We start from the raw sequence: 56094 nt of genomic DNA on the forward strand, positions 1-56094 counted from the left end.
GCTTGCCCGGGTGGTATTTGCTCTGTTGAAAAACCAGAGCGAATACTCCCCTAAAGCGGTTTAGGGGCTAGGCATGAACCATAGAATCTCCCACACAATTTCTCACCCCTCCATCCGGCCTTCTGCCAGCCCCTGACTACACTGGAATTCGCCCCCAGACAAAAACCCTGACGCGCACACTGGACAGTCCGCGCCGGCAGGTTCACCTTAGGGGCGCTGTCGTCCAATTCCTAGAAAGTCTGGAGTCCTTATGTCGCTTACCCCTGAGCTGGTTGCCGAACTGGAAGTCCTCGCACTCTTCAACCTGGACAGTTCCCAGGAAGGTTTGAAAATTCATCAGACCGCTGCCCCGAAACACATCGCCGCTGCCAAACGCCTCTTCGAAAAAGAACTGACCGACCAGCCTGATGGCGGGTATCTGACCAGCCTGGGTCGCGATGCTGCGCAAAACGTGCAAACCGTGCTGACGATTCTGAGAGAGCAAGAAACCGCCTGACCCTCCCCGACTTTGCCCACGGGAACTCCTGCCACGGGATTTCCGCGGGCCCATCCGTTCGCCAGCCGTCACCTCGCGATATAAATCTGACGTCAAAAAACAAATTCAGCTTAAAAGTCCCTCTGTGCAAAGGCTAAACTGCCCCACATTCCGAGCCCCTTAACGTCCGAGCCCGCGAGCCGGTTTGAGCTGACATGACGCGCACCCACGAAATCCGCCCCGACCTGGACGAGGGAATTGACCGCAAGGTCCTCAGCCAACTGCGTGCGCGTTTTCTCAAACTCAATGAAGGTCGTCTGGGCCGCGCACTGGAAGGTCTGTCGACGCGCCAGCAAAGCGTGCTGACGCTGTTGCCGCTGTTCTTTCATGTCAATCATCCGCTGCTGCCGGGCTACGTTTCAGGCGGCACGCCGGCGGGCCTGTCCAATTACGAGCCAGACGCCAACGCCCTGGCCGAAGCCCAACGCCTGACCCGATCGTTCTCCTACAAGCCGCGCCACGGCAGTAATCCACCGCGCCCGATTCACGGCCTGTTCCTGATGGGCAGCCTCGGCACGCTGGCCCAGGCCGATCAGAGCGACATGGACGTGTGGGTCTGCCACGCGCCGGACCTGAACGAAAGCGAACTCGCCGAGTTGCGCAAAAAATGTCAGTTGCTGGAAACCTGGGCGGCTACCCAGGGCGCCGAGGCGCATTTTTTCCTGATCGATCCGGTCCGCTTCGTCAAAGGTGAGCGCGACACCCAGCTCAGTTCCGAAGACTGCGGCACCACTCAGCACTATCTGCTGCTGGACGAGTTCTACCGCACCGCAATCTGGCTGGCCGGGCGCACGCCAATCTGGTGGCTGGTGCCGGTTTACCAAGAAACGGCCTACGATACTTACACTCACACGCTGATTTCCAAGCGCTTCATCCGCGCCGACGAGACCCTCGACCTCGGACATCTGGCGACGATTCCGCCGGGGGAGTTCATCGGCGCCGGGTTGTGGCAGCTGTTCAAGGGCATCGAGTCACCCTACAAGTCGGTGCTCAAACTGCTGCTGACCGAGGTCTACGCCAGCGAACACCCCAAGGTGCATTGCCTGAGCCTGCGCTTCAAGCAAGCGGTGTTCGCCAACCGGCTGGATCTGGATGAACTGGACCCGTACATGGTCGTGTACCGGCGCATAGAGGAATACCTTACCGCCCGCAACGAGCCAGAGCGCCTGGAACTGGTGCGCCGAGCGCTGTACCTGAAGGTCAACCGCAAACTCACTGGCAATAGCCGCACTCAGAGCTGGCAGCGCGCCTTGCTCGAACGTCTGGCCAGCGAGTGGCATTGGGATCAACGGCAACTGGCGCTGCTCGATAGCCGTAGCCAGTGGAAAGTCCGTCAGGTCAGCGCCGAACGCCGGGCGCTGGTCAACGAGTTGAATTACAGCTATCGCTTCCTGACCCAGTTCGCCCGTACCGAACAGACCGTCAGCCTGATCAACAAACGCGACCTCAACGTTCTCGGTCGTCGTCTATATGCAGCCTTCGAGCGCAAGGCTGACAAGGTCGAGTTCATCAACCCCGGCATCGCCCCCGATCTGGCCGAAGACACCCTGACGCTGGTGCAGTCGCCGAACAAAAAAGAGCCGGGGCAAACCCAGTGGGGGTTGTACAACGGCAGCCTCACGGCACTTGAGTGGGAACACTTCGCGCCGATCAAGCGCAGTCGCCAGCTACTCGAACTGCTGACCTGGTGCCACCGCAACGGCGTGATTGACAGCAGTACCCGACTGGCCCTGCACCCGGGCACGAGTGACCTGAGCGAGTTCGAGCTGTTCAACCTGCTCGGCAGCCTGCAACAGAGCATCGCCCTGCCCTTGCCCACGGTGGCGGAAGAGCCCTTGCTGCGCGCCGCCGTGCCCGGCGAAGTGCTGATTCTGGTCAATGTCGGCGTCGACCCGCTCAAGCATCACCGTGACCTGAACATCGTGATGACCACCGAACGCACCGACTCGCTGAGCTACGCCGGGGTACGCGAAAACCTCGTGCTGACCCTCGATCAGGTCACGCTCAATAGCTGGAACGAAGTGCTGGTCAACCGCTTCGACGGCCCTCATGCGTTGCTTGATTGCCTGCGCGACTATCTCAACAACCTGCCTCGCGGGCCGATGCAACCGTCGCTGAAGGTGCGTTGTTTCTGCCACAACCGCGCGCAGTTCATCGCCCGCCGTGTTGAAGAAATCGTCGACACGGCACAGCATCTGTTGCTCAGCGAGTTGAATCACCGCTACCTGATTCAGGTGCAGCAGCACTATCACGTTCTGGAGTTGGTGCCCGGCCAGGTCAACCATGTCGCCCTTGCCACCCTGCCCGCCTTGCTCGACTACCTCGGCGAAGAACAGCCGAGCTACAGTCCGTTGCATCTGGACCCGATGGCGCTCGAGGAACATGACCTGGCGCTGATCCTGCCGATGGGTCAGCCCGAGTGCATTCAGGTGTTCTACCGGATCACCGAGCAACAGGCCGAGTTGTACGTGCTGGATGAGTTCAACGCATTGTGGCAACAACATTTGCCGTATCACGACGAACAGAGTCTGCTGGTGCCGCTGCAACGATTCCTGCAATCGATCCAGTTCCGGCGTGAAGCGGTGCTGCCGATGGATGCAGGCTCGGCTGCCAGCTTCGAGACGTTGTATTACCAGTTATTGCCGTCTGGCCCGGGACGGGCGCGGCGGGTCGAAGCGCGGCCAGCACCGCAGACACCGGTCAACAAACCGTTCTACGACGTGCAGGCAATTGTCGGCAAAGCCGCACCGGGGCAAGTGCAGGTCACGCTGTATTGCAATCAACGGGAATTCAGCGAGCTGGAACATGGCGACCAACTGTTCAGCGTGGTCGCCCGGGAAATCGTCGAACAGCGCCGCGAGACCGAGCGCTATCGCTGCTACATCACCGACCTGGACCTGTCGGGCCTGCTCGGTGATGGGCAAAGTTCAAGCAATCTGTATCTACGCTACAAGGCGGATCTGGAGCGCGCCCTGAACGAGGCGCTCGAACAGGTCTGAGGCAGGCTTATTCGCGGAAATCGCCGCCGTTGGCCGGCTGCGATTCGACTTCCAGCAAGGTCAGTTTCAGGGTCTTGCCACCGGGTGCCGGCCAGTCGATGTGCTGACCGACCTTCAGGCCCAGCAGCGCACTGCCAACCGGCGCCAGAATCGAGATCTTGCCTTCATCGGCGTTGGCATCCTTGGGATAGACCAACGTCAGGTGATAATCCTTGCCGCTGCTTTCTTCGCGGCAATGCACGCGGGAGTTCATCGTGACGACATCGGCAGGCACTTCTTCGTGGCTGACCAGGGTATCGGCGCGATCCAGTTCGGTTTGCAGCGCGATAACGCCCGGCAGCGTGTCGTCCAGGCTGTCGATCAGGCGCTCCAGACGCTGCACGTCCAGACGAGTAAGGGTGATGGAAGGTGCGGTCATGATCCGAGCAGACTCCTTTCTTCTGCACACAAAAAAAGCAAAACCCCGCCAAAAAAAGACGGGGTTTTCATCAGGCCTCGATGGGTTGAGGCGTGTTCGGACACTATCACAGCTCAAAAAATATACAAGTCACGCCCTTGTGGCGCGACGTTGCTGTGCCTGCGCGCAAATCACCCGCCGCCGCTCATCGTCTGCCGAACGCCACTCACGAATATCTTCGACATGCCGGAAACAGCCGAGGCAGACCTTTTGTTCGTCCAGCCGGCACACCCCGCTACACGGCGAAGGCACCGCCGGACTGATGTTGCTGTAGAGCGGCTTGGGCGGACGAACGGGAGCGGTGTCAGTCACGGAATCACAGACCTTCGAAGTCGAATTCGGCACCGGCCTGCTGCTTGACGATGCGCTCGAGCATTTCGCCCAACTGCTCTTCGCTCTTGTCGCACATCCAGCGCTCGCTCTCTTCGTCGTAGTCGAAGTGGAAACCACCGGACACGGCCGCCAGCCATAGCTGACGCAATGGCTCCTGACGACTGAAGATCAGCTGCGAGCCGTTTTCGAACTTGACGCTCAGCACGCCGGCCGAACTTTCCAGATCGATATCCAGGTCACTTTCATCAAAGATGTCTTCCAGTTTTTCCTGGGTTTCATCGACCAGATCGTGGAAACGGGCTTCGGACAAACTCATTGCGGCAACCTCAAAAAATGTCTGATCAGGCTCAAGCGCCGAAAGATACGGACGCCGCCGGCCGATTGCAAAGGATAACGACCAAGGACCAAACGCACTACCGGCGGGAGCGGGCTTGCTCGCGAAGAGGCCGGCAAGTTCAACCTGTTCTCGGCCTGACACACCGCTTTTGCGAGCGAACCCACTCCCACAGGGCATGATGCGTATCCGTGCCCCCGCCGGACGGGAACCCCGTCGCATAGGCAAGCTGCCGGGTGGCCGGTATACTCCGGCGCAATTAACGCATTTTCAAGGATTTCGCCATGAAGCGCCTGATCTCTTCCCTTGCTGCGCTCGTCGCGGTTGCCTGCCTCGTTTCGGCCTGTGGTCAAAAAGGCCCGCTGTACCTGCCGGATGACGATCAGGACCCGGCCGAGCAAGCCCAGTCTTCGCAAAAGCAGCCGTCCAAAGCACACAAGCACGACGTTTACCAATAAGGGATCGCCATGGACGCTTTTAACTACCGTGGCGGGGAGCTGTTCGCGGAAGGTGTGGCGCTGTCCGCCATCGCCGACCGTTTCGGTACGCCCACCTACGTTTATTCGCGCGCACACATCGAAGCCCAGTATCTGGCCTTCGCCGATGCGCTGGCCGGCATGCCGCACCTGGTCTGCTTTGCCGTCAAAGCCAACTCCAACCTCGGCGTTCTGAATGTCCTGGCCCGCCTCGGCGCCGGTTTCGACATCGTTTCGCGTGGGGAACTGGAGCGCGTACTCGCCGCTGGCGGCAGCCCCGACAAGATCGTGTTCTCCGGCGTTGGCAAAACCCGTGACGACATGCGTCGTGCCCTGGAAGTCGGCGTGCACTGCTTCAACGTCGAATCCACTGACGAACTCGAACGCCTGCAAGTCGTCGCCGCCGAGCTGGGCGTTCGCGCCCCGGTTTCGTTGCGTGTGAACCCGGACGTCGACGCCGGCACCCACCCGTACATTTCCACCGGTCTCAAAGAGAACAAGTTCGGCATCGCCATTGCCGACGCCGAAGACGTGTACGTGCGCGCCGCGCATCTGCCGAACCTGGAAGTGATCGGTGTCGATTGCCACATCGGCTCGCAACTGACGACGCTGCCGCCCTTCATCGACGCGCTCGATCGCCTGCTGGCTCTGGTCGACCGTCTCGGCGATTGCGGCATTCACCTGCGCCACATCGATCTCGGTGGTGGTTTGGGTGTGCGTTATCGCGATGAAGAGCCGCCATTGGCCGCTGACTACATCAAAGCCGTGCGCGAGCGCCTGGACGGTCGCGATCTGGCGCTGGTGTTCGAGCCGGGCCGTTTCATCGTCGCCAACGCTGGCGTGCTGCTGACGCAGGTCGAATACCTCAAGCATACCGAACACAAAGACTTCGCCATCGTCGACGCGGCCATGAACGACCTGATCCGCCCGGCGCTGTATCAGGCCTGGATGGACGTCACCGCCGTCAAACCACGCGACACGGCCGCGCGCAAGTACGACATCGTCGGCCCGATTTGCGAAACCGGCGACTTCCTCGCCAAGGACCGTGAGCTCGCGCTGGAAGAAGGCGACTTGCTGACCGTGCATTCGGCCGGTGCCTACGGCTTCGTGATGAGCTCCAACTACAACACCCGTGGCCGTGCCGCCGAAGTGTTGGTAGACGGTGACAAAGTATTTGAAGTGCGCCGCCGAGAAACCGTGGCCGAGCTGTTTGCCGGCGAAAGCCTGCTGCCGGAGTAACCCATGCTGCTGCGTTTTACCAAAATGCACGGCCTGGGCAATGACTTCATGGTTCTCGACCTGGTCAGCCAGCACGCGCACATTCAGCCCAAACACGCCAAGCAGTGGGGCGACAGGCACACCGGCATCGGTTTCGACCAGTTGCTGATCGTCGAAGCACCGAGCAATCCGGACGTGGATTTCCGCTACCGGATCTTCAATTCCGATGGCTCCGAAGTTGAGCAGTGCGGCAACGGTGCGCGCTGCTTCGCCCGCTTCGTGCTCGACAAGCGCCTGACCGCCAAACGCCAGATCCGCGTCGAGACCAAGGGCGGCATCATCGAACTGGACGTGCGTAACGACGGCCAGATCGGTGTGAACATGGGCGCTCCACGCCTGGTGCCGGCGGACATTCCGTTCGAAGCACCGGCGCAGGCTATCAGCTATCAGCTCGAAGTCGACGGCACCACGGTCGAACTGGCCGCCGTGTCGATGGGTAACCCACACGCCGTGCTGCGTGTGCAGGACATCAACAATGCACCGGTGCATGAACTGGGGCCGAAAATCGAACACCACCCGCGCTTCCCGGCGCGGGTCAATGTCGGTTTCCTCCAGGTCATCGACCGCCACCGCGCGCAGTTGCGCGTCTGGGAACGTGGCGCCGGGGAAACCCAGGCCTGCGGCACCGGCGCTTGTGCCGCGGCGGTTGCTGCAATCAGTCAGGGGTGGATGGATTCGCCGCTGTTGATCGACTTGCCCGGCGGGCGTCTGTCCATTGAATGGGCAGGCCCTGGCCAACCGGTGCTGATGACCGGTCCGGCAGTACGTGTATACGAAGGACAAGTGCGTCTTTGAGTGAGCAGAAGCCATGACCGATAAGCCTCAGGTACCCGCCCGACAGTCCGACGAATCAGCGTCCGAGAGCCTGGAGGCGGCAGCGGTTGCCGCATACCTTGAGGCTCATCCGGACTTCTTCGTCGAACACCAGGAACTGCTGCCGGCGATGCGCATTCCCCACCAACGCGGTGACACCGTGTCGCTGGTCGAACGCCAGATGACCATTCTGCGCGACCGCAACATCGAGATGCGTCATCGCCTTTCGCAGTTGATGGACGTCGCCCGCGACAACGACCGGCTGTTTGACAAGACCCGCCGCCTGATCCTCGCCCTGATGGACGCCAGCAGCCTCGAAGACGTGGTCATCTGCGTCGAAGACAGCCTGCGCCAGGACTTTCAGGTGCCTTTTGTCAGCCTCATCCTGCTTGGCGACAACCCGGCCCCGGTCGGCCGCTGGGTCAGCCACGCCGACGCGCAAACCGCCATCGGCGGCTTGCTCACCGAAGGCAAAAGTGTCAGCGGCACCCTGCGTGAACATGAGCTGGACTTCCTGTTTGGCGAAGAACAGCGCAAGCAGATCGGCTCCACCGCCGTGGTCGCCGTCAGCCATCAAGGTATCCACGGGATTCTGGCCATCGCCAGCCGCGACCCGCAGCATTACAAGAGTTCGGTCGGCACGCTGTTCTTAAGCTACATCGCCGAAGTCATGGGCCGCGTGCTGCCACGGGTCAACAGCTCCCTGCGCTCGGTCCGCTGAGCATGGAACGGCAACTGGACGCTTACTGCGAACACCTGCGCAGTGAGCGACAGGTGTCGCCGCACACGCTGTCGGCCTACCGCCGCGACCTCGATAAAGTGCTCGACTGGTGCATCAAGCAGAACATCGCCAGTTGGAGCGCGCTGGACATCCAGCGCCTGCGCAGCCTGGTCGCTCGCCTGCATTCACAGGGCCAGTCTTCGCGCAGTCTCGCCCGCTTGTTGTCGGCAGTGCGCGGGCTCTATCACTATCTCAATCGCGAAGGCCTTTGCGACCACGACCCGGCCACCGGTCTGGCGCCCCCGAAAGGCGAACGCCGCCTGCCGAAAACCCTCGACACCGACCGCGCACTGCAATTGCTTGAAGGCGCCGTTGAGGATGATTTTCTGGCACGGCGTGATCAGGCGATTCTGGAGTTGTTCTATTCCTCCGGCCTGCGCCTTTCCGAGCTGACCGGGCTCAATCTCGATCAGCTCGACCTCGCCGACGGCATGGTCCAAGTGCGCGGCAAGGGCAGCAAAACCCGTTTGCTGCCGGTGGGTAAAAAGGCCCGCGAAGCACTGGAGCACTGGCTGCCGTTGCGGGCGATGACCAACCCCGCTGACGACGCCGTGTTCGTCAGCCAGCAAGGCCGGCGCCTTGGCCCGCGAGCGATTCAGGTGCGGGTCAAACTCGCCGGCGAACGCGAACTGGGGCAGAACCTGCATCCGCACATGCTGCGGCACTCCTTCGCCAGCCACTTGCTGGAATCCTCGCAGGATCTGCGCGCGGTGCAGGAACTGCTCGGCCACTCGGACATCAAGACCACGCAGATCTACACCCATCTGGACTTCCAGCACCTGGCGGCGGTCTACGACAGTGCCCATCCACGGGCCAAACGCATGAAAGGCGATGATTCATGAGCATTCAGTTGATCACCTTCGACCTCGACGACACCCTGTGGGATACCGCTCCGGTGATCGCCAGCGCCGAAGCGGTTTTACGCGAATGGTTGAGCGAACACGCACCGAATCTGGGCGCGCTGCCGGTGGAACACTTGTGGTCGATCCGCGAGCGGGTGCTGGCCAATGAACCGGGCCTCAAACACCGCATCAGCGCGCTGCGTCGGCGAGTGCTGTTCCATGCCCTGGAAGAAGCGGGATACACCCACGGCGAAGCCTCGGTTCTGGCGGACAAGAGTTTTGAAGTGTTTCTGCATGCGCGGCATCAGATCGAAGTGTTTCCCGAGGTCGAGCCGGTGCTGGAGATTCTCGCCAACCATTACGCCCTCGGCGTGGTCACCAACGGCAATGCCGATGTGCGTCGTTTAGGGCTGGCGGATTACTTCAAGTTCGCGCTGTGCGCCGAGGACATCGGCATTGCCAAACCAGATGCGCGGCTGTTTCACGAAGCCTTGCAGCGTGGTGGCGTGAGCGCTGAGGTGGCCGTACACATTGGCGATCATCCAGGCGACGACATCGCCGGGGCGCAGCAAGCGGGATTACGCGCGGTATGGTTCAACCCAACGGGCAAAGTCTGGGAAGCGGAGCATTTGCCGGATGCCGAAATTCGCAGCCTGACTGATTTGCCGGCGGTGCTCGCACGCTGGAATGCTTCCTCAAATTGACACACCGCATTCGCGAGCAAGCCCGCTCCCGCCAGGGATAGCGGCGCACCCAAAAAACTTTATTTCAGACATGAAAAAGCCCGCAGCGACGGCGGGCTTTTTCAGCAAGCAAGCGGCACGCCTCAGATAGGGCGGCTGCCGTACTTGTTGTCCGGCTTCTTGGGCGGATCGGCGACCACATTGGCCTCCACTTCCTGCACTTTTCCGCCTCGCGACAGGAACTCTTCCATAGCCTTGGCCAGGGCGTCGCGCTCCTTGTTCTTGGCTTCAATGCTCGGCAACTCGTCAACCGACACCGCTGCCTTGGCTTTGCCTTTGGCAGCCGGGGCCGGCGTATCGTCACCGCCATCGTCGTCAGCAACGTCTTCCGCTGCTGCTTCCAGGCCTTCCTCGGCCTCGTCTTCGTCGCCTACTTCGAGGTCGTCGTTTTCCAGATCATCGTCGCTCATGTTCTACCTCATGACTTGCGAAAAGCAGATTAGTTATAGACCAGCTTTGGCAACTGTCGAAAGTCGCCGTTAAAAAATCATTCGCCGCTGCTGATCAGCGGCTATGCCCCTTCACCGTGCAAGGTGGCAAGGACTTTACGGGCACCGCCATGATCACGGTGCTCGCCCAGATAAACGCCTTGCCAGGTGCCCAGTGCCAGTCGACCTGCCGAAACCGGCAGACTGATCTGGCAACCCAGCACGCTGGCCTTGAAGTGCGCCGGGAGGTCGTCCAGGCCTTCGTCGTTATGCTCATAGCCGTCTGTTCCTTGTGGGATCAGACGATTGAAAAATCGTTCGAAGTCGCGACGGACCGCCGGATCGGCGTTCTCGTTGATGGTCAACGACGCCGAGGTATGTTGCAGCCACAGATGCAAAAGACCGACCCGGCACGCCTTGAGTTCAGGCAGGCCATTGATCAACTCGTCCGTCACCAGATGAAAGCCCCGGGGTCGCGCCCGCAGGGTTATCAGAGTCTGCTGCCACATACAGTTCTCCGCACGTTCGGGGCGCATTCTAGCGCGCTCTGGGAAAAAACAAAGGCCCTAATATTCCTGCAATGGTGTAAGCCATTGCCCGCAGAAAAACACCCTTCATAAACGCGACAAAAGCCGTACGAAAAATCCTTTCAGCTTGTCCTTAAATGACAAATCCCAGACAAAAAAATGCCCGGCGAACCGGGCAAGTTTTTGAGTGCGCGTACTTACAGGTTGTAGCCGCGTTCGTTGTGTTGTGCCAGATCCAGGCCCACCGACTCTTCTTCGTCGGTCACACGCAGACCCATCACGGCGTCCAGTACCTTGAGGATGATGTAAGTGACGATCGCGGTGTAGATCACCGTGAAGCCGACGCCTTTGCACTGAATCCATACTTGAGCGGCGATGTCGGTGACGGTGCCGAAGCCACCCAGCGACGGTGCAGCGAACACACCGGTGAGGATCGCGCCGAGAATACCGCCGATACCGTGTACGCCGAACGCATCCAGGGAGTCGTCATAACCGAGTTTGCGTTTCAGGGTGGTGGCGCAGAAGAAGCACACCACACCCGCCGCCAGACCAATGACCAGTGCGCCCATCGGGCCCACGGTGCCGGCAGCCGGAGTGATCGCAACCAGACCGGCCACCACACCCGAGGCAATGCCCAGTGCGCTAGGTTTGCCGTGGGTGATCCACTCGGCGAACATCCAGCCCAGCGCCGCCGCAGCGGTAGCGATCTGAGTGACCAGCATCGCCATGCCGGCGGTGCCGTTGGCCGCCGCAGCGGAACCGGCGTTGAAGCCGAACCAGCCGAACCACAGCATCGCCGCGCCCATCAGGGTGTAACCGAGGTTGTGCGGAGCCATTGGAGTGGTCGGGAAGCCTTTGCGTTTGCCCAGCACCAGGCACGCCACGAGACCTGCGATACCGGCGTTGATATGCACAACGGTGCCGCCAGCGAAGTCGAGTACGCCCCAGTCCCACAGCAGGCCGCCGTTACCGGACCAGACCATATGTGCGATCGGCGCATAAACGAGGGTGAACCACACGCCCATGAAGATCAGCATCGCGGAGAACTTCATCCGCTCGGCGAACGCACCGACGATCAGCGCCGGGGTGATGATTGCGAAGGTCATCTGGAAGGTGATGAACACCGCCTCAGGGAACAGCGCGGCCGGGCCGGTCAGGCTGTCAGGCGTAACGCCAGCGAGGAACGCTTTGCCCATGCCGCCGAAGAACGAGTTGAAGTTGACGACGCCCTGCTCCATGCCGGTGGTGTCGAACGCAATGCTGTAGCCATAAATGACCCACAGGATGCTGATCAGACCGGTAATGGCGAAGCACTGCATCATCACGGAAAGAATGTTTTTGGAGCGAACCATGCCGCCGTAGAACAGCGCCAGGCCCGGGATGGTCATGAACAGCACGAGGGCTGTCGAGGTGAGCATCCAGGCCGTGTCGCCGGAATTGAGGACTGGGGCCGCCACTTCGTCTGCCGCCATTGCAAGGCTTGGCATTACGATGGACAACAGGGCTCCTAGCCCTGCGAGTTTACGCAGAGTCATATTGTTTTCTCCTGGGGCGTTGGGGTTTGTGGCGGCTTAAATCGCGTCGGTATCGGTTTCGCCGGTACGGATACGAATCGCCTGTTCCAGATTGACCACGAAGATCTTGCCGTCACCGATCTTGCCGGTGTTGGCCGCCTTGGTTATCGCCTCGATAACGCGATCCAGATCCTTGTCGTCGATGGCCACGTCGATTTTCACCTTGGGCAGAAAATCGACCACATATTCCGCGCCGCGATACAGCTCGGTGTGACCCTTCTGCCGGCCGAAGCCTTTGACTTCAGTAACGGTAATGCCCTGCACGCCGATTTCGGACAGCGACTCGCGCACGTCGTCCAACTTGAACGGCTTGATGATGGCAGTGACTAGCTTCATGAAACTTTCTCCCGAATTGGTGGACTTGCCCCAGGAAAACAAACCCGACTCAAGTCTAAGCGCAGTGCCTGGCTTTGTAACGCATCGTCGGCCTTACCTGCCCGACTGACGCCAGCTAACCGCTGCTGACGAAACTCCCCGCTCCGCCTGCCGCACTGCATTCGTCACAGCGACTGCATCAGTGCATGGGTCACAGGTCACTAAGCAGAAACCTTGCCATCTCGCCAAAACCCACTGATTTCAATTGCTTGGCCGCTGTCGCAAGCACCTTCGTGCAAAAGGCCATGCGGATACGCACAATAACAGTGCGTCGCCATCTATCCCCTTGCGCGAAAAGCGTGCATCCCTGCCTGCGAGATTGACTATAGACACTGCGTGATACACTGCCGGCCATTGTTTCCAGGACATTCACCATGCTCGCGCCCAAAGACTTCCTCGACGCCCTGAGCGGCACCGCCTCCCGCCTGTTCAGCGGCGACACCCCGCTGCCGAAAGCCGAAATCGAAAGCCAGTTCAAGATGCTGTTGCAAAGTGCCTTCAGCAAACTCGATCTGGTCAGCCGTGAAGAGTTTGATAGTCAGATGGTGGTGCTGGCCCGCACTCGCGCTCGCCTCGAGAGCCTCGAAGCGAAGGTGGCCGAGATGGAAGCGAAGCTGACGCCGCCCGAGCAATAACAGGCTGCTGTCTGCCCCGCGTCAAGTTTGGAGGCGGGGACAGAACGCGGTCAGGTCAGTTGATGCAGTAGAGCTTCGAAAGCAAGTAATCGACCATGACCTTTAGCTTCTGCGAACCATGCCGGTTCGGCTGATACAGCAACCAGGCCATGCCTTGCGATGCTCCCGAATAACGCCAGTGGGGCAGAACCGAATACAGACGTTTGTCCCTCAGCGCCTGCTCAGCGATCGCTGACGGCACACAGGCAATACCCAAGTCACTCAGGGTTGCCTCGAGAACGGCCTCACTGTCATTTGAACAGTAACGTCCGCGCACACTGATTTGAACACTGTCGTCACCGTTAACAAACGCCCATTTTTCGCCTTCAAGATTATCGGCCATCACAATACAGCTGTGCTCGGCCAGCTCCGTAGGGTGAAGCGGTATCCCATACTCGGCGATATAGTCGGGCGATGCGCAGAGGGTGTAGCCGACATTGAAAAGCTTGCGCCCGATCAAGCCCAGAGGCGGTGAATCAGTAATCCGGATACTCAGATCAATCTCGTTTGAAATGAGGTTCAGCTCCGAATTATCAAATATGAATTGAACATTAATATCCGGGTACTTTTTCAGAAACTCCGGCATCAGTTGGATGCAGATATTATTCATCATCTTCGGCGCGGAAATCCTGATAAGCCCCTGCGGACGCACCAACTCTTCCTTCAACTCAAAGACTCTCGACGACGAATGCAATAGCGCTCGGCAATGAGAATAAATCTTCACGCCATCTTCGTTGACTTTCAGCTGACGGGTACTACGCTCCAGCAAACGCATTGACAACGCTTCTTCCAACTTTGAAATCTGTCGGCTCACGGCTGAAGCTGACACACCAAGTTTAGTGGAGGCGTCAATAAAACTACCCATTTCAACAACAACTGCGAATGCAGCCATGCAGGGCAGCATGTCGATATGAACCTTATGCATATAGTTATTCTCAATCCTTCGGGAAGATATTTTATTATCTCTAGACTGAAAAACCATGAGCAAGGCACAGGCATTCAGCCATAACTATAGACAGCAAATGACAACAATGAAGTCTTCGTCGACTGACAACTTTCAATAAAAAACTATCATCTTTATTATAGTAAGCTCCGCCCCCCCCACTTGCAGGCTAATGAACAAAAAATGGGGGGAGGGGAGGATAATTCTTTTACAACAGGCCTATCACTGGACCGGAATATATTTAATCACTTGCAAACGTTTGCGTTCCTCCTTGAAAAAATCAATGAAACAGATGAAGAATAATGGCCCCGACCAACACCAGGCATATACCAGTCACCTGAATGGGCATCAGTCGCTCTTTGAAGAAAAGGTATCCCAATACCGCGGCAATGCCCCCTGACAAAGTGCTGATAACTGTCACCACAGACACTGAACCGTGGATAGCGCCAAATGAGAACGCTGAAAAGCCACCCAGGTTTAATAAGCTCGCGCTGGTCAGCGTGCCGAAGCTTTTGGCTGGCGGCAACTTCAAGCCTGAGTCGACTTTCAATACCATAAAGAACAGGATGAACAAACCCACCGCATAGCCCAACCACAACATGCTAATAGGACCTAACAACGGCAGCGTGTATTTACCTTGAATCCAGAAACTTGTGCCATACAAGATGGCTGCGAGCAATCCATAAATGATCGACGCTTTGTTCTTGCGCTTAAGTTCGCCCTCGGCACTGTCATGTGCACTGGTGAGCAGGACACCAATCACGCAAACCGCGATACCCACAAACTGAGTGAGCACAATAATATCGCCGCTCGCCCATGCCAAGGCAGTGGTGAATACGCCGTAAGAGGTCACGAGTGGCGCAACGATTGCAGCCTTGCCCAACGCGAACGCCTTTGACAGCGCCAGTGCCCCTGCTACCGTGAACAGGGCGGCTATACCTCCCAGAAACCAGACTTGTGCAGGCGCGGACATCGACTTGACCAGATAGGCGGGGTAGATGAGCAACAGCGCACTCATCAAAATGAACCCAAGTGCCTGACCAAAAAAAACAGCTCGCTTGACACCGACGGCCCGAGCGTTCAATCCGACCAGGAAGTCCGTTCCGCCCCAAAACAAAGCAGCAACAAAGCCCATCAATATGTCCACAGCAAGTCCTTTTTATTGGATCCAGTTCCCAGCCGCAAAATAGACTGATTCCAATAAAAAAGTCAAACTTTTGCTTCAGCCGCACTTTTAGTTAGTCTATTTTCTGGCCTTGTTGAATACTGAACCCAAAGATTCAACATCGGCGTAGTCATGACAGTCGAGAATAAGGCCAGCACCAATAAAACACTGTAAGTGGTGACCGAAAGAATACCTAACTGAAGGCCTATACTTAGCACCACTAGTTCTACCAGCCCTTTGGTATTCATTAACACGCCGACCTCCAGTGAGGTCGACGGTTTAAGTCCGCTGAGCCTGCCACCCAAGTAAGATCCACCGATCTTCCCAATAAAAGAGCCCAGTATGAAGATCGCCAGCCATCCCCAGATACTACCCTGCGAAAAGGCACCAAAAGAAGCTTGAAGTCCGGAACAGGCAAAGAACAGCGGTGTCAGAAACAGACTGGAAAACTTACCAACCGTTTGGCTCCACTGCTGCTCGAGTCCAGGCATCTTGCAGAAAACATACGCGGCCACGATGGCGCCGATGGCTTGGTGAAACCCCAGCCTCCCCGTAATTTCCGCACTGATCAGACAATAACAAAAGGCCAGTGTGATTCTGAGTTGAAGACTTCCGGCTGCGGAGCCAAACTGAATTCTTAATACCAAGGGTCTTACAAGGTAGAAAGACACTAAGAAGAATCCCAGCAATGCCAAAGTCTTTATCAGAGACTGCAGGACATCGGTCTCGCTCATGGAGTGAAACGCCACCAGAAGCGCAACGCCCAGCCAGGCAAAAATATCCGTATAGATTGCCGATGACAACGCATAGGAAGCTGAGTCGGCCTGTATTTTTCTGGTGTCGGCGATGATTCGGACCAACACGGGAAGCGCAGTCACGGACAAGGCCAATCCACAAAACAGAATGTAGGACCAAAATCCCTTATCCGGTGCCAAGGCCGCTTTCGAAACAATCGCGATCGCACAACCAATAACGAATGAAGCCAGCATTCCGAACAGGGCAATGGTAATGGGAGCCAGCCTGGATACCGGACGATCGGCTGTTTGTCCAACGGGGGCATGCCAGGCGATCTCAAACATCAGCAGTACCAGGCCCAACTCGGCCAGTACCTTCAAATTACTCAGTGAATCCGTATTGAACAGAAACCCGGACACCGCTGGAGACAGTGCACCTAATACGGAAGACCCCAGCAGCAGTCCCGCAGCGATTTCTCCTATCACGCGACTTTGCCCAAACATCTCGGCCAATCGTCCGAGCAGGATTGCGACCACTAATATCAGACAAACCTGAAGCATCCAATGCGACATACACTCTCCTGGAACTACCTGGGTACTTGACCTGTTGAATCACGCGAGCTTGGCGGTCGCCGACAGGCAACCGCGGCGGCCCTATTCAGATGTATTGCAGACGCAGGGTTTCGTGGACGATTCTGGAATGTTCCGCGAGAACCTTTGGATCCTCATGCACGAGATAGACAAACCCCCAGGTGGACAGAAAGTCCTGAGTGTCCTGCACGTGATCGCCTTCTTTTACCAATAAGTTGATGTCGTGAACCGAAGACAGTTTTGACACCACGTCCAAGCCATCAATTACCTGGATCTGACCCGCCTCAGCGTTGATCAGGCAGCAAATACAGAAATGCTTTTGGTAATGCACCTGCGACAGCGCACGATCCGCCTGGCCAAGAAAGATATTCAGATTCAAGTCATAACAATTGAGACCCGTGCACGCCTCAATGAGCGAAGGCACATTGGCGCCTGGCAAGCGGCCGTTCTGCTCAATGATGAAATGGCCTTTTTCGTTGATCTTGAACTCGACATCGTTGATCCCGAAATCGACATCAAGCGCCTCGTTCACTTGCTTGATATAGCTGAAAGCCTGAAGTGCCTGCTCACTCAGGGGCGGAAGGGATCGTATGTTTTTGTAGATGCTTGGGTTGTTTCCGATGCTGATTTTTTCGTACTCGGCGAAGCACAATATCTGCTTTTTCTCGCCTTTTCCAAAGTTCGCCGTGGCAATAAAAAACTCAGGGCCTTCAATAAACTCTTCAATGAGCGCCCCTCGTTCCTCATCAACATGTCCGTCATTGGCCGACTCGATCGCCGCCAGTGCCTTATAGACCTCGCCCCGGTTGTGGCAGACCTTGACGTTTTTCGCCCCCGTACCCTGACTGGGCTTAACAACCGCCGGGAATTGGAGTTCCGGCAATTCGCCCCTGATCATCTGATCGAGCGAAACCTGCACGGACTGAGTTGCGGGCACCTCACGCAACCTCAGTTGCTGTTTCATGGAGAACTTATTGGCGCGCGCCTGACGAGTCGACACCGGGTTGCCGACCAGAGAAAAATGGTGCGCAAGGCGATCGGTGAACTTCAGCGCAGAATCAGACCCAGGAATGATCGCCTGAACATTAAGGCCGCTGAGTTTTTCAACCGCCTCATCAAAGTCATAGGCCTTGATGGAATCGCTAAATCCTTCACAACTGTGCAAACGATCAAGATTCCCGGGGAAGCGATCACGCGTCGTCAGTGCGATGGAGCGGAACCCTTTTTTGGAAATTTCGAGGCCATAACGCCTCCCGGAACTCACCGGATCAATGACAACAATCGAGGGACGGGACGTCATGATCAGATCCCCCGCATCGCGTCATACATGTAACGGTAGTAGCGCACGGCAACGTTGTATCGAATGAGCACACCCATCGCCAGTTCCTGAATGACCTTCGTGCCGCCTTGTGCGTAATGCTCCAGAACGGTATCGAGCCAGGCCTCACTGTGATGGGTATCGATGCCGATATGCGCCTTGTGATAAGCAATCACATCTTTAGGCTGGTTCAGACGCTCCAGTGCTTGCGTGGTGGCGCCAAATCTCGTCGGAGCAGACCCTTCCACCAGGCCCATCGCTCCGATCAGACGCATGTTGTATTCCCGACGCACCGCCCACATCAACAGAATATTGCCATTCATCAGGCATTCTTTAGGTGGAATCTCAGGTGTAATGTTTTTATGTGCGAGCACGTTACGCATGTAGGCGGATGACGTTTTGAACATCGTGGTATGGACATATTCAAAATTGCCATTACCCATTTCATCCCAATAGTTCTCGCCCGCTACCATCTTGCAATGAATAGGCATCCCCAACTGCACGACGGCCATCAGGTCGTCGAATGAACCATCGACCATTTCTTCCATACAGATGTAGTAGGCCACCTGTTCAAGGGTTGCGGTGTTTTTCATAAAGTTGATGAAAAACTCAATATCTTCGTTAATCTTCTTTTCACAGTCCAGATACCACGTCAGAAAATCTTCTTTGGTGGTTGGCAACTCGCGCCTGTCGATTTTTTCTTCTTCAGCCGCCGTCCATTCATCTTCAATTCTTTCGACATCCTTACGCATCGCATGAATGTCCGCCCCTTGGTTAACCAACACTGCAGGGTCGTTCAGAAACAGTCGGTAGTAATCAGCCATGCGTTGCTGGCCACTGCGTTGTTCAAATTCCATTTCGCAAACTCCTATTAATAAATGACGATTGGCAATGAGCTGTTTTTCAGATCAAATGCTTGATAAGAAGGTCCCACTTCATAAAGAATCTGCATCTTTTCATGGGCTTCTTTCAGAGTCGGAATATGTCCCTCCTCCACCCACCACATGACCACTCGCGGCTTACTGATAGGAAGAAACCATTCAGCACCGCGCTTCCTGAATTCGTTATGGGGCGTCTTGTACAAGAAATCCTTAAGCGACTCGGGACTTGTCCAGACCGATAGGGTATAGAGATAGCCCTTGCCCCATAACTCATCCAGTAATGCCTGATCCTCATTGAGTTCCCGCCATATGAAACCCGGGTGTTGTTCTGCAAGATTGTTGACGTAGCGCGTGGACTCATAAAAGCTGTTCATGCGCGGATCAGTTTTCGGGTATCGCGGTTTTACCAGGTCGAACTGCGCCAGGACTGCCATCAATGGTGATCCCACATTTGGATTTCAATAATGTTTCGATCGGGATCCCGCACATATACAAAAGTACAGACCCCCACCCCTTCAACTTCCTGACGCACTAACTTGCCAAGCATCCAACCTCCTTGCCTTATAACTTTCGCGCAGATCTCATCCATGTCCGTTACCTCAAAGGCGATATGCGTAAGCCCCTTCGAGTTGGCGTACGCTGTTTCTCGCTCGAGCGTTTCCTGATACTGGAATATTTCAAGTGTTGGCCCTTCCGGGCCAAACCCCGGGAATCTCAAATGCACACCTTGAAGGCGCGCATTCTCAACCCCTGTCCCCCCGGAAACGCCCGGCCCGGATAGAGATCTGACTGGTCCGACCTGCTCGCAACCAAAGACTTCGGAATAGAATCTGGCGAGTTTTTTCCAGTCCGACGCAATCAGGTTGGTGTGGCTGTATTTGACTGTACTCATGATCAGGCACCGACTCACTTATCAGTCACGGAAAACAAAAGTCTCATGTTCGACATGGCGATCACGGTCGCGTGCACGTTCCCAAGTAGTGTTCAGAATTATCCGTTGAACATCCTGAGTCAAAGGCTTGACGCGGTGCAGCGTTGTATCGGCCTTGAGCAGGTAAACATCGCCAGTCATATGGAAGTACGAGTCGATGGTATTTTCGACGAGTAGATTTTCCACACGGGGATTCTTTTTGTCCCAGTGGGTGTGCGGCACACACTCAAGCAAACCACCAGATTCGATACTCGGCGCTTCGACGATCCAGATAATGGTGTATGGGTAATCACCCCAATGCCAACCGTGAGTGTCTCCGGACTTGTGCTGGCTATTGATAATGTAGTTGTCCCACTTCCATGGCGTCGGGATAACCTCTTCCTTGACAATATTGCCAATCAGACTCATGAGATACTGAGAGTTATAAGCCAGCGGAATGTACCGACCAAACTCTTCAATATTATCCCGCGAAACATTGCTTAAGTAGCGAGGTGTATTACCAGTGGATTCAATGAGAAAATCACGGCGCTTGGCGTGATTGGCCATGAGATACTTTACATCGGCCATGATCGCGTCACGAACCAGGGGATCAATCAGATGATTGATTTTCAAATAGCCATCCCGGGCAAATCGATGTTGCTCCCAGAAGAAGTCACGATTTTCATAAGGGTTGCTGTCCAGAATTTCTAAATGTGCTTGATCGGTACTTACCACGTCCAGATTTACAGTCATGACTCATTCCTTTTCGGCTAATCAGATATTTAACAATTCGTTGCAGCGCTAGAGATCCTATCCAGCTTTGCAACGCTGATATACGCAAGTAAAGGAACTACAGTCATTCGCCAAACGAAGTAATTAGGTTCGTTCGCACGCATTGCCTATTGCCATCAGTCATGCCCGCCCTCAACGAACTGGCCGGGTAATATCTGGAGATATATTCAAACGTTTCAAATGCCGCAGACCGCCCTTGATCGCCTCTACGCTGCTTGAACCGCAGGAAGCGGTTTGTGAGCAATTCAAGGAACACCATGTCCCTCTCCATCGTCCACAGTCGCGCCCAGATTGGCGTTGATGCCCCCGCTGTCACTGTCGAAGTGCATCTCGCTAACGGTTTGCCCTCACTGACCATGGTCGGCCTGCCCGAAGCGGCCGTAAAAGAAAGCAAGGACCGCGTACGCAGCGCGATCATCAATTCCGGGCTGCAGTTTCCGGCGCGGCGGATCACTTTGAATCTGGCGCCGGCGGATCTGCCCAAGGATGGCGGGCGGTTTGATCTGGCGATTGCCTTGGGGATTCTGTCGGCGAGTGTGCAGGTGCCGTGTCTCACGCTGGACGATGTGGAGTGTCTCGGTGAGCTGGCATTGTCCGGCGCCGTGCGGCCAGTGCGAGGAGTGTTGCCGGCAGCGCTGGCGGCGCGCAAGGCCGGGCGGGCGCTGGTGGTGCCACGGGCAAATGCCGAGGAGGCGTGTCTCGCTTCAGGGTTGAAGGTGTTTGCGGTGGATCATCTACTGGAAGCGGTGGCGCATTTCAATGGGCATACGCCGGTGGAGCCTTACGTTTCGGACGGTTTGATCCATGCCGCCAAACCCTATCCCGACCTCAATGAAGTGCAAGGGCAGATGGCCGCGAAACGGGCGCTGCTGATTGCGGCGGCGGGCGCGCACAACCTGTTGTTCAGCGGGCCACCGGGGACGGGCAAGACCTTGCTGGCGAGTCGCTTGCCGGGGCTGCTGCCGCCGCTATCTGAATGTGAAGCGCTGGAAGTGGCGGCGATTCAATCGGTCGCCAGCGGCGTGCCGCTGACCCACTGGCCGCAGCGGCCATTCCGCCAACCGCACCATTCCGCATCCGGCCCGGCACTGGTCGGTGGCAGCTCCAAACCGCAGCCCGGCGAAATCACCCTCGCCCACCATGGCGTGCTGTTCCTCGATGAACTGCCCGAGTTCGACCGCAAGGTACTGGAGGTGCTGCGTGAGCCGCTGGAGTCCGGGCATATCGTGATTGCGCGGGCCAAGGATCGCGTGCGCTTTCCGGCGCGATTCCAGTTGGTGGCGGCGATGAATCCGTGTCCCTGTGGATATCTTGGCGAGCCGAGCGGCAAGTGTTCGTGCACACCGGACATGGTGCAGCGTTATCGCAATAAACTGTCGGGGCCGTTGCTGGATCGGATCGATTTGCACCTGACGGTAGCGCGGGAGGCGACGGCGCTGAATCCGACGGTGAAGCCGGGAGAGGACAGCGCCAGTGCAGCCGCCGTGGTGGCCGAAGCCCGAGAGCGCCAGCAAAAGCGTCAGCGTTGTGCCAATGCGTTTCTCGATCTTCCGGGGTTGAAGCGGCACTGCACGTTATCCACAGCCGATGAAAAATGGCTGGAATCAGCCTGTGAACGGCTAACGCTATCGCTGCGCTCGGCCCATCGGTTACTCAAGGTCGCCAGAACCCTGGCCGACCTTGAGCAAGTCGATGCAATCAGGCGTGAACACCTGGCCGAAGCGCTGCAATACCGGCCGGCGACGCCTTAATGCTCGGTCAGATCAACCAGCGGCGCTTGCCGCACTTCGGTTTCACGCCCGGCCTGGATTTCGGTTACTCGCTTCAAGGCGTTATCCACGGCAGCTTTGTCCGCGAGCAGGCTGTAGCTGATCTGGAACTGTTTGTGTTCCTTCGGCGCAATGGTCGGCACCAGATTCAGCGGACGCTGATAGCGGCGGTTGTAGGAGAAACTGGTGCCCGGCTCCAGCCCCGTGACATAGCCCTGCCCTTGGGTGTCAGTGTTTTTCCACAGGGAAAACACCGGCAATTGCTGGGTATTGAAGCCGACGGAGACACCAAGGCTGCCGGCCTTGTTGTGCAAAACGGCCAGGGTCTCGCCTTTGGCGTCGGCATAGGGCACGACGTTGTAGACGGTTTCGTCGTAGTCCTTGGTTGGTGCGCGATACGTCTGCCAACTCGCCAATTCATCCTTGGCCTTGTCGTTGAACGGCGACACCTGTTTTACCGGCGCAGCAAAACGTGCGCCCTGTTCGAGGAACGGCGTGCTGAAGTTGCTGTGATACAGCGCCTGGTATTCCTTCGGATAATCGCCGTTGTTGGTCAGCGTATCGTTGAGTGCGAAACGCACGCTGCCGGGCTCGGTGACCAGTTCGGTGGCTACAGAGAAATCGACTTTCTTGAACGCCTGCTCTTTCAACTCGCCACGCAGGCTGATGGCGTAAGGCGGTTTTTCGTCGATGTGCAACGTAACGGTACTGGCCGGGATGTTGGCAGCGCGTCCGTGCAGGGTCAGCAACTCACCCTTGTCCATGCCGGGATGACCGACCCATTCGTAGCCGCAGCGGGTCACCAGTTCATTGAAACCTTCCAGCCAGCCCAATCCGCCGCGGCCATTGAGTTCGATGAATGCCGGGTTGACCACCTCCTTGACCGGCGAGTCCCACCCCATGCGCACGTTGCCAACGGAGGCGTGCAGGACATTCATGCCACGGGTCGGCACCACCGAGAGTTTCATCGTGCCATTGTCGATATCAACGATGCTGACACCTTCCTGCCGCCCGCCATGGAGGGTACGCAAGCTGACGGAGAAGGGTTTGTCGGTTTTCACACCGAGCTGTTCACTGGTGATGCTCCAGTTTTGCGCGGGCTTATTGGTATCGAGGAGCACGTAATCCCAAGCCATGGCGTGGGAAGCAGCGGACAGCGCGCCGAGTGCGGCAACGAGTTTGAGCAGGGTCATGGCAGCAGCCTTTATTGGAGTTGTGCCATTTTTATAGCGCTGCGGAAACGATTCAGCAAGTGTAATGACGGAAGTAGAGCTGCGATTGATCCGCGCAAGCAATTGCGGGCAAGTCCGCTCCCGCACGGTTCAACGGCGAGCACAATTTTTGCGCACAACCGATATACCTGTGGGAGCGGGCTTGCCCGCGATGGCTGTTTCAGAGGCGCATCAACGAAAACGATCAACCTCGGAACGCAAGTCCGCTGCCAATTTCTCAAGCTCTTTAGCCGTCACCGCAAGGTTGGAAACAACCTCACGCTGTTCACTGTTGGCCAACGCGATGCTCTGCAAGTTGCTGCTCAGCAAGGTCGCCGTGCTGCTCTGCTCCTGGGTTGCGGTGGTAATCGCGGCAAACTGTTGCCCGGCCGAGCGACTCTGCTCATCGATCCGCGCCAGTGCCGAAGCGACATTGGCGTTGCGCGACAAACCTTCCTGCATCAGCACATTGCCTTGTTCCATCGTGCTGATCGCATTACCGGTTTCCTGCTGAATGCTGTGGATCATGCTGGAAATTTCATCGGTGGCCTGACGCGTGCGCGAGGCCAGGCTACGCACTTCATCAGCCACCACGGCAAAGCCGCGACCTTGTTCACCGGCACGGGCAGCTTCAATCGCCGCGTTGAGCGCCAGCAGGTTGGTCTGTTCGGCAATCGAGGTAATCACGCCGACAATGCCACCGATTTCCTGGGAGCGCTGGCCGAGGGTGTTGATCACCGTGGCGGTGCTGTTCAGGGCGCCCGCGATTTGCTCAAGCGACGACGAAGCCTCTTCCATCGAGCTGCGACCAATCTGCGTTTGCTGGGCATTTTCCTGAGCCAGACGCTGAGTGGCACCCATGTTGTCGGCGATGTCCAGCGAGGTTGCGCTGAACTCTTCAACCGCGCCGGCCATGCTGGTGATTTCGCCGGACTGCTGTTCCATGCCGTCGTATGCGCCACCGGACAGGCCGGAAAGTGCCTGCGCACGGCTGTTGACCTCTTCCGAGGCACGGCGGATGTGCTCGACCATGGTCGACAGTGCCTGGCTCATCTGGTTGAACGCGCGGGACAGCTGACCGATTTCATCATTGCTGGACACATTCAAACGCACGCTCAGATCACCGGCGCCCAGGGCTTCGGCCTGACGTACCAGGTCGCTCAATGGCGCGAGTTTGCTGCGCAGCAACCAGACCACGGAACCGACCGCCAACAACATCGCCAGCAGGCTGCCGATTGCCAGTTGGGTGCCGACGCTCCAGGTCACCGCGCGAATCTCGGCTTTCGGCATGCTTGCCACCACCGACCACGGCCCACCGTCGAACGGCACCGATACGCTGTAGAAGTCTTCAGCCTCGTCGCTCCAGAACTGGCCCTTGCCCGGCGTCTTGGCCAAACCGCTGATCACTGCAATCGCTTGATCCTGGGCCTGCACGCCGGCTGGCGGAACCAGCCATTTGTTATGCTCATCCAGCAATGCCAGCGAGCCCGTCTGGCCGATGCGGAAGCGCTTGAGGTTTTCAAATTGGGCATTTTGCGCGTCGGTGTAGTCGAAACCGACGAACAGCACCGCAATCACCTTGCCGCTGCCGTCGCGCACCGGGGTGTATTGGGTCATATAGGAGCGATCGAACAGCACGGCACGACCCACGTAGCCCTGCCCTGCCATCAACTTCGCATAGGCCGGGTGAGTGTGATCAAGCAAAGTACCAATGGCGCGCGTGCCGTCCTGTTTGGTCAACGAGGTGCTGACCCGCACGAAATCTTCGCCGCTGCGCACAAACAGCGTGGCGACGCCGGCGGTCATCTGCTGGAATTCGTCAACTTCCTTGAAGTTGTTGTTCATCACTTCGCTGCCCAGGTGCAGGCCCGGCGTCTGGGTGCCGGCAACGGTCACCGGCTCACTCGGGTGAATGCTCAAACCTGTGCTGAATCGCTTTTCGAACAACCCGCTCAGGCGCTGCGTGCTTTCACGCAAGGTGCCGTGGAAAGTGCTCAGTTGGTCAGCCAGCAGGCGGGCCTCACTGGCCAGATGCTCTTCACGAGTGGCGAGGTTGGCGGTATCCAGCGAACGCAGGGCGAAAACCGTACTGCCGCTGATGACAATCGCCAATATCACAGCGAGCGCGAGGCCCAGTTGTGAGGCGATCCGGGCGCGAGGTTGAGACATGGATAGCTCCTGGCCGAGCCACCGGATCCTCCTTGATCGCAGCACTTGCTCGGAAAATTCTAAGAATGGGGTGAATCGCGGACACCGGCACGACGGTTCCACAAGCACGTATTCGGCGGAAAAACCCAATACTTGAGCAATTAGCAAGGTTATGGCACAAGGCCGGCATTGTGAGGGCTCGAACGTTTCAGCTCAAGCGAACGACGGTCGGCAATTCCATGGCGCGGACTTCACCTTGCAGAAAATCACTCAGACGGCGCAAACGTTCACCTCCCGGACGGGTTTTGGGCCAGACCAGGTAATAGTTGAGTCCACTGGCAACCGCGGTCGGCCACGGCAAACTCAAGCGACCTTGCGCGACATCTTCGGCGACCATCAGCAGATCCCCCATCGACACGCCATAACCCCGAGCCGCTGCGATCATGCCAAGCTCCAGCGTATCGAACACCTGCCCGCCCTTGAGCGACACCTGATCGGACAGCCCCATGCACTCCAGCCAACTGCGCCAATCGCGTCGATCCGGGGTCGGGTGCAATAACTCGGTGGACGCCAGTCGCGCGACGTCCCACGGCTGGTCGTTGAGAAGATTGGGGGCGCCCACCGGGATCAGCTCTTCGGGAAACAGCAGGCTGGCTTCCCAGTCCGGCGGGAAATGGCCGTCGCTCAGCAGCACGGCACAGTCAAAGGGCTCATCGTTGAAATCCACCGAATCCACATCCATCCAGGCACTGGTCAGTTGCACCTCGTTGCCCGGTTGCAAATGGCGGAAGCGACTGAGCCGTGCCAGCAGCCAGCGCATGGTCAGTGTTGACGGGGCTTTCATGCGCAGGATGTCGTCCTCGGCGCGCAAGGTGTTGCAGGCCCGCTCAAGGGCGGTAAAACCTTCACGGATGCCCGGCAACAACATGCGCGCCGACTCGGTGAGTTGCAGGTGGCGCCCGCTGCGGTGAAACAAGCGGCAGGCAAAATGATCCTCAAGCGTGCGAATGTGCCGACTCACTGCACTTTGGGTGATCGACAGCTCTTCAGCGGCGCGCGTAAACGAGCTATGCCGCGCCGCCGCTTCAAATGCGCGCAGGGCATACAAAGGAGGAAGACGACGAGGCATTCAGAAAGCTCCTATAGCGGGACGAGAGCAACTTAGCAGAATCCGCTCAGGATGAGTTTTAATCATGCCACCCATCCTTTTTATCCCTTTGTGCAATCGCGTGCATGCGCCGAGAATCGACGGTCTCCAGTTCCCTCTGTCAATCGAGTGGTGATGACCATGCAGCATCCTGTGCGTACCGAACTCTGGGCCATCCTGCGGCTGGCAGGGCCGCTGATTGCTTCACAGTTGGCACACATGCTGATGGTGCTGACCGACACCTTGATGATGGCGCGCTTGAGTCCCGAGGCTCTGGCTGGCGGCGGTCTCGGCGCGGCGACTTACTCGTTCGTGTCGATTTTCTGCATCGGCGTTATCGCTGCGGTCGGTACGCTGGTGGCGATCCGCAAGGGCGCGGGCGACATCATCGGTGCCGCACGCCTGACCCAGGCCGGGTTATGGCTGGCGTGGCTGATGGCACTGGGCGCCGGGCTGCTGCTCTGGAACCTCAAACCGGTGCTGCTGCTGTTCGGCCAGACCGAAACCAACGTCAACGCTGCGGGCCAGTTCCTGATTGCGCTGCCATTCGCCCTGCCCGGCTATTTGAGTTTCATGGCCCTGCGCGGCTTCACCAGCGCGATTGGCCGGGCGACCCCGGTCATGGTCATCAGTCTGGCCGGCACTGTGGCCAACTTCCTGCTCAATTACGCACTGATCACTGGCATGTTCGGCCTGCCGAAACTCGGGCTGATGGGCATCGGTCTGGTCACGGCGATTGTTGCCAACTGCATGGCGCTGGCACTGGCCTGGCACATTCGTCGGCACCCGGCCTATAACGCTTATCCGTTGCGCGCCGGCCTGTCGCGGCCCAACCGCCAATACCTCAAAGAGCTGTGGCGCCTCGGCCTGCCGATTGGCGGCACCTATGCGGTGGAAGTCGGGTTGTTCGCCTTCGCAGCGCTGTGCATGGGCACCATGGGCAGTACGCAATTGGGCGCGCATCAGATCGCCCTGCAGATCGTTTCGGTGGCGTTCATGGTGCCGGCGGGATTGTCATACGCGATCACCATGCGCATCGGCCAGCATTACGGCGCCGGGCAACTGAACGATGCGCGGATGTCCGGGCGGGTCGGGATCGTGTTCGGCGCGGTGGCCATGCTCGGGTTTGCGATGGTCTTCTGGCTGCTGCCAAATCAGTTGGTGGGCCTGTTCCTGGATCACAATGATCCGGCGTTCGCCGAGGTGATCAGACTGGCGGTGAGCCTGCTGGCAGTGGCGGCGTGGTTCGAGCTGTTCGACGGCACCCAGACGATTGCCATGGGCTGCATTCGCGGCTTGAAGGACGCGAAGACTACATTTCTGGTCGGGCTCGGTTGCTATTGGTTGATCGGTGCTCCGGCCGCGTGGTGGATGGCGTTTCACCTGAATTGGGGACCGACGGGCGTCTGGTGGGGCCTGGCGCTGGGCTTGGCGTGCGCGGCAGTGAGCCTGACACTGGCGTTTGAGTGGAAGATGAAGCGGATGATTCGGCGCGAGCCTCGATCGCAAGGCTTCAATATCGCTCAGGCTGAATAAAATTCCCCTGTGGGAGCGGGCTTGCTCGCTCCCACATTGGGTTTTGTGTTCAGCTCACGATTTCCATTACTGGCTGTTGGCTGGAACCGAACGTCAGGTACTCAACCAACTCCGCCAACGGCAGCGGCCGGCTGATCAGATAACCCTGCACCTGATCGCAAGCAAAGCCGCGCAGCAACTCCAGCTGTTCCGGGGTTTCCACCCCTTCGGCCACCACTTCCAGATGCAGGTTGTGCGCGAGGTTGATCATTGCGTGCACCAGTTTGCGGTTCTCTTCGCGCTGCTCCATGCCGCCGACAAAACTCTTGTCGATCTTCAGCAAGGTGATCGGCAGGCTGTTGAGGTGCACAAACGACGAAAAACCGGTGCCGAAATCATCCAGCGAAAAGCGCACGCCGAGGCGACCGAGGGCGTCCATGGTCTGTTTGACCAGATCGCTGCGGCGCATGACGGCCGTTTCGGTGAGTTCGAATTCCAGCCACTGCGCCTCGACACCACGTTCGGCGATCAAACGGCTGAGGGTCGGCAGCAACTGACTGTCCTGAAACTGCCGGAACGACAGATTGATCGCCATGTGCAGCGCTGGCAGTCCGCGCTCGCGCAACGCCTGCATGTCCCGCAGCGCCCGGGAAATCACCCAGTAACCGAGCGGCACGATCAGACCGCTCTGCTCAGCCAGCGGCACGAATTCGCTGGGCGGCAACAGACCACGCTCGCCATGACGCCAGCGCACCAGGGCTTCGAGGCCGACGATCTGCCCGTCTGCAAGATTCAAACGTGGCTGGTAATGCAGCTCCAGTTCATCGCGGCGCAAAGCCCGGCGCAACTCGCTTTCCAGGTCAGCCATGCTTCGCGCGTTGCGGTTGATGCGCTCGTTGAAGATATGAAAGGTGCAGCCCTGGGTACTCTTGGCTTGCTGCATGGCGATGTGCGCGTGCCACATCAGCGGATCGGCGCCGCCCTGGGCGCGGGCATGTGCAATACCGAGGCTGGAGCCGATCAGCAGGCTTTCGCCATCGACCCAATACGGTTCGGCCAAGGCTTCGGTGATGCGTTCGGCCATCCACTCGGCGCGTTGCGGGGCCCGGCGGGTGTCGATCAATAAGGCAAATTCGTCGCTGCCCAACCGCGCCAACTGATCGCCGGCCTCCAGCTGATTTTTCAGCCGCGACACCACTTGCAGGATCAAGCGGTCGCCGGCCTGATGGCCGAGGGCGTCGTTGGCGTGGCGGAAGTTGTCGAGATCGAGATGCCCGAGCGCCAGACCACGGCCGTCGTTTTCCGCGAGGCGCGCCGCGAGCAAGGTCTGAAAACCCTGACGATTGGCGATACCGGTCAGCGGATCCTGTTCGGCGAGGCGTTGCAGGGTGTTTTCCAGCAGGCCGCGTTCGCGCACATGGCGCAGGCAACGACGCAGCATGCCGGCGTCAAGGGCATCGAACACCAGCCAGTCGCTGACGCCAACGGGCGCGGTGGCTGGCTCTTGGTCCAGCAACAATACCGTCGGCAGGCAGCAACGACCGGGGAGCGGTTGCAACGCGGGAACGGTCAACAGCACCGCGTGGCGGTTGTCTTCGAACAAACGGCTGACCGACTCCCAGCTCGGCGCGCTGATCAGCACCGCCGCGCTCCCCATCGGAGCCAGACACTCACGCAATAACGCTGTCCACGCTGGCTCTTCGGCCAGTAGCAGCAAACGCAAGGGTTCGACAGGCGTAGACAAGCTAGCTCCCTAGACTCTGCAATGATGTGGGCGGGGCATTATGCCGTTGCGCCGTTCAATGACCAAATGACAACGGTTATCAGAACGTTATTTTTTGTCACGAATGAGAACATTAGCCGCAAAATCTCCGCGCATCCTGCGTGAAAGTAACAAAACCGGCAAATTCGAATCGCGTGGTGCGTCACAAGTCGGACAGAGCAGCACAAATCGCTGAGCCTGTTAAAATGCCGGCCCATTTCGTCAACGACTCCTGAATTTTCGTATGTCCCGACTCAATCCCCGGCAGCAAGAAGCCGTGAACTACGTCGGCGGCCCTCTATTGGTGCTCGCCGGTGCTGGCTCCGGCAAGACCAGCGTGATCACGCGCAAAATTGCGCACCTGATCCAGAACTGCGGCATCCGCGCCCAGTACATCGTCGCCATGACCTTTACCAACAAGGCCGCGCGCGAGATGAAGGAACGGGTCGGCACCCTGCTGCGTGCCGGTGAAGGTCGCGGCCTGACGGTCTGCACCTTCCACAACCTGGGCCTGAATATCATCCGCAAGGAACATGCGCGGCTGGGCTACAAACCCGGTTTCTCGATTTTCGACGAGACCGACGTCAAAGCCCTGATGACCGACATCATGCAGAAGGAATACGCAGGCGACGACGGCGTCGACGAGATCAAGAACATGATCGGCGCCTGGAAAAACGACCTGATCCTGCCGCCCCAGGCGCTGGAGAACGCACGTAATCCCAAGGAGCAGACCGCCGCCATCGTCTACACCCACTATCAGCGCACGCTCAAGGCGTTCAACGCGGTGGACTTCGACGACCTGATTCTGCTGCCGGTGAAGCTCTTCGAAGAGCACGCCGACATTCTCGAAAAGTGGCAGAACAAGGTGCGTTACCTGCTGGTCGACGAATACCAGGACACCAACGCCAGCCAGTACCTGCTGGTGAAAATGCTCATCGGCAAGCGTAACCAGTTCACCGTGGTGGGCGACGACGACCAGTCGATCTACGCCTGGCGCGGTGCGCGCCCGGAAAACCTGATGCTGCTCAAGGACGACTATCCGTCCCTGAAAGTGGTGATGCTGGAGCAGAACTACCGCTCCACCAGCCGCATTCTGCGTTGCGCCAACGTGCTGATCTCGAACAACCCGCACGAATTCGAAAAACAACTGTGGAGTGAGATGGGCCACGGCGACGAGATCCGCGTAATCCGCTGCCGCAACGAGGACGCCGAGGCCGAGCGCGTGGCCATGGAAATCCTCAGCCTGCACTTGCGCACCGACCGGCCCTACAGCGATTTCGCGATCCTCTATCGCGGTAACTATCAGGCCAAACTGATCGAACTGAAGTTGCAGCACCACCAGGTGCCTTACCGTTTGAGCGGCGGCAACAGCTTCTTCGGCCGCCAGGAAGTGAAAGACCTGATGGCCTACTTCCGGCTGATCGTGAACCCGGATGACGACAACGCCTTCCTGCGGGTGATCAACGTGCCGCGCCGCGAAATCGGCTCGACCACCCTGGAAAAACTCGGCAACTACGCCACCGAACGCAAGATCTCGATGTACGCGGCCACCGACGAAATCGGTCTGGGCGAACATCTCGACAGCCGCTTCACCGATCGCCTGTCGCGTTTCAAGCGTTTCATGGACAAGGTGCGCGAGCAGTGCGCCGGCGAAGACCCGATCTCAGCCCTGCGCAGCATGGTCATGGACATCGACTACGAGAACTGGCTGCGCACTAACAGCTCCAGCGACAAGGCGGCCGACTACCGGATGGGCAACGTCTGGTTCCTGATCGAGGCGTTGAAAAACACCCTCGAGAAGGACGAAGAAGGCGAAATGACCGTCGAGGACGCCATCGGCAAACTGGTCCTGCGCGACATGCTCGAACGTCAGCAGGAAGAGGAGGATGGCGCCGAAGGCGTGCAGATGATGACGCTGCATGCGTCCAAGGGTCTGGAATTCCCTTACGTGTTCATCATGGGCATGGAAGAGGAAATCCTCCCGCACCGCTCCAGCATCGAAGCCGACACCATCGAAGAAGAACGCCGTCTGGCCTACGTGGGTATCACTCGTGCTCGTCAGACCCTGGCCTTCACCTTCGCCGCCAAGCGCAAGCAGTACGGCGAAATCATCGATTGTGCGCCCAGCCGCTTCCTCGATGAGCTGCCACCGGACGATCTGGCGTGGGAAGGCAACGACGACACACCGACCGAAGTCAAAGCCGTGCGGGGCAACAACGCATTGGCCGATATACGCGCGATGCTAAAGCGCTAGAATTGACCACTTTTTTTACTAGACCTTCGGCGCACAAAACGCCAAATGAGGACAGCTTCATGGAAGCATTGCACCAGAAAATCCGCGAACAAGGCATCGTGCTTTCCGACCAGGTCCTGAAGGTCGACGCCTTCCTGAACCACCAGATCGACCCGGCCCTGATGAAGCTGATTGGCGACGAGTTCGCCACGCTGTTCAAGGATTCGGGCATCACCAAAATCGTCACCATCGAAGCCTCGGGCATTGCCCCGGCGATCATGACCGGTCTGAACCTCGGCGTGCCGGTGATCTTCGCCCGCAAGCAACAGTCCCTGACCCTGACCGAAAACCTACTGTCGGCGACCGTTTATTCGTTCACCAAAAAGACCGAAAGCACCGTGGCCATCTCCCCTCGTCACCTGACCAGCAGCGACCGCGTGCTGATCATCGACGACTTTTTGGCCAACGGTAAGGCGTCGCAAGCGCTGATCTCGATCATCAAGCAGGCAGGCGCCACCGTCGCCGGCCTGGGCATCGTCATCGAGAAGTCGTTCCAGGGCGGCCGTGCCGAGCTGGATTCGCAGGGCTATCGCGTTGAGTCGCTGGCTCGCGTTAAATCGCTGAAGGACGGCGTTGTAACCTTCATCGAATAAAGCCACACCGCCCCCCCTGTGGGAGCGGGCTTGCTCGCGAATGAGTAGTGTCAGTCGAGATCCTGGTTGACTGATTTACCGCTTTCGCGAGCAAGCCCGCTCCCACAGTTGGTTTTGCAGCAGGCCGTTAGTTCGCAGTGGCTTTGAGGCCCGTGAGCAGCAGGCGCTGGAACAGGTCATCCTTTAACCCTTCCGGATTCTTGAGCTGCATCCGCTCCAGGTGTTCAGGGAATGTTGAAGCGTCTGGCGCATCCAGCGCGGCCTTGCCCAGTTCCAGAATCTCAGTCAGCTTGAACTTGCTCTTCAACCAGTTCAGCGCCCGCAACAGATCCCGCTCGATCATCGTGAAATCACAGCCCAACGGATACTCCGGAAACAGGTTCGGGTGTCGCGCGGCAATCGCCTGCAAGCGTTGCGGCGTGTTATCGGCAAATCGTGGATCAATGCGGAAATCCTTCGGCAGTTTGCCGACTGTCTGCGCCTGTTCGATCAGCCCCGCCTGGAAGCGCGAATCGCTGATATTGAGCAACGCCTCGATCACCGCTGCGTCGGTCTTGCCGCGCAGATCGGCAATGCCGTACTCGGTGACGACGATATCGCGCAGATGCCGTGGAATCGTGCAGTGGCCGTATTCCCAGACGATGTTGGAGCTGACGTCGCCCCCCGATTCGCGCCAGCTGCGCAGGATCAGAATCGAGCGTGCATCGTGCAACGCGTGGGCCTGGGCGACAAAATTGTATTGCCCGCCGACCCCGCTGAGCACCCGTCCGTCTTCGAGCTGATCCGACACGCCGGCGCCAAGCAGGGTCATGGTGAAGACGGTGTTGATAAACCGTGCATCAAGACGCTGCAAACGCTTGAGTTCTTCCTGCCCATACAACTCGTTGATGTAGCTGATGCGGGTCATGTTGAATTCGAGGCGCTTGCTCTGCGGCAACTCGCGCAGACGCTGGTAAAAACTGCGCGGGCCAAGGAAGAAGCCGCCGTGCACCGAGATGCCGTCAGGCTGCGCGGCCTCATCGAGGGTGCCGGCGTTGGCCTGCTCTTGCGTGTGGACATCGGGGTAGACCTTGCGCCGGATAATCCCCGCATCCGCTAGCACCAGCAAGCCGTTGACGAACATTTCGCTGCAACCGTAAAGGCCTTTGGCGAACGGTGCGGTGCCGCCCTCACGTTCGATCAATTGCGCCCACTGGCTGACATTCACGTCGGCCAGCAATGCCCGATATCCGGCGTTATCCGCCTGGCGTGCCAGCAACGCAGCCGTCAGTGCATCGCCCATAGAACCAATGCCGACCTGCAACGTTCCGCCGTCACGCACCAGCGTACTGGCATGCAGGCCGATGAAATGATCCTGAAAGCCAACCGGCATGTTCGGCGTGGAAAACAACGTGGTGCTGTCCTTCTCGTCAATCAAAAAGTCGAAGGTGTCGATATCGACCTCGGCATCGCCGGGCATGTACGGCAAATCGGTATGCACTTGGCCGACCAGCAAAATCGTCTCCCCCGCCGCGCGACGCTTGGCGATCATCGGCAACAGGTCGAGGGTGATGTCCGGGTTGCAACTCAGGCTCAAGCGGTCGGGATGCTCACTGCTGCTGGCGAGCAACTGCGCGACCAGGTTCAGGCCGGCGGCGTTGATGTCGCGGGCGGCGTGGCTGTAATTACTGCTGACGTAGTCCTGCTGGGCCGGGGGACTATTGAGCAGGCTGCCGGGCTGCATGAAAAACTGTTCGATGCGGATGTTGGCGGGCAGGCTGTCGCGGTGCAGGTCAGCGAGGAAATCGAATTCCGGGTAATCGCCGAAGACGCGGTCTACGAAGGGCTCGATGAAGCGTTTCTGCAAGCCATCGCCAAGGCTCGGCCGCCCCAGGCACAGGGCGGTGTAGATCGTCAGTTGCCGCTCCGGAAGTTCCTTGAGCCGCCGGTACAGCGCGTTGACGAAGTGATTGGGCTTGCCCAGTCCCAGCGGCAAACCCATGTGAATATGCGCCGGCAACCGCGTGAGCACGTCGTCCACTGCCTGTTCGATTGAACACAACTGCACCATCTGAAGCCTCCCGCCCTTTGCGTGAATAGAGGTAGACCGAGCTTGCCGCTACTTTGCTGCAATGAACAGCCCAGGGTCAGAATCGCAGGCACAAAAAAACCGTCCGAAGACGGTTTTTTTCATCAAAAGAGCGCCTTACTTCAGGCCGGACATCTTCTGGATAGCGCCCTTGAGCTCGTCATCCGTGCAATCAGCGCAGGTGCCTTTCGGCGGCATCGAGTTAATGCCCGTGATGGCTTTGGCCAGGATGCCGTCAAGGCCGCCCTGGTGATCGGCGCGTTCTTTCCAGGCGGCGGTGTCACCGATTTTCGGTGCGCCCAGCAGGCCTGTGCCGTGGCAAGCGTTGCAATGTTTGGCAATCACTTCGTCCGGGGTTTTCGCCCCGCCGCCACCGCCGGCGGTCGCTGCCACTTCCATCCCTTTGCATTCCTGACCTTGTACACACACCTGGCCTACGGGCTCCAGGCGCTTGGCAATGTCGTCATTCGTCGCAGCTTGAGCGCTGACAGCCCAGAGGGCCAGTACGGTTGCTGGTGCAGCCAGCATTTTCATAATTAGGTTCACGCGTTCACCCTCAATGGTGGCTATTCACGCCTGCGGCCACGGTTCGCAGGCGGGCGCAAGTATAGCGGGTAGCCCGCCACACTGAAACAACCCCAAAGTTAAAGGGGTCTTGTTGCACATCGCTAAAACGGTTCGGGTGCCTTCGCCATAGTGGCCTGGCGCCTCTTTGTTTAAAAATTCGCCGGCGTGGCTGCGCTGATTAGTCGCGCGGGCAAGTCGAACGGATTGCGGAAACGATGGGGCTTGGTACTTTCAAAATAGTAGCTGTCGCCGGCTTCGAGAATAAAAGTTTCGAGGCCCACCACCAGTTCCAGACGACCTTCCACCAGAATCCCGGTTTCCTCACCCTCGTGGGTGAGCATTTCTTCGCCGGTGTCGGCGCCCGGTGGGTAGATTTCGTTGAGGAATGCGATGGCCCGGCTCGGGTGTGCACGGCCGACCAGTTTCATGGTCACGGCGCCGTCGGAAATGTCGATCAGCTCGTTGGCTTTGTAGACGATCTGAGTCGGTTGTTCCTGCAGGATTTCTTCGGAGAAGAATTCGACCATCGACATGGGAATGCCGCCCAGAACCTTCCTCAGCGAACTGATCGAAGGGCTGACGCTGTTCTTTTCGATCATCGAAATCGTGCTGTTGGTGACGCCCGCGCGCTTGGCGAGTTCACGCTGGGAAAGCCCTTTGAGCTTGCGGATCGATTGCAGTCGTTCACCGACGTCCAAGGCTGGAGCCTCCTGATGTTGTAAGAATATTGAGCGTTATCATGGCGACAGCGTTCAGTATTTACAACACTTGGGCCCCGCAGCTGCCTCAACCCTCGGAATAGAGCCTTGGCACCCGACGCAGGTTGCAGAAGATCTGGTAAGGAATGGTGTCGGCCCACTTCGCGACGTCGCTGGCGAGGATGTTTTTGCCCCACAACTCGACAGTCGAACCCAGCCCGGCTTCCGGCACATCCGTCAGGTCGATGCACAGCATGTCCATCGATACCCGACCGAGTAGGCGACTGTGTTTGCCGGCCACCAGCACAGGTGTGCCGGTCGGTGCCTGACGCGGGTAGCCATCGGCGTAACCCATGGCGACCACGCCGATGCGCATCGGTTTATCCGTGATGAATTTGGCGCCGTAGCCAATGGGTTCGCCGACCGGCAATTCGCGTACGCAGATAACTTTTGATTCGAGAGTCATCACCGGTTGCAGGCGCTCGGCCACAGCGTTGGCTTCTTCGAACGGCGTGGCGCCGTAAAGCATGATGCCCGGGCGTACCCAGTCGCTGTGGATCTGCGGCCAACCGAGTACAGCGGGCGAATTGCGCAGGCTGACTTCGGCGGCAAGGCCCTGGCGCGCGGCCTCGAAGACCGCCACCTGATCAGCACTGGTCTGCGCGTGCAGTTCATCGGCACGGGCGAAGTGGCTCATCAGCACGATCTTCGCGACTTTGCCGCTGTCCAGCAGTCGCTGGTAGGCCGCCGGGTAATCCTTGGGATGCAGACCGACACGGTGCATGCCCGAGTCGAGCTTCAGCCACACGGTGATCGGTTTGCTCAACGCGGCCTGCTCGATCGCTTCGAGCTGCCACAGCGAATGCACCACGCACCAGAAATCATGCTCAACGATCAGCGCCAGCTCATCGGCCTCGAAAATCCCTTCAAGCAACAACACCGGGGCACGAATGCCGGCGGCGCGCAGTTCCAAAGCCTCTTCGATGCACGCGACGGCAAAACCGTCAGCCTCAGCTTCCAGCGCCTGGGCGCAACGAACCGCGCCGTGGCCGTAAGCATCTGCCTTGATCACCGCGAGCGCCTTGGCGCCGGTGACTTCGCGGGCAATTCGGTAGTTGTGACGCAGGGCTTGAAGGTCGATCAGGGCACGGGCAGGACGCATGGCGGCAGACTTCTAGGCGGTCATGGGAATAAAAACCGGCGCTGGCTGACGGCGTGAACCGCCAACAACACCGGCAGAGGGATCTTTGAAACGATTACGGCAACGCAGCGACGATGGATATCTCGACCAGGATGCTCGGCTTGGCCATCTTCGCCTCGACAGTGGCACGGGCCGGGGCGGCGCCTTTGGGCAACCACTGATCCCACACGGAGTTCATTGCGGCAAAGTGTGCTTCGATGTCGTTCAGGTAGATCGTCGCCGACAGCAGATGCCGTTTGTCGGTCCCGGCCAGATCCAGCAAGCGCTCGATGTTGGCGAGGACATCGCGGGTCTGTTGTTCAATCCCGGCATCGAAATCGTCGCCGACCTGCCCGGCCAAAAACACGGTGCCGTTGTGGCTGACGATCTGACTCATGCGCTCATTGGTGAGCTGGCGATGGATTGACATGCTGGGTCGACTCCTGGGATTTGTTGCCATAACGGGAAATATCGAGGCCTTCGGCACTGATCTGCGGCTTTTTCTTCGCCATCAGGTCGGCCAACAGACGACCGGAACCGCACGCCATGGTCCAGCCGAGCGTGCCGTGACCGGTGTTGAGGAACAGGTTCTTGAACGGCGTGGCGCCCACAATCGGCGTGCCGTCCGGCGTGGTCGGACGCAGGCCGGTCCAGAAACTCGCCTCGGCCAGATTGCCGCCCTGAGGATAAAGGTCGTTGACGATCATCTCCAGGGTTTCGCGTCGACGCGGGTTCAGCGACAGGTCAAAACCGGCAATCTCGGCCATGCCGCCGACGCGGATGCGGTTGTCGAAACGGGTGATTGCGACCTTGTAGGTCTCGTCGAGAATGGTCGAGGTCGGGGCCATCGCCGGGTTGGTGATCGGCACGGTCAGCGAGTACCCCTTGAGCGGGTAAACAGGCGCCTTGATGCCCAACGGCTTGAGCAACTGCGGCGAGTAGCTGCCGAGCGCCAGAACGTAGCGGTCGGCGGTTTCCAGCTTGCCGTCGATCCACACGCCGTTGATGCGATCACCGGCGTAGTCGAGCTTCTGGATGTCTTGGCCGAAACGGAATTCAACACCCAGCTTCACAGCCATTTCGGCGAGACGGGTGGTGAACATCTGGCAGTCGCCGGTCTGGTCGTTCGGCAGGCGCAGCGCGCCGGCGAGGATGTCGGTAACGCCAGCCAGCGCTGGCTCGACCCGGGCGATGCCGGCGCGATCCAGGACTTCGAACGGCACACCGGACTCTTTCAGCACGGCGATGTCTTTGGCGGCGCCGTCGAGTTGTGCCTGGGTGCGGAACAATTGGGTGGTGCCGAGGCTTCGGCCTTCGTAAGCGATGCCGGTTTCAGCGCGTAATTCGTCGAGGCAATCGCGGCTGTACTCGGACAGACGCACCATGCGCTCTTTGTTCACCGCGTATCGGCTGGCGGTGCAGTTGCGCAGCATTTGCGCCATCCACAGGTATTGGTCGATGTCGGCGGTGGCCTTGATCGCCAGCGGTGCGTGGCGTTGCAGCAGCCATTTGATGGCCTTGAGCGGCACACCCGGCGCGGCCCACGGCGAGGCATAACCCGGCGACACCTGGCCGGCGTTGGCGAAACTGGTCTCCATGGCCGCGGCGGGCTGCCGGTCGACCACCACCACTTCAAACCCGGCACGGGCCAGATAATAAGCACTGGCGGTACCGATGACGCCGCTACCCAAGACCATGACGCGCATTTTTGTATCCCTCATCGCGGCTGACCGCCGACGTGTTGTTAGAGCAATGATGAGCGCAGTGTAAAAAATAAATGCCAGTGCTTTTCACTATATAAGCGCCTATATTTGGCGACAATTCTCGGCAAAAACCCTTTTCACGGAGGCGCATCCCCTATGCGTACCAACACTCAGACCAAACGTGAGCTGGACAAGATCGACCGCAACATCTTGCGGATCCTGCAGGCGGATGGGCGGATTTCCTTTACCGAACTCGGGGAAAAAGTCGGCCTCTCCACCACGCCGTGCACCGAACGGGTACGACGTCTGGAGCGCGAAGGGATCATCATGAGCTACAACGCCCGGCTCAATCCTCAGCACTTGAAGGGTAGTCTTTTGGTCTTCGTCGAGATCAGCCTCGACTACAAATCCGGCGATACTTTCGAAGAGTTCCGACGTGCGGTGCTGAAATTGCCCCATGTGCTGGAATGTCATTTGGTATCAGGGGATTTCGATTATCTGGTGAAAGCGCGAATTTCCGAGATGGCCTCGTATCGCAAGTTGCTCGGCGACATCCTGCTCAAGCTGCCGCATGTGCGGGAGTCGAAGAGCTATATCGTGATGGAAGAGGTGAAGGAGAGTTTGAGCCTGCCGGTTCCGGACTGAATTTGACGGTGCCTGTACCGGCCTCTTCGCGAGCAAGCCCGCGCTGGAATGCACTCCAAATGTGCGGGCGGGCTTGCTCGACCAGGTCAACAGTGAACCCGTTAAACCAGGACCTGCCGATTCGCCGCCATGTACTCGAAGATTTGCTTTTCAGCGCGCGGATGAATCAACTCGACCGGCCCCCGTCCATTCGGGCATGGCAAGGTCTTCGTCGTCCCAAACAACCGACAAATCAGCGGCCGCTCGCCATACACCGTGCAGCCATTCGGCCCCAAGTGCACACAGTTCAGTTCTTCCATCGCCGCATCCTGCTCGGCGCGGGTCTTGCGCGGCAGGCGGGCCATCTCTTCGGGTGACGTGGTCACTGGCCCGCAGCAGTCATGGCAGCCCGGCACGCACTCGAACGTGGGGATCTGCTGACGCAGGGTGCGGATTTTCTGGCTGTTGCAACTCATCGAAACAGTGACCTACGGAGAATAGGCGGCAATTGTGCCGCAAAAGCCGTGATCCAGACAGCAACGGGCGACCCGTGTTGCCCGTCTTCGGGCGGGCGGCTTATGCTCCGTCAAATTTTCTCGACACTTAGCCGTTGGATGATGCCCATGAATGCCCGCGCCCGAAACCTCGCGAGCCAACCCCACGTTGCCTCCTACTATGCCGCCAGCAGCCTGCCGCAGCCCGATCACCCAAGACTGCAAGGCGAAGTGATTGCCGACGTGTGCGTGGTGGGCGGCGGGTTTTCCGGGCTGAACACGGCGCTGGAACTGGCCGAACGCGGTCTGCGCGTGGTGTTGCTGGAGGCGCACAGGATTGGCTGGGGCGCCAGTGGTCGTAACGGCGGGCAGTTGATTCGCGGGGTCGGCCACGGTCTCGATCAATTTGCCAATGTCATCGGCGCCGACGGCGTGCGGCAGATGAAGCTCATGGGCCTGGAAGCGGTGGAAATCGTCCGCCAGCGCGTCGAGCGTTTCCAGATCCAGTGCGACCTGACCTGGGGCTACTGCGACCTCGCCAACAAACCCGCCGACCTCGAAGGCTTTGCCCAAGACGCCGAAGAACTGCGCGGTCTGGGCTATCGCTACGAAACCCGTTTGCTGCAAGCCAATGAAATGCACACCGTGGTCGGTTCCAAACGCTACGTTGGCGGGCTGATCGACATGGGTTCCGGGCATCTTCACCCATTGAATCTGGCGTTGGGTGAAGCGGCAGCGGCGCAGCAACTGGGGGTGCAACTGTTCGAGCATTCGGCGGTGACCCGCATCGACTACGGCTCTGAAGTGAAGGTGCACACAGCGCAGGGTTCGGTACGCGCGAAAACGCTGGTGCTCGGTTGCAACGCCTACCTCAACAACCTCAACCCACAACTGAGCGGCAAAGTTTTGCCCGCCGGCAGCTACATCATCGCGACCGAGCCTTTGACTGAGGAGCAGGCGCACAACTTGCTGCCGCAGAACATGGCGGTCTGTGATCAGCGGGTAGCGCTGGATTACTACCGCCTCTCGGCCGATCGCCGTCTACTGTTCGGCGGCGCCTGCCATTACTCGGGGCGCGATCCGAAGGACATCACCGCCTACATGCAGCCGAAGATGCTCGACGTCTTTCCGCAACTGGCCGGGGTGAAGATCGATTATCAGTGGGGCGGGATGATCGGCATCGGTGCCAACCGTCTGCCGCAGATTGGCCGGCTCAATGACCAGCCGAATGTGTATTACGCCCAGGCCTATTCCGGCCACGGGGTGAATGCCACGCACCTGGCGGGCAAACTGCTGGCAGAGGCGATCAGCGGGCAGCACAGCGATGGCTTCGATCTGTTTGCCAAGGTGCCGCACATCACTTTCCCGGGCGGCAAGCATCTGCGTTCGCCGCTGCTGGCGCTGGGGATGTTGTGGCATCGGCTTAAAGAGCTGGTCTGATCTTTTTATAAGCCTTCGCGAGCAAGCCCGCTCCCACACCAGGACTGCAATTCCCTGTGGGAACGGGCTTGCTCGCGAAGAGACCCGCAAAAACAATACAGATTTCAGATTCGCCAGAACGGCTTCAACCCTTCCTCCTGCGCCTGCTCGCGGGTCAGCCCCACATCCTTGAGTTGCTCCGGCGTCAGGCCGAGCAACACCTTGCGCGTGTGCAGACGATGCCAGAACAGACCCCAGCGACTCAGGCCTGACGGCGCGTTGCGCATGGCCGCATTCCACGTACTGTCCTCCTGCCCAGCCACCAGTTCCTGACTGTGTAACGTCAGCCGCACATCGCTCAAGCCGTTCATTTTTGTCGCTCCTGTTTACTTGGGTCGCCAGAGATTCCATGATGCGCGGGCCGGCAAAAGCATTACAGATCCAAACAACCTGCATTAAATCCATACAGATTTGCTGTTTCTGCCACTGAATTGTCGATTTACGCCGCATCTGTACTGGTTTATCGAATCATCTGCATCGAGGCAGTGTCATGACGCTATATGTGAATCTCGCCGAACTGCTCGGCACGCGCATCGAACAAGGCTTCTACCGTCCGGGTGATCGCCTGCCGTCGGTACGCGCCTTGAGCGTAGAACATGGCGTGAGTCTCAGCACGGTGCAGCAGGCTTATCGCGTGCTCGAGGACAGTGGCCTGGCCACACCAAAACCCAAGTCCGGGTATTTCGTGCCGGTCGGTCGCGAGTTGCCGGAGCTGCCCGCCGTCGGGCGTCCGGCGCAGCGCCCGGTGGAGATCTCGCAGTGGGATCAGGTGCTGGAATTGATTCGCGCGGTGCCGCGCAAGGATGTGGTGCAACTCGGACGCGGGATGCCCGACGTCACAACGCCGACCATGAAACCGCTACTGCGCGGACTGGCGCAGATCAGTCGCCGCCAGGACATGCCCGGTCTGTATTACGACAACATCCACGGCACCCTCGAACTGCGTGAACAGATCGCTCGGCTGATGCTCGACTCGGGTTGCCAGTTGAACGCCAGCGACCTCGTCATCACGACCGGTTGTCACGAGGCGCTGTCCACCAGCATCCGCGCGATCTGTGAACCCGCAGACATCGTCGCGGTGGATTCGCCGAGCTTTCACGGCGCCATGCAGACCCTCAAAGGCCTGGGCATGAAAGCCCTGGAAATCCCCACCGACCCGCTCACCGGCATCAGCCTCCAAGCCCTGGAACTGGCGCTGGAGCAATGGCCGATCAAAGCCATCCAGATCACCCCAAACTGCAACAACCCGCTGGGCTACATCATGCCGGAGTCGCGCAAACGTGCGTTGTTGACGCTGGCGCAACGCTTTGACGTGGCGATCATCGAGGACGATGTATATGGCGAACTGGCCTATACCTACCCGCGTCCGCGCACCATCAAATCCTTCGACGAAGACGGCCGCGTGCTGTTGTGCAGTTCATTTTCCAAGACACTGGCACCCGGGCTGCGTATTGGCTGGGTGGCGCCCGGTCGTTATCTGGAACGGGTGCTGCACATGAAATACATCAGCACTGGCTCCACCGCGACGCAACCACAGATTGCCATTGCCGAGTTTCTCAAAGCAGGCCACTTCGAACCGCATTTGCGCAGGATGCGTGCACAATACCAGCGCAGTCGCGACGTAATGATTGACTGGGTCACGCGCTACTTTCCGGCAGGTACTCGCGCCAGTCGCCCGCAAGGCAGCTTCATTCTTTGGGTCGAATTGCCGGAAGGTTTTGACACGCTGAAACTCAATCGTGCCTTGCATGATCAGAACGTGCAGATTGCAGTCGGCAGCATTTTTTCCGCCTCGGGCAAGTACCGCAATTGCCTGCGAATGAATTACGCTGCCAAACCGACACCGCAGATCGAAGAGGCGGTGCGCAAGGTCGGCGCAGCGGCCACCAGGCTGCTCGCCGAGGACGGCAACTGACACACAGGCTGTGGCGAGGGACCTTGCGCCCACTGGGTCCTTTGGTTCTCCGTAAAAGCGCGAGCACGCCCCCTCACCACACCTGACGTTTCACTTCCCCCCATTTTTCAACCTGACAGCATGGCCTTACTGACGAAAACTCAGCCGGGTTTCAAATCGGGTCAGGTCGCTGACCCGGGTGGCTGCCGAGGTGACGTGCGCTTCCAGTTCCAGTTCGACTTCCAGGCTTCTGCCTTCAATACCCATTCCCGCGACCGCCGGTATCAGGCTGACGCCAGGTTGCAGAGTGCGCGCATCCGCCGCGGGAGCCTGCCCGTCACTGATCCAGTCGACCGTTTTACCGTCCACCCGCACGGTCAGCACCCGCACGCTGAGCGTGCCCGCACCAAAGCGGTATTGCCCGGCATAAGCCGCTGGCGCGACCAGCGTCAGGCGCAACGGGCCTGGTTGTTCGCATTGGACGTTGGCCTGAGCACGACGCAATCCGAAACTCAATGGATCACCCGGCGGTGACTGCGCCAGCAGTTGCCCGCGTGTCGTGCGGCCAAAATCGACGACGGCCGGGCCCAGTCTGACGCTGCAGTCGGGCCGGGCCTGCGCCCATCCCATGTGCGTCAACAGGCACAGCCATACAACGCCTGCCACTCGATTTTTGATGCCGTGCATGGTGCTTTCCTTTTTCAGACAGTCCGGCAGAGGGCCTGCGCGGTTTCGTACAGCGCATAAGGGTCACGCGCCTCGCTCATGGCGAACTCCAGTCGACAGCGCTGACCGCCCGCAAGCCGCAGATACAGTTCGAGGTCAGGCTGTACGTCGGACAGGAAAATCTGTCCGGCACCCAGCACGCTGGTGATGTATTGCTCCTGTGCGTCGAACACGCCGAGCCCCTTGTCGACCAACACGTTATCCACCGTGCGCACCTCTAACAGCACCCGCCGAGCCGTGACCATGTCGAACGCCAGGCGCGGCACCGCGCCGCGTCCAGCCTCGACCTCCTGATAGGCGTTATGCACATCGACGTTGTGTCCCAGGCTGGCGGTGTCGATCTCCACCCGGCCCTTGCTGTAGGCCGGCAGGCTGGCTGCCACCGCATGGCCGGAACGGTCGGTCCAGACCGGGCCTCGCGGGGTGATCAGGCGCACCCCGGCGCTGTCGCCCGCCTTGAGCAATGCGAAGGTCTCGCGCAGCGGATAAGGCGACAGCGTCACGCCGGCGTCATGCACCAGCGCACCGCCGCGCAGGCCGACGTCATAGCTCTCGTCGCCGCTACCGCTGCGCGAGTAACCCGCATCCAGTTGACTGTATCGGGGCAACAGATTGACCCGCCCGTTGAAACCCGATTGGCCACTATCCGGCCGCTCCGCACCGAGGCTGTAGGCCAGGGTATCGCTGACTTGTTCGTTGAATCGCAGGCCGCTGCGCGTGCCGCCGACCGAGTCATTGCGCACGTAACCGCGCAACGTCCGCTGCGATCCCAGCGGCACACTCACGCTCAGATAAGCCGCCGTACCTCGGGCATCGTCCGCTACCCCGGCGATATCCCGCTCCAGGGTGAAAGAAACATTGGCCCGACGAATCATCTGCGACCAGGCAACGGCGACCCGTGAGGTCACCGTCCCGTCGAACATTGAGAACCGCGAGTAACTCCCAGAGAAACCACCCAGAGTCAGACTGCCCGCACTGAGGCTCGCACTCAGTTGATTGCGCACGCGCTGGAACGGCTGGTCATCGCGCGGATTCCACGCGGTGTCCGACAGCGTGCGGAAATCCCGGGTCTGCTGAGTCAGCGCCAGACTGGCCGATAGCCTTTCGCCTAACAAACCATTCGCCGCCCACTGTACCTGGGTGCCGGACAGTGCTTGATCCTGGGCCCGCGACATCACCTGCCGACCGCTCAGTACGAGGCGCTCACCGACGGCGCCCTGCATCGCCCAGCCCAACGATTGATAGCCGTTGCCGAACATCGCACCGGCCGTGGCTTGCCAGCGCGGGCTCAGGCGCCAGTCCTTGCTGGCGGCAGCAAACGACGGTGCATCACGCTCGTCGCCGGCGTAACGCCGCACCTTTCCCGCGGCCAGTCCATAGCCCGCCACCCTGCCCGGCAGCGTACTAAGCAGTTGCGTCGCCGGGACAATAAAGCGCCGCTGCTGACCGTCCTCTTCGTGCACCGTGACCTCAAGATCCACGCTCTGACTGAGCAGCGGCAAACCCACCAGGGTGAAGGGGCCGCTGGGCACTAGGGTGGTATAGATCAGCGCACCGTTCTGGTTGACCTCGATTCTCGCGGCGGAGTAGGCAATGCCCTCGACTCTGGCACCGGCGCTGTCCTCGTCCAGTTCCATCAGTGCCATCTCGGGCTGCAACTGAAAACCGTTGAATGCCTCACCGGAAAACAGCGGCGAGACCATGTTCAATTGCCCCAATTGAAGGTTGGCCTGATAGCGTTCCGAGGTGTGTGAAGCGTAGGCATACAGGTGTTCGAGGCTGCCCTGCCCGGCGAATTCGCTGTAAGCCTGGCGGCTGCGAAAGGACCAGTCAGCCGTGTTCAAACCCAGTTCACTGTTGAGGCTGCGGTACTGGCTGGATTGCCCGGCGAACCGACTGCCGAGCAGCAAGGCATCGTAGTTGAACAGCCCCGCCGTACCGCCGTTGAAGAAACGCCGTTGCGCCGGATGATCGGGCAGCAGCGTATCGGTCGGCATCAGCAGATCGATGTGTTGCCGAGAAGGATCGGCTTGTACCACGGATTGCGGAAACCGTCGGGCAAACAGTTCGCATCCCGAACCGGGCTCCGACTCGACGTGATCCGCCCTGATGCCGCCACGCTCCAGCAAAGGCGGCGCGAAACACAGATCACCTGCAGCATCGAACGTCACCCGCAACCGCCCCTTGGGCACACCATTGACCGCCAGCGTTACGGTTTGCGCACCCTCGCGAAAACGCGGTACCTGGCTGAAATACTCGGCCAGATGCGGATCCAGCCCGCGAGACCTGAGCACATCCTGATTGAACTGCACCGCGGCCGGCACTGCCCGGGTGTCACTTGAAACGGCATGACTGTGCATCGGCGGACAAACCCAAGTGATGACCAGCAAAACGCCAGCCCAGCGCCTCCCGTGCATCAGTCCGGCACCAACGGCGCGTCAACGTGCCCGATGGCAAATCCGTAAGTGGTCACCGGGAACAATCGCACTTGTGTCGGCCGACGGCCCGGGTCGACGGCACCGCTCAACGTCAGTTGCTCACCGGGCAACACGTACGTGCGCCCCAGATCGATCTCCTGCTCTCCCGGCAGCAAATTCACCGCGTGGCCAAGACGCACGACATACGGACTGGGGTTACGCACCTGGACCACGCTGCCCTGGCGCGTCCAGACCAGATGTTTCCAGGGTTCGCGGTCGATCGGTAATTTGGCCGGACGCAGGATGACGGGAATGTTCTGCCGCACGCTCAGGCTTACCTGGGCTTTGCCGGACGAGTCTTGCGGCGCGATGCCCTCGAACACCACACGCTTGAGGCGCTCGGTTTGCAGCGGTTCGGCGCTGCGCAGGATGAACCGCACACGCTGCGTGGTCCCGGGTTCGACGCGCGCCACCGGCGGCGTCAGTAATAACAGTGACTCAGTGTCTTGCGGCACGTCTTCGATGGAAGTGTGCAGCAGCGCCGGATGTGACTCGCTGTTGAGCACATTGATCCCTGCTTCACCGACGCCTTCATCGAGCACGACGACGGGCGTTTCGGGAACCATCCCCGCCGCCCGAACAGGATCGGGCCCCCACAAAGAAACCAGCAGCATGCTGGCGATGGTGTTGCGCACAAAGGCGTTCATGTAAGGCTCCACAGGCAAGCGCGCAGACGCCATCAGCGCCGGACAACGAGCCAGCCGATTGTGTTGATTGGAAATGACAAGCCTGGACGCCACCCAAACCCGTCGAGGGGTTCTGCGGCTCATGCGGCACTGCCCGACCACGGTTCGCGGCAGTGCCTTGCCCTCAGAGGTAGAGCAGTTCGAACGTCGCCGAACCGTTGAGTGAAATGTCAGAGGTAATCGGCAGACTCGACGTCGGGCCTATGACGGGCACCAGCGTTATGGGGAAGGTATGCACCATTCCGGGCAGAGGGCCTGCGGCCGTACTGCGCCCCCAGGAATAACGCAGGTTGCCCTCATAGTTTTTACCCAGGAGCGTGGCAGTATCCGGCTCGCTCCAATTGGCGCTGGTACCTTGCTTGTACATCACACTCGACAACTCGCCATCGACGGAGGGTTTGCCGAATCGCAAGCCATAGCCGCCGATCTTGTTGCCGCCCACCTCACCGATTCCGAAGATGTACATTTTCCAATCGGTGCCATCGACAACGATGCCCGGCCGTTGAGTATGGGCCTGGTTGTCATGCACCTTGATGGCCATCGGCGCGGACGCCGAGCAACTGACGCTCAAGGTGATATTGCGGTTGGTCAGTTCGGTCTGATAATCGCGGTTCAGCGATGCGGCAGAGATGTTGCCCAGGTCTACCAAGTTGCCGCCGGAAAAAGCGGGGGTGCAGGAGGTCGGGATGATCGTCCCGGTAATGGTCAGATCTGTTGAGTCAGCCATGACCAGCGCTGGACAGAGCGCGCTTGCAACAGCCATTGCACGAAAGGTATTACGCATGAAAATTCTCACTCCATAAGAATCGAAAGATGACATTCATCTGCGCTTTTTCTGAGTAAAAACAGGAAAGATCCTGCATCAGAATCAGCGCCGTCATTATTCCGATTGCTGTATAGGAGTGATGTAAGGCGAAGTAACAATCGACACCGGAAAATTCGCTACAAGACGTAGCTGATGTGAGCCGGAAAATTCCTCAATCTGTTGAAGAACTTCCCTCCTGCCGACAGTCATAGGCTACAAGCCGCTCTAGTCGGCGCGTCGGCTCCGCCGAATAACCCGTCACGCCCGCCGTGCCATACTCCAGGCCCGCCCACATTCGGAAACATCTGACTTGAGTTCCAGACACGCCCTTACGCTTGCACTGCTGGTCGTCCTGCCGCTGAGCGGGTGCACCACGCTCGATGTTCCCCGGACGCCAAGCCAGGCCCTGCCGGCGAAGGAGTCTGCGTTCGGTCGTTCAATTCAGGCGCAGGCAGCGCCCCATCAGGGACAGTCCGGTTTCCGCCTGTTGTCCAACAGCACCGAAGCGTTCACCGCACGCGCCGAACTGATCCGCCACGCGCAAACCAGTCTCGACTTGCAGTACTACATCGTCCACGACGGCATCAGCACGCGGATGCTGGTTGAGGAACTGCTCAAGGCTGCCGACCGTGGCGTGCGCGTACGAATCCTGCTTGACGACACCACCAGCGACGGCCTGGACCAGATCATCGCCACGCTGGCGGCGCATCCGCAGATCCAGATTCGCTTGTTCAACCCGCTGAATCTGGGGCGCAGCACGGGCGTGACCCGGGCGGCCGGGCGCCTGTTCAATCTGTCGCTGCAACACCGGCGAATGCACAACAAACTGTGGCTGGCGGACAACAGCGCGGCCATCGTGGGTGGGCGCAATCTGGGCGACGAGTATTTCGATGCCGAGCCAAACCTGAATTTCACCGACATCGACATGCTCAGCATGGGGCCCGTGGCCGAGCAACTCGGGCACAGCTTCGATCAGTACTGGAACAGCGCGCTGAGCAAACCGATCGAAGCATTTCTAACCAGCAAACCCTCAGCCAAGGATCTGCAGAACACCCGCACACGCCTGGAAGAATCGCTGGAGGACACCCGCAAGCAGAATCACGCGCTGTATCAGCAGTTGATGAAGTTCAAGACCGAACCACGCATGGACATCTGGCGCACAGAGCTGATCTGGGCCTGGAACCAGGCGCTGTGGGATGCGCCGAGCAAGGTGCTGGCCAAAGCTGAGCCTGATCCGCAATTGTTGCTGACCACGCAACTGGCGCCGGAGCTGAAGGGCGTCAGCAAAGAACTGATCATGGTTTCGGCGTACTTCGTACCCGGCCAGCCGGGGCTGGTGTACCTGACCGGACGCGCCGACGCGGGCGTTTCAGTGACCCTGCTGACCAATTCGCTGGAAGCCACCGATGTGCCGGCCGTGCACGGCGGCTATGCCCCCTATCGCAAAGCGCTGCTGGAGCATGGCGTGAAACTGTTCGAGCTGCGTCGCCAGCCCGGTGATGGCGGCGGCAGCGGCCCGCATATTTTTTACAGCAAATCGTTTCGCGGCTCGGACTCCAGCCTGCACAGCAAAGCGATGATCTTCGACCGACAGAAGTCGTTCATCGGCTCATTCAACTTCGACCCGCGCTCAGTGCTTTGGAACACCGAAGTCGGGGTGTTGGTGGACAGCCCCGAACTCGCCGGGCATGTGCGCGAACTGGCCCTGCAAGGCATGGCACCGGCACTGAGTTACGAGGCAACGCTTGAGAACGGGCAGATTGTCTGGGTGACCGAGGACAACGGCCAGATGCACACCCTGACCAAAGAACCGGGGAGTTGGTGGCGACGGTTCAATGCGTGGTTCAGCACCACCGTCGGTCTTGAGCGAATGCTGTAGCCCGGCCAGAGGTATTCCCCCGCACGCATTCAGGCAGGCTCGGCCACCGCGCCAAACGCGCCTTGGCGCGACACCAGAATCACCAGGCCAAACGCCCCTGCCGCCATCAACAACGGCAGCGCATGACCACTGATCCACTGACTGCCCGCCCCCGCCGCCAATGGCCCGACCAGGCAGCCAACGCCCCACAGTTGCGCGATGTGCGCATTGGCACGCACCAGCGCATCGTCGCGATAACGTTCACCGATGAGGATCAGCGACAGCGTGAACAGTCCGCCAGCACTGGCGCCGAACAGCACCCACAACGGCCAGATCAGCAGCGTATCGATCAGCAACGGAATTGCCAGGCTCGACAGCAGCAACACCACGGCGCACCCGGTAAACAGCGTCCTGCGGGATAAACGGTCGGCCAACGCACCAATCGGCAATTGCAGTAACGCATCGCCAACCACCACAGTACTGACCATCGCCAAGGCGATTTCTGCGGTGAAGCCTTGGCGCAGACAGTAAACAGGCAGCAGTGTCAGGATCATCGCCTCAAACGCCGCAAACAACGACACCGCCCAGGCAATCGCCGGCAGTTCACGGGCGAAGCGCCACAGGTCACTGAACGTCACGCTGCTTGCTTCACTGCTCGGCGCACCACTGCGGCCCAGCAACAGCAAGGGCGAAATCGTCAGTAACGCCACACCGACCCAGAAACCGTAATCGTGATCGGTGCCGAGCGCTCCCAGCAGCAAAGGGCCAGACAATTGGCTCAGCGCATAGCTGCTGCCATACAGCGCCACCAGCCGTCCGCGCCATTGCTCGACCACCAGTTGGTTGATCCAGCTCTCGCCGAGGATGAAAACAATGGTCAGGATCACGCCGATCATCAGCCGCAACACCAGCCAGATCGGATAGCTGGGCAACAACGCCAGCAAACCGATCGACAGCGCCCCGGCCCACAGACACAGGCGCATGAGATTGGCCGTACCGAAGCGCGCAGCCAGATGACTGGAGATCTTCGCCCCCAACAGCACGCCAATCGCCGGCATCGCCGCCATCACGCCGATGGCGAAGGCGCCATAACCCCACCCCTCCAGACGCAACGACACCAGCGGCATGCTGACCCCCAAGGCCAGACCGACACTCAAGACAGACGCCAACACGGCGAAATACGTCGCCCAACGCATGTTCCACGCTCCTGTGGATATTCTTGTTTTCACCACAAAACCAATGTGGGAGCGGGCTTGCTCGCGAAGACGGTTTCACATTCAGCAGATGTGCTGAGTGATACACCGCTTTCGCGAGCAAGCCCGCTCCCACAGGGATCCGCGCTTCGTCAGAGAGCCCGGGACAACCGGGCTCCCTCAAGGGTTTACAGCTTGATCCAGGTCGATTTCAGCTCGGTGTACTTGTCGAACGCGTGCAGCGATTTGTCGCGGCCGTTGCCCGACTGCTTGAAGCCACCGAACGGTGCGGTCATGTCGCCGCCGTCGTACTGATTGACCCACACGCTACCGGCACGCAACGCCTTGGCGGTCAGGTGCGCCTTGGAGATGTCCTGTGTCCACACCGCAGCAGCCAGGCCGTACGGCGTGTCGTTGGCAATCTGGATCGCCTCTTCAGCGGTATCGAAAGCGATGACCGACAGCACTGGGCCGAAGATCTCTTCCTGAGCGATCTTCATTGCATTGCTCACACCGTCGAAAATCGTTGGCTCAACGTAGGTGCCACCGGTTTCCTGGAGGATGCGCTTGCCGCCCGCGACCAGTTTGGCGCCATCGGTATGGCCGGACTCGATGTACGACAGCACAGTATTCATCTGCTGGGTATCCACCAGCGCGCCGACGTTCGTCGAAGGATCCAGCGGGTTGCCCGGCTTCCAGGCTTTGAGCGCCTCAATCACCATCGGCAGGAATTTGTCCTTGATCGAACGCTCGACCAACAGACGCGAACCGGCGGTGCAGACTTCGCCCTGGTTGAAGGCAATCGCGCTGGCGGCGGATTCGGCGGCGGCTTGCAGATCCGGGGCATCGGCGAAGACAATGTTCGGGCTCTTGCCACCGGCCTCCAGCCAAACACGCTTCATGTTCGATTCGCCGGAATAGATCATCAGTTGCTTGGCGATCTTGGTCGACCCGGTGAACACCAGCGTATCGACGTCGTTGTGCAGAGCCAGCGCCTTGCCAACGGTGTGGCCGTAGCCCGGTAGTACGTTGAGCACGCCTTTCGGGATACCGGCTTCAACAGCCAATGCCGCGATACGGATGGCGGTCAGCGGGGATTTTTCCGACGGCTTGAGGATCACCGAGTTACCCGTCGACAGCGCCGGGCCGAGCTTCCAGCAAGCCATCATCAGCGGGAAGTTCCACGGCACGATGGCGCCGACAACGCCCACCGGCTCGCGGGTTACCAGACCCAGTTGATCGTGCGGGGTAGCCGCGACTTCGTCGTAAATCTTGTCGATCGCTTCACCGCTCCAGCTCAGCGCTTGCGCCGCGCCCGGAACGTCGATGTACAGCGAATCACTGATCGGCTTGCCCATATCGAGGGTTTCGAGCAGGGCCAGTTCTTCGGCGTGCTGTTTCAGCAGGCCGGCGAAGCGGATCATGGTGGCTTTACGCTTGGTCGGCGCCAGGCGCGACCAAACGCCGGAATTGAAAGTGGCGCGGGCGTTTTCCACCGCGCGCTGGGCATCGGCGGCGTCACAGCTGGCAATCTTGCCCAGCAGACGGCCATCGACCGGGCTGATGCACTCGAAGGTCTCGCCGGAGACGGCATCAGTGTATTCGCCATTAAGGTAAGCGCGGCCTTCGATCTTCAGGTCGCGAGCACGTTGTTCCCAGTCGGCACGAGTCAGGGTGGTCATTTAAGTGTCCTCCTCTTGTTCAATACGAACGCCGCACGATCATCGCCAGCGCCCTCAGGAATTCTGCCCGGCCAGCCTGCATTTCGGCCCAAGGCACCCGCCACCCTAAACCAGCGGCCGGGGTTGTTTCAATATATTTGACATAAGCGCGCTATACGGCCTTGCGGTGTTCAATTTAATAAACATAGACTTTGGCCCTTTCCAGCCATCGCGCCGTCCTCACGGGAGAAAACAACAATGAACATCCAGAACGTCGTCGACATCAGCCTGACAACCAGCGAAGCCGAACGCTACCGGCCGGACCCGGCCAAAGTGCTCAAGGGCGATCCCGAGCAAGCGGTGTTCAACCAATACGACAGCCCTTGTGGGCAAATGAACGTCGGCGTGTGGGAAGGTGCGGAGGGCCAATGGACGGTAAATTACACCGAGCATGAATACTGCGAGATTTTGCAGGGCGTTTCCGTACTGCGTGACAGCGATGGCAATGCCAAGACCTTGCGCGTGGGTGATCGCTTTGTGATTCCGGCGGGGTTCCGTGGCACTTGGGAAGTGCTGGAGGCTTGCCGCAAGATCTATGTGATCTTTGAACAGAAAAAATAACTATATACCGCACAGCCTTACTGAATTGGTCGGACGATGCAGAGGCCCAAAACGGGCACCTCATCCATGCATAAGGAAATGCAATATGACCAATGATGAAGTCTTGCAACAGATTCGCCACTTGATCGGCAGCCGCTATGTGCCGAGCGTCGAGACCTACATCAGCGAGCTGACCGGCCGTGGAAATATCCGCAGCGGACTGGTGGGCACGACTGATCTGCACCCCGAACGCCTGAACATCCAGCAGGATTCCGCAGGCAACATCGAGTCGTTCAGCTTCTACTGAGTACGGCTCAGACGGGCGGCATGGGGAGTAAATCCCGGGTCGTTTCGGGGCAACAAAAAAGGCCCGTATCGTGAGATACGGGCCTTTTTTGTAAGTCGGGAAAAATCAATTACTTGATTTTGCCTTCCTTGTACATCACGTGCTTGCGAACAACCGGATCATATTTCTTGATCTCGATTTTGTCCGGGGTAGTACGCTTGTTCTTGTCGGTAGTGTAGAAGTGACCAGTACCGGCGCTCGAGATCAAACGAATCAATTCACGCATGATTAGCTCCCTTAAATCTTGCCATCGCGGCGAAGTTCGGCGAGCACGACAGTGATGCCACGCTTGTCGATGATACGCATGCCTTTGGCAGATACGCGCAGACGCACAAAACGTTTCTCTTCTTCAACCCAGAAGCGGTGATGCTGCAGGTTCGGCAGGAAACGACGACGGGTTTTGTTGTTTGCGTGGGAAATGTTATTCCCAGTCACCGGACCCTTACCGGTAACTTGACATACTCTCGACATGCCTCAGCCCTCTAACCACATGCCCAACCCGGCATGGGTTGGCCGCTTAATCTCTCAGTCATTTGGCGCCAGGCGCCGCGTTTCTTTAGAGGTCTTACCGGCTACACCTACAGTGAAGGAACCGGGCCCCTAGAAAAGAGCGCTGCTTTATACCAGAAAGACCGGGAAGCAACAACAATCGGTGTGCAATCAATCGGTAAAAAGGCGATTTTTCAGGCTGCGAACGCCTTGGATAAAGGCCGGCATTGATTTTTACCGCTCGTCGCAGAAAAACGCCTGCGCGGGCGTTTCGGACTTTTTACGAAGCCACGCAGTCTGAAAAACGGATAGCACTGTGCCCTGAAAATGCAAAATGGGGATAGTCATTTGTAATCCAGACCTCTAGGGTAGGCCTTTTCCAGACTGCACTTGCAGATGGGCCTTCGATCTGTAAAAGGAAACCGACCATGCGCCTCGCTGCCCTACCCCTGCTGCTCGCACCGCTCCTGCTGAGCCCCCTGGCCCAGGCCGCCGCGCTGAGCGTTTGCACCGAGGCCAGCCCTGAAGGGTTCGACGTGGTGCAGTACAACTCGCTGACCACCACCAACGCCTCGGCCGACGTGCTGATGAACCGCCTGGTGGACTTCGACACAGCCAGCGGCAAAGTCGTCCCGAGCCTGGCCGACAACTGGGAAGTCAGCACCGATGGCCTGACTTATGTGTTCAAGCTACACCCGCAGGTGAAGTTTCATACAACCGATTACTTCAAGCCGACCCGCGAACTGACAGCAGAGGACGTCAAATTCAGCTTTGACCGCATGCTCGACCCTGCCAATCCGTGGCACAAAGTCGCCCAGAGCGGCTTCCCGCATGCGCAGTCGATGCAGTTGCCAGCGCTGATCAAGAAAATCGACGCACTGGATCCGCTGACCGTGCGCTTCACCCTCGATCACCCGGACTCGACCTTTCTGGCGACCCTGAGCATGGGTTTCGCCTCGATCTATTCCGCCGAATACGCTGACAAGTTGCTAAAGGCCAACGCGACGGAAAAGCTCAACAGCCAACCGATCGGCACCGGCCCGTTCGTGTTCACGCGTTTCCAGAAAGACGCCTCGATCCGCTACAAGGCCAACCCGGATTATTTCGCTGGCAAGCCATCGGTTGATCCACTGATCTTCGCCATCACCCCGGACGCCAACGTGCGCCTGCAAAAACTGCGGCGCAACGAGTGCCAGATCGCGTTGTCGCCGAAGCCATTGGACGTACAGGCAGCGCTGAAAGAGCCGACGCTGAAAGTCGAAAAGACTGACGCGTTCATGACTGCTTTCGTTGGTATCAACAGCCAGCATCCGCCGCTGGACAAGCCGCAAGTGCGTCAGGCAATCAATCTTGCCTTCGATAAGGCCCACTACATCAAAGCCGTGTTCGAAGACACCGCCGAAGCGGCTAACGGCCCTTACCCGCCGAACACCTGGAGCTATGCGAAAAACCTGCCGGGGTATCCGCACGACGTGGCGAAAGCCAAGGATCTGATGGCCAAGGCCGGCTTGAAGGACGGCTTCCAGACCACCATCTGGACGCGTCCGTCCGGCAGCCTGCTCAACCCCAACCCAAGCCTCGGCGCGCAGATGTTGCAATCGGACC

General features: G+C 59.0%; 55 protein-coding genes (1 of these 55 only partly in view). 20 read left to right on the top strand and 35 right to left on the bottom strand.

Annotated features, from left to right (window positions below):
* The first annotated feature begins 250 nt into the window (after positions 1-250).
* Positions 251-496 carry a TIGR02647 family protein gene (locus ACIOWA_RS15075; protein ID WP_003229392.1) on the top strand — a complete coding sequence of 82 codons (246 nt, stop codon included), beginning with the start codon at positions 251-253 and terminating at the stop codon, positions 494-496.
* 194 nt (positions 497-690) lie between these two features.
* Positions 691-3534 (top strand): class I adenylate cyclase, encoded by a 2844-nt coding sequence (locus ACIOWA_RS15080; protein WP_401160495.1) that lies wholly within the window; start codon positions 691-693, stop codon positions 3532-3534.
* A gap of 7 nt (positions 3535-3541) precedes the next feature.
* Here the strand turns inward: ACIOWA_RS15080 and rnk are convergent, their stop codons facing one another.
* From rnk to cyaY, 3 genes are all read right to left on the bottom strand, one after another.
* The gene (rnk, locus tag ACIOWA_RS15085; RefSeq protein WP_221730835.1) at positions 3542-3952 is read right to left on the bottom strand and encodes a nucleoside diphosphate kinase regulator; all 411 of its coding nucleotides are present in this window, start codon (positions 3950-3952) and stop codon (positions 3542-3544) included.
* A 129-nt stretch (positions 3953-4081) separates the two neighbouring features.
* Positions 4082-4303, bottom strand: coding sequence for a DUF1289 domain-containing protein (locus ACIOWA_RS15090; RefSeq protein ID WP_339430477.1), 222 nt, complete (start codon positions 4301-4303; stop codon positions 4082-4084).
* A 4-nt stretch (positions 4304-4307) separates the two neighbouring features.
* Complete coding sequence (gene cyaY, locus ACIOWA_RS15095; RefSeq protein ID WP_339430478.1) at positions 4308-4640, bottom strand: iron donor protein CyaY; 333 nt, start codon at positions 4638-4640, stop codon at positions 4308-4310.
* A gap of 302 nt (positions 4641-4942) precedes the next feature.
* Here cyaY and ACIOWA_RS15100 point away from each other — a divergent pair, with 302 nt between their 5' ends.
* From ACIOWA_RS15100 to ACIOWA_RS15125, 6 genes are read left to right on the top strand one after another with little or no spacing between them, the layout of a single operon-like run.
* Positions 4943-5116 carry a lipoprotein gene (locus ACIOWA_RS15100; RefSeq protein WP_007911098.1) on the top strand — a complete coding sequence of 58 codons (174 nt, stop codon included), beginning with the start codon at positions 4943-4945 and terminating at the stop codon, positions 5114-5116.
* Positions 5117-5125: 9 nt separating this feature from the next.
* Entirely contained in the window at positions 5126-6373 is a 1248-nt protein-coding gene (gene lysA, locus ACIOWA_RS15105) for a diaminopimelate decarboxylase (RefSeq protein WP_339430479.1), read from the top strand.
* A 3-nt stretch (positions 6374-6376) separates the two neighbouring features.
* Entirely contained in the window at positions 6377-7207 is an 831-nt protein-coding gene (gene dapF / locus ACIOWA_RS15110) for a diaminopimelate epimerase (protein ID WP_339430480.1), read from the top strand.
* A 13-nt stretch (positions 7208-7220) separates the two neighbouring features.
* Positions 7221-7946 carry a DUF484 family protein gene (locus ACIOWA_RS15115; protein WP_221730839.1) on the top strand — a complete coding sequence of 242 codons (726 nt, stop codon included), beginning with the start codon at positions 7221-7223 and terminating at the stop codon, positions 7944-7946.
* Between the two features lie 2 nt (positions 7947-7948).
* Entirely contained in the window at positions 7949-8848 is a 900-nt protein-coding gene (xerC, locus tag ACIOWA_RS15120) for a tyrosine recombinase XerC (RefSeq protein ID WP_339464641.1), read from the top strand.
* On the top strand, positions 8845-9552 hold the full coding sequence (locus tag ACIOWA_RS15125; protein WP_401160499.1) for an HAD family hydrolase: 708 nt from the start codon (positions 8845-8847) through the stop codon (positions 9550-9552). Before xerC ends, ACIOWA_RS15125 begins: the two co-directional genes overlap by 4 nt.
* Before the next feature lie 122 nt (positions 9553-9674).
* On the opposite strand, the gene sutA is transcribed toward ACIOWA_RS15125, so the two are convergent.
* From sutA to glnK, 4 genes are all read right to left on the bottom strand, one after another.
* A complete protein-coding gene (gene sutA / locus ACIOWA_RS15130; protein WP_007920420.1) occupies positions 9675-10001 on the bottom strand; it encodes a transcriptional regulator SutA in 327 nt (108 codons plus the stop codon).
* A gap of 101 nt (positions 10002-10102) precedes the next feature.
* Complete coding sequence (locus ACIOWA_RS15135; RefSeq protein ID WP_221730842.1) at positions 10103-10528, bottom strand: secondary thiamine-phosphate synthase enzyme YjbQ; 426 nt, start codon at positions 10526-10528, stop codon at positions 10103-10105.
* A 215-nt stretch (positions 10529-10743) separates the two neighbouring features.
* Complete coding sequence (locus ACIOWA_RS15140) at positions 10744-12081, bottom strand: ammonium transporter (RefSeq protein WP_401160501.1); 1338 nt, start codon at positions 12079-12081, stop codon at positions 10744-10746.
* A gap of 36 nt (positions 12082-12117) precedes the next feature.
* On the bottom strand, positions 12118-12456 hold the full coding sequence (gene glnK / locus ACIOWA_RS15145; protein WP_002555808.1) for a P-II family nitrogen regulator: 339 nt from the start codon (positions 12454-12456) through the stop codon (positions 12118-12120).
* A gap of 413 nt (positions 12457-12869) precedes the next feature.
* On the opposite strand from glnK, the gene ACIOWA_RS15150 reads away from it, so the two are divergent.
* Positions 12870-13130, top strand: a complete 261-nt coding sequence (locus ACIOWA_RS15150) for an accessory factor UbiK family protein (RefSeq protein ID WP_401160503.1) — start codon at positions 12870-12872, stop codon at positions 13128-13130.
* Positions 13131-13185: 55 nt separating this feature from the next.
* Here the strand turns inward: ACIOWA_RS15150 and ACIOWA_RS15155 are convergent, their stop codons facing one another.
* The 8 genes from ACIOWA_RS15155 to ACIOWA_RS15190 form a co-directional block, all read right to left on the bottom strand.
* The gene (locus ACIOWA_RS15155) at positions 13186-14094 is read right to left on the bottom strand and encodes a LysR family transcriptional regulator (RefSeq protein ID WP_401160505.1); all 909 of its coding nucleotides are present in this window, start codon (positions 14092-14094) and stop codon (positions 13186-13188) included.
* 298 nt (positions 14095-14392) lie between these two features.
* Complete coding sequence (locus ACIOWA_RS15160) at positions 14393-15247, bottom strand: EamA family transporter (protein ID WP_401160546.1); 855 nt, start codon at positions 15245-15247, stop codon at positions 14393-14395.
* Between the two features lie 74 nt (positions 15248-15321).
* Complete coding sequence (locus tag ACIOWA_RS15165; RefSeq protein ID WP_401160507.1) at positions 15322-16584, bottom strand: cation:proton antiporter; 1263 nt, start codon at positions 16582-16584, stop codon at positions 15322-15324.
* An 85-nt stretch (positions 16585-16669) separates the two neighbouring features.
* Positions 16670-17902, bottom strand: a complete 1233-nt coding sequence (locus tag ACIOWA_RS15170) for an ATP-grasp domain-containing protein (protein ID WP_401160509.1) — start codon at positions 17900-17902, stop codon at positions 16670-16672.
* Between the two features lie 2 nt (positions 17903-17904).
* Positions 17905-18777: an iron-containing redox enzyme family protein gene (locus tag ACIOWA_RS15175; RefSeq protein ID WP_401160511.1), complete on the bottom strand. Its 873-nt coding sequence runs from the start codon at positions 18775-18777 to the stop codon at positions 17905-17907.
* Between the two features lie 14 nt (positions 18778-18791).
* Positions 18792-19235, bottom strand: coding sequence for a DUF3291 domain-containing protein (locus ACIOWA_RS15180; protein WP_401160513.1), 444 nt, complete (start codon positions 19233-19235; stop codon positions 18792-18794).
* A complete protein-coding gene (locus ACIOWA_RS15185; protein WP_401160515.1) occupies positions 19235-19693 on the bottom strand; it encodes a VOC family protein in 459 nt (152 codons plus the stop codon). The genes ACIOWA_RS15180 and ACIOWA_RS15185 overlap by 1 nt, the downstream gene beginning before the upstream one ends.
* A gap of 21 nt (positions 19694-19714) precedes the next feature.
* Positions 19715-20464: an ArpA protein gene (locus ACIOWA_RS15190; protein WP_401160517.1), complete on the bottom strand. Its 750-nt coding sequence runs from the start codon at positions 20462-20464 to the stop codon at positions 19715-19717.
* Between the two features lie 296 nt (positions 20465-20760).
* Between ACIOWA_RS15190 and ACIOWA_RS15195 the strand changes: the two genes are divergently transcribed.
* The gene (locus ACIOWA_RS15195) at positions 20761-22254 is read left to right on the top strand and encodes a YifB family Mg chelatase-like AAA ATPase (protein WP_221730851.1); all 1494 of its coding nucleotides are present in this window, start codon (positions 20761-20763) and stop codon (positions 22252-22254) included.
* Here ACIOWA_RS15195 and ACIOWA_RS15200 read toward each other — a convergent pair.
* The 3 genes from ACIOWA_RS15200 to ACIOWA_RS15210 form a co-directional block, all read right to left on the bottom strand.
* On the bottom strand, positions 22251-23465 hold the full coding sequence (locus tag ACIOWA_RS15200; RefSeq protein ID WP_401160519.1) for an aldose 1-epimerase family protein: 1215 nt from the start codon (positions 23463-23465) through the stop codon (positions 22251-22253). The two genes, ACIOWA_RS15195 and ACIOWA_RS15200, sit on opposite strands and share 4 nt — an antisense overlap.
* Before the next feature lie 210 nt (positions 23466-23675).
* On the bottom strand, positions 23676-25652 hold the full coding sequence (locus tag ACIOWA_RS15205; RefSeq protein ID WP_401160521.1) for a methyl-accepting chemotaxis protein: 1977 nt from the start codon (positions 25650-25652) through the stop codon (positions 23676-23678).
* A 187-nt stretch (positions 25653-25839) separates the two neighbouring features.
* On the bottom strand, positions 25840-26760 hold the full coding sequence (locus ACIOWA_RS15210) for a LysR substrate-binding domain-containing protein (protein WP_401160523.1): 921 nt from the start codon (positions 26758-26760) through the stop codon (positions 25840-25842).
* A 159-nt stretch (positions 26761-26919) separates the two neighbouring features.
* Here ACIOWA_RS15210 and ACIOWA_RS15215 point away from each other — a divergent pair, with 159 nt between their 5' ends.
* Positions 26920-28314: a NorM family multidrug efflux MATE transporter gene (locus tag ACIOWA_RS15215; protein WP_401160525.1), complete on the top strand. Its 1395-nt coding sequence runs from the start codon at positions 26920-26922 to the stop codon at positions 28312-28314.
* Positions 28315-28363: 49 nt separating this feature from the next.
* Here the strand turns inward: ACIOWA_RS15215 and ACIOWA_RS15220 are convergent, their stop codons facing one another.
* Positions 28364-30037, bottom strand: coding sequence for a putative bifunctional diguanylate cyclase/phosphodiesterase (locus ACIOWA_RS15220; RefSeq protein ID WP_401160527.1), 1674 nt, complete (start codon positions 30035-30037; stop codon positions 28364-28366).
* Positions 30038-30299: 262 nt separating this feature from the next.
* Between ACIOWA_RS15220 and rep the strand changes: the two genes are divergently transcribed.
* On the top strand, positions 30300-32309 hold the full coding sequence (gene rep / locus ACIOWA_RS15225) for a DNA helicase Rep (protein ID WP_339433769.1): 2010 nt from the start codon (positions 30300-30302) through the stop codon (positions 32307-32309).
* A gap of 59 nt (positions 32310-32368) precedes the next feature.
* The gene (locus ACIOWA_RS15230; RefSeq protein WP_003229440.1) at positions 32369-32941 is read left to right on the top strand and encodes a xanthine phosphoribosyltransferase; all 573 of its coding nucleotides are present in this window, start codon (positions 32369-32371) and stop codon (positions 32939-32941) included.
* Positions 32942-33068: 127 nt separating this feature from the next.
* Here the strand turns inward: ACIOWA_RS15230 and ACIOWA_RS15235 are convergent, their stop codons facing one another.
* The 6 genes from ACIOWA_RS15235 to dadA form a co-directional block, all read right to left on the bottom strand.
* On the bottom strand, positions 33069-34991 hold the full coding sequence (locus ACIOWA_RS15235; RefSeq protein WP_401160529.1) for an acetyl-CoA hydrolase/transferase C-terminal domain-containing protein: 1923 nt from the start codon (positions 34989-34991) through the stop codon (positions 33069-33071).
* A gap of 135 nt (positions 34992-35126) precedes the next feature.
* Positions 35127-35543, bottom strand: a complete 417-nt coding sequence (locus tag ACIOWA_RS15240; protein ID WP_221730929.1) for a cytochrome c5 family protein — start codon at positions 35541-35543, stop codon at positions 35127-35129.
* 182 nt (positions 35544-35725) lie between these two features.
* Entirely contained in the window at positions 35726-36274 is a 549-nt protein-coding gene (locus ACIOWA_RS15245; RefSeq protein ID WP_221730870.1) for a cupin domain-containing protein, read from the bottom strand.
* A gap of 88 nt (positions 36275-36362) precedes the next feature.
* A complete protein-coding gene (alr, locus tag ACIOWA_RS15250; RefSeq protein WP_401160531.1) occupies positions 36363-37436 on the bottom strand; it encodes an alanine racemase in 1074 nt (357 codons plus the stop codon).
* A 94-nt stretch (positions 37437-37530) separates the two neighbouring features.
* Positions 37531-37884 (bottom strand): RidA family protein, encoded by a 354-nt coding sequence (locus ACIOWA_RS15255; RefSeq protein WP_339433772.1) that lies wholly within the window; start codon positions 37882-37884, stop codon positions 37531-37533.
* On the bottom strand, positions 37856-39160 hold the full coding sequence (gene dadA, locus ACIOWA_RS15260) for a D-amino acid dehydrogenase (protein WP_339433773.1): 1305 nt from the start codon (positions 39158-39160) through the stop codon (positions 37856-37858). The genes ACIOWA_RS15255 and dadA overlap by 29 nt, the downstream gene beginning before the upstream one ends.
* A gap of 153 nt (positions 39161-39313) precedes the next feature.
* On the opposite strand from dadA, the gene ACIOWA_RS15265 reads away from it, so the two are divergent.
* Positions 39314-39802: an Lrp/AsnC ligand binding domain-containing protein gene (locus ACIOWA_RS15265; protein WP_221730874.1), complete on the top strand. Its 489-nt coding sequence runs from the start codon at positions 39314-39316 to the stop codon at positions 39800-39802.
* Between the two features lie 101 nt (positions 39803-39903).
* On the opposite strand, the gene ACIOWA_RS15270 is transcribed toward ACIOWA_RS15265, so the two are convergent.
* On the bottom strand, positions 39904-40257 hold the full coding sequence (locus tag ACIOWA_RS15270; protein WP_221730875.1) for a YkgJ family cysteine cluster protein: 354 nt from the start codon (positions 40255-40257) through the stop codon (positions 39904-39906).
* Positions 40258-40404: 147 nt separating this feature from the next.
* Between ACIOWA_RS15270 and ACIOWA_RS15275 the strand changes: the two genes are divergently transcribed.
* Positions 40405-41715: an FAD-binding oxidoreductase gene (locus ACIOWA_RS15275; protein WP_339433774.1), complete on the top strand. Its 1311-nt coding sequence runs from the start codon at positions 40405-40407 to the stop codon at positions 41713-41715.
* Positions 41716-41819: 104 nt separating this feature from the next.
* Here the strand turns inward: ACIOWA_RS15275 and ACIOWA_RS15280 are convergent, their stop codons facing one another.
* Complete coding sequence (locus ACIOWA_RS15280) at positions 41820-42065, bottom strand: DUF1127 domain-containing protein (protein WP_339433775.1); 246 nt, start codon at positions 42063-42065, stop codon at positions 41820-41822.
* A 179-nt stretch (positions 42066-42244) separates the two neighbouring features.
* Here ACIOWA_RS15280 and ACIOWA_RS15285 point away from each other — a divergent pair, with 179 nt between their 5' ends.
* Positions 42245-43669, top strand: a complete 1425-nt coding sequence (locus ACIOWA_RS15285) for a PLP-dependent aminotransferase family protein (RefSeq protein WP_339433776.1) — start codon at positions 42245-42247, stop codon at positions 43667-43669.
* A gap of 126 nt (positions 43670-43795) precedes the next feature.
* Here ACIOWA_RS15285 and ACIOWA_RS15290 read toward each other — a convergent pair whose 3' ends face one another.
* The 4 genes from ACIOWA_RS15290 to ACIOWA_RS15305 form a co-directional block, all read right to left on the bottom strand.
* Entirely contained in the window at positions 43796-44335 is a 540-nt protein-coding gene (locus ACIOWA_RS15290) for a hypothetical protein (RefSeq protein ID WP_339466467.1), read from the bottom strand.
* 14 nt (positions 44336-44349) lie between these two features.
* Positions 44350-46791, bottom strand: a complete 2442-nt coding sequence (locus ACIOWA_RS15295; RefSeq protein ID WP_401160535.1) for a fimbria/pilus outer membrane usher protein — start codon at positions 46789-46791, stop codon at positions 44350-44352.
* On the bottom strand, positions 46791-47498 hold the full coding sequence (locus ACIOWA_RS15300) for a fimbria/pilus chaperone family protein (RefSeq protein WP_401160537.1): 708 nt from the start codon (positions 47496-47498) through the stop codon (positions 46791-46793). The genes ACIOWA_RS15295 and ACIOWA_RS15300 overlap by 1 nt, the downstream gene beginning before the upstream one ends.
* 163 nt (positions 47499-47661) lie before the next feature.
* Positions 47662-48264 carry a DUF1120 domain-containing protein gene (locus ACIOWA_RS15305; RefSeq protein ID WP_339466465.1) on the bottom strand — a complete coding sequence of 201 codons (603 nt, stop codon included), beginning with the start codon at positions 48262-48264 and terminating at the stop codon, positions 47662-47664.
* A 388-nt stretch (positions 48265-48652) separates the two neighbouring features.
* Here ACIOWA_RS15305 and ACIOWA_RS15310 point away from each other — a divergent pair, with 388 nt between their 5' ends.
* Positions 48653-50221 carry a phospholipase D family protein gene (locus ACIOWA_RS15310; protein WP_339433781.1) on the top strand — a complete coding sequence of 523 codons (1569 nt, stop codon included), beginning with the start codon at positions 48653-48655 and terminating at the stop codon, positions 50219-50221.
* A 29-nt stretch (positions 50222-50250) separates the two neighbouring features.
* On the opposite strand, the gene ACIOWA_RS15315 is transcribed toward ACIOWA_RS15310, so the two are convergent.
* Positions 50251-51396, bottom strand: a complete 1146-nt coding sequence (locus tag ACIOWA_RS15315; protein WP_339433782.1) for an MFS transporter — start codon at positions 51394-51396, stop codon at positions 50251-50253.
* Positions 51397-51581: 185 nt separating this feature from the next.
* Positions 51582-53075 (bottom strand): aldehyde dehydrogenase, encoded by a 1494-nt coding sequence (locus ACIOWA_RS15320; RefSeq protein WP_339433783.1) that lies wholly within the window; start codon positions 53073-53075, stop codon positions 51582-51584.
* Positions 53076-53312: 237 nt separating this feature from the next.
* Here ACIOWA_RS15320 and ACIOWA_RS15325 point away from each other — a divergent pair, with 237 nt between their 5' ends.
* Together ACIOWA_RS15325 and ACIOWA_RS15330 are read left to right on the top strand one after the other, a co-directional pair.
* Positions 53313-53675: a cupin domain-containing protein gene (locus ACIOWA_RS15325; protein ID WP_401160540.1), complete on the top strand. Its 363-nt coding sequence runs from the start codon at positions 53313-53315 to the stop codon at positions 53673-53675.
* Between the two features lie 85 nt (positions 53676-53760).
* Positions 53761-53961, top strand: a complete 201-nt coding sequence (locus tag ACIOWA_RS15330) for a hypothetical protein (RefSeq protein WP_401160541.1) — start codon at positions 53761-53763, stop codon at positions 53959-53961.
* Positions 53962-54070: 109 nt separating this feature from the next.
* Here the strand turns inward: ACIOWA_RS15330 and rpmG are convergent, their stop codons facing one another.
* Positions 54071-54226: a 50S ribosomal protein L33 gene (rpmG, locus tag ACIOWA_RS15335; protein ID WP_016772554.1), complete on the bottom strand. Its 156-nt coding sequence runs from the start codon at positions 54224-54226 to the stop codon at positions 54071-54073.
* A gap of 11 nt (positions 54227-54237) precedes the next feature.
* Entirely contained in the window at positions 54238-54471 is a 234-nt protein-coding gene (gene rpmB / locus ACIOWA_RS15340) for a 50S ribosomal protein L28 (protein ID WP_007920377.1), read from the bottom strand.
* A gap of 446 nt (positions 54472-54917) precedes the next feature.
* Here rpmB and ACIOWA_RS15345 point away from each other — a divergent pair, with 446 nt between their 5' ends.
* A protein-coding gene (locus ACIOWA_RS15345) for an ABC transporter substrate-binding protein (RefSeq protein WP_401160544.1) crosses the window boundary here: on the top strand, positions 54918-56094 show its 5' portion. Its footprint extends 410 nt past the window's final position; the window shows 1177 of its 1587 coding nt (coding positions 1-1177); the start codon lies at positions 54918-54920; the stop codon falls past the right edge of the window.

Origin of the sequence: Pseudomonas sp. NPDC087614, assembly GCF_044743485.1 — a bacterium.
Taxonomy (GTDB): domain Bacteria; phylum Pseudomonadota; class Gammaproteobacteria; order Pseudomonadales; family Pseudomonadaceae; genus Aquipseudomonas; species Aquipseudomonas baetica_A.

What these genes read in the sequence shown, in the direction of transcription:
- ACIOWA_RS15075 (WP_003229392.1), top strand. Translation starts at nt 251, where the DNA reads ATGTCGCTTACCCCTGAGCTGGTTGCCGAACTGGAAGTCCTCGCACTC.
- ACIOWA_RS15080 (WP_401160495.1), top strand. Translation starts at nt 691, where the DNA reads ATGACGCGCACCCACGAAATCCGCCCCGACCTGGACGAGGGAATTGAC.
- rnk (WP_221730835.1), bottom strand. Translation starts at nt 3,952, where the DNA reads ATGACCGCACCTTCCATCACCCTTACTCGTCTGGACGTGCAGCGTCTG.
- cyaY (WP_339430478.1), bottom strand. Translation starts at nt 4,640, where the DNA reads ATGAGTTTGTCCGAAGCCCGTTTCCACGATCTGGTCGATGAAACCCAG.
- ACIOWA_RS15100 (WP_007911098.1), top strand. Translation starts at nt 4,943, where the DNA reads ATGAAGCGCCTGATCTCTTCCCTTGCTGCGCTCGTCGCGGTTGCCTGC.
- lysA (WP_339430479.1), top strand. Translation starts at nt 5,126, where the DNA reads ATGGACGCTTTTAACTACCGTGGCGGGGAGCTGTTCGCGGAAGGTGTG.
- dapF (WP_339430480.1), top strand. Translation starts at nt 6,377, where the DNA reads ATGCTGCTGCGTTTTACCAAAATGCACGGCCTGGGCAATGACTTCATG.
- ACIOWA_RS15115 (WP_221730839.1), top strand. Translation starts at nt 7,221, where the DNA reads ATGACCGATAAGCCTCAGGTACCCGCCCGACAGTCCGACGAATCAGCG.
- xerC (WP_339464641.1), top strand. Translation starts at nt 7,949, where the DNA reads ATGGAACGGCAACTGGACGCTTACTGCGAACACCTGCGCAGTGAGCGA.
- ACIOWA_RS15125 (WP_401160499.1), top strand. Translation starts at nt 8,845, where the DNA reads ATGAGCATTCAGTTGATCACCTTCGACCTCGACGACACCCTGTGGGAT.
- sutA (WP_007920420.1), bottom strand. Translation starts at nt 10,001, where the DNA reads ATGAGCGACGATGATCTGGAAAACGACGACCTCGAAGTAGGCGACGAA.
- ACIOWA_RS15135 (WP_221730842.1), bottom strand. Translation starts at nt 10,528, where the DNA reads ATGTGGCAGCAGACTCTGATAACCCTGCGGGCGCGACCCCGGGGCTTT.
- ACIOWA_RS15140 (WP_401160501.1), bottom strand. Translation starts at nt 12,081, where the DNA reads ATGACTCTGCGTAAACTCGCAGGGCTAGGAGCCCTGTTGTCCATCGTA.
- glnK (WP_002555808.1), bottom strand. Translation starts at nt 12,456, where the DNA reads ATGAAGCTAGTCACTGCCATCATCAAGCCGTTCAAGTTGGACGACGTG.
- ACIOWA_RS15150 (WP_401160503.1), top strand. Translation starts at nt 12,870, where the DNA reads ATGCTCGCGCCCAAAGACTTCCTCGACGCCCTGAGCGGCACCGCCTCC.
- ACIOWA_RS15155 (WP_401160505.1), bottom strand. Translation starts at nt 14,094, where the DNA reads ATGCATAAGGTTCATATCGACATGCTGCCCTGCATGGCTGCATTCGCA.
- ACIOWA_RS15160 (WP_401160546.1), bottom strand. Translation starts at nt 15,247, where the DNA reads ATGGGCTTTGTTGCTGCTTTGTTTTGGGGCGGAACGGACTTCCTGGTC.
- ACIOWA_RS15165 (WP_401160507.1), bottom strand. Translation starts at nt 16,584, where the DNA reads ATGTCGCATTGGATGCTTCAGGTTTGTCTGATATTAGTGGTCGCAATC.
- ACIOWA_RS15170 (WP_401160509.1), bottom strand. Translation starts at nt 17,902, where the DNA reads ATGACGTCCCGTCCCTCGATTGTTGTCATTGATCCGGTGAGTTCCGGG.
- ACIOWA_RS15175 (WP_401160511.1), bottom strand. Translation starts at nt 18,777, where the DNA reads ATGGAATTTGAACAACGCAGTGGCCAGCAACGCATGGCTGATTACTAC.
- ACIOWA_RS15180 (WP_401160513.1), bottom strand. Translation starts at nt 19,235, where the DNA reads ATGGCAGTCCTGGCGCAGTTCGACCTGGTAAAACCGCGATACCCGAAA.
- ACIOWA_RS15185 (WP_401160515.1), bottom strand. Translation starts at nt 19,693, where the DNA reads ATGAGTACAGTCAAATACAGCCACACCAACCTGATTGCGTCGGACTGG.
- ACIOWA_RS15190 (WP_401160517.1), bottom strand. Translation starts at nt 20,464, where the DNA reads ATGACTGTAAATCTGGACGTGGTAAGTACCGATCAAGCACATTTAGAA.
- ACIOWA_RS15195 (WP_221730851.1), top strand. Translation starts at nt 20,761, where the DNA reads ATGTCCCTCTCCATCGTCCACAGTCGCGCCCAGATTGGCGTTGATGCC.
- ACIOWA_RS15200 (WP_401160519.1), bottom strand. Translation starts at nt 23,465, where the DNA reads ATGACCCTGCTCAAACTCGTTGCCGCACTCGGCGCGCTGTCCGCTGCT.
- ACIOWA_RS15205 (WP_401160521.1), bottom strand. Translation starts at nt 25,652, where the DNA reads ATGTCTCAACCTCGCGCCCGGATCGCCTCACAACTGGGCCTCGCGCTC.
- ACIOWA_RS15210 (WP_401160523.1), bottom strand. Translation starts at nt 26,760, where the DNA reads ATGCCTCGTCGTCTTCCTCCTTTGTATGCCCTGCGCGCATTTGAAGCG.
- ACIOWA_RS15215 (WP_401160525.1), top strand. Translation starts at nt 26,920, where the DNA reads ATGCAGCATCCTGTGCGTACCGAACTCTGGGCCATCCTGCGGCTGGCA.
- rep (WP_339433769.1), top strand. Translation starts at nt 30,300, where the DNA reads ATGTCCCGACTCAATCCCCGGCAGCAAGAAGCCGTGAACTACGTCGGC.
- ACIOWA_RS15230 (WP_003229440.1), top strand. Translation starts at nt 32,369, where the DNA reads ATGGAAGCATTGCACCAGAAAATCCGCGAACAAGGCATCGTGCTTTCC.
- ACIOWA_RS15235 (WP_401160529.1), bottom strand. Translation starts at nt 34,991, where the DNA reads ATGGTGCAGTTGTGTTCAATCGAACAGGCAGTGGACGACGTGCTCACG.
- ACIOWA_RS15240 (WP_221730929.1), bottom strand. Translation starts at nt 35,543, where the DNA reads ATGAAAATGCTGGCTGCACCAGCAACCGTACTGGCCCTCTGGGCTGTC.
- alr (WP_401160531.1), bottom strand. Translation starts at nt 37,436, where the DNA reads ATGCGTCCTGCCCGTGCCCTGATCGACCTTCAAGCCCTGCGTCACAAC.
- ACIOWA_RS15255 (WP_339433772.1), bottom strand. Translation starts at nt 37,884, where the DNA reads ATGTCAATCCATCGCCAGCTCACCAATGAGCGCATGAGTCAGATCGTC.
- dadA (WP_339433773.1), bottom strand. Translation starts at nt 39,160, where the DNA reads ATGCGCGTCATGGTCTTGGGTAGCGGCGTCATCGGTACCGCCAGTGCT.
- ACIOWA_RS15265 (WP_221730874.1), top strand. Translation starts at nt 39,314, where the DNA reads ATGCGTACCAACACTCAGACCAAACGTGAGCTGGACAAGATCGACCGC.
- ACIOWA_RS15270 (WP_221730875.1), bottom strand. Translation starts at nt 40,257, where the DNA reads ATGAGTTGCAACAGCCAGAAAATCCGCACCCTGCGTCAGCAGATCCCC.
- ACIOWA_RS15275 (WP_339433774.1), top strand. Translation starts at nt 40,405, where the DNA reads ATGAATGCCCGCGCCCGAAACCTCGCGAGCCAACCCCACGTTGCCTCC.
- ACIOWA_RS15280 (WP_339433775.1), bottom strand. Translation starts at nt 42,065, where the DNA reads ATGAACGGCTTGAGCGATGTGCGGCTGACGTTACACAGTCAGGAACTG.
- ACIOWA_RS15285 (WP_339433776.1), top strand. Translation starts at nt 42,245, where the DNA reads ATGACGCTATATGTGAATCTCGCCGAACTGCTCGGCACGCGCATCGAA.
- ACIOWA_RS15290 (WP_339466467.1), bottom strand. Translation starts at nt 44,335, where the DNA reads ATGCACGGCATCAAAAATCGAGTGGCAGGCGTTGTATGGCTGTGCCTG.
- ACIOWA_RS15295 (WP_401160535.1), bottom strand. Translation starts at nt 46,791, where the DNA reads ATGCACGGGAGGCGCTGGGCTGGCGTTTTGCTGGTCATCACTTGGGTT.
- ACIOWA_RS15300 (WP_401160537.1), bottom strand. Translation starts at nt 47,498, where the DNA reads ATGAACGCCTTTGTGCGCAACACCATCGCCAGCATGCTGCTGGTTTCT.
- ACIOWA_RS15305 (WP_339466465.1), bottom strand. Translation starts at nt 48,264, where the DNA reads ATGGCTGACTCAACAGATCTGACCATTACCGGGACGATCATCCCGACC.
- ACIOWA_RS15315 (WP_339433782.1), bottom strand. Translation starts at nt 51,396, where the DNA reads ATGCGTTGGGCGACGTATTTCGCCGTGTTGGCGTCTGTCTTGAGTGTC.
- ACIOWA_RS15320 (WP_339433783.1), bottom strand. Translation starts at nt 53,075, where the DNA reads ATGACCACCCTGACTCGTGCCGACTGGGAACAACGTGCTCGCGACCTG.
- ACIOWA_RS15325 (WP_401160540.1), top strand. Translation starts at nt 53,313, where the DNA reads ATGAACATCCAGAACGTCGTCGACATCAGCCTGACAACCAGCGAAGCC.
- ACIOWA_RS15330 (WP_401160541.1), top strand. Translation starts at nt 53,761, where the DNA reads ATGACCAATGATGAAGTCTTGCAACAGATTCGCCACTTGATCGGCAGC.
- rpmG (WP_016772554.1), bottom strand. Translation starts at nt 54,226, where the DNA reads ATGCGTGAATTGATTCGTTTGATCTCGAGCGCCGGTACTGGTCACTTC.
- rpmB (WP_007920377.1), bottom strand. Translation starts at nt 54,471, where the DNA reads ATGTCGAGAGTATGTCAAGTTACCGGTAAGGGTCCGGTGACTGGGAAT.